Genomic DNA, 54,266 nt, shown 5'->3' on the forward strand with positions numbered 1-54,266 from the left:
TTCATTGTTTGTATCCGAAGATACGTTTTTTGCCTCATCGTTCAGTTTTCAAAGTCCGATATGTCGTTTGACGACTTTTAAATCTTACAGTAAACTATTAACTGGTGTCAATAACTTTTTTCGTAAGTTTTTTTCGTTTTCGACGTGTCTGTGTGGCGTGTGCCTCAGCGACATGTATTAATATATCAACTCTTGTTTTTTACGTCAACTGTTTTTCTAAAAAAACATTAAAAAAAGATGGACGCCGCTCTGACCGGATAAAACGGTAGCACGGCGCCCTTTTCTTTTATGCTCTTTTCCCCGACGCAGCATTCGCTGAATTCGGTTTTTCCTGCAACCGGTGCAACATCAGAATCTGATACGCATTACAAACGAGTAATGTGGCAAGTGCCGCCCATAACATCCGTTTGTCTTGTGTCGCCTGAAGAGCCGGAACCCATTCAATCAATGTGATGACTGTCATCAAAAAGAGTGTCGGCACGAACGCCGTGAAGTTTGTCTCGCGGGCTTTCGTCCGAGCGACAAAAAACGCAATGATCAATAAGACAACCATCTCTCCGATATACAGGTTTGTTTTTTCAAATCCGAAAGCAAGACCGCGAAGGTAGATTCCGTCGAATAACGCAAATGCGATTAAGACGATTTGAACCCGGTCCCACAGCTTAGCTCCCCGGAAAATATCGAGTCCGACCCGGTGAAGGATCAGATACGAAAAGAATCCCATCAAACTGATGGCTGTCCATGTACTACTGTAAGCCAGGGCTGTAACATATCCGCTGATCGATTGATTGCGGACATAACCCGGTTCAGCGACAAGGTTAAACACGAAGCCGGCGAGCGTCCCGATCAGGAGCGTCATCCAAAACAGCTTCAAAAATCCTCTAGTCTTCATTCATTATCCCTCTACTTTTTCGATGACACGCGCTGCGAGTTCATTATAGTGTGTTTCAAATGGATGGTCGTCACGGTAAATCGACGGTGCAAAGTCCGTGTCATTTGCATACGGCTGTCCAAGTGGAATCTTAGCTAGAATATCTGTTTTTAACGCTTCTGACAACTTCTCTCCGCCGCCTGAACCAAACACATACTCTTTTTCGCCCGTTACCTTGCTTTCGAAATACGCCATATTCTCGATGATTCCGAGTAAACGGTGGTTAGTTTTGATTGCCATCGCTCCTGCACGTGCTGCGACGAATGCCGCAGTTGCGTGTGGTGTCGTGACAATCAGTTCCTGACAGCTTGGCAACATTGAATGAATATCGAGTGCCACGTCGCCTGTACCCGGTGGTAAATCAAGAAGTAAGTAATCGAGGTCGCCCCATTCGACGTCAGAGAAGAAGTTGTTTAACATCTTTCCGAGCATCGGACCACGCCAGATGACAGGTGCATTGTCTTCGACGAAGAAGCCCATCGAGATGACTTTAACGCCAAAACGTTCAGGTGGAACAATCCGGTCGTTGACGACCGTCGGACGGGTTTCGATGCCCATCATGTCCGGTACACTGAATCCGTAAATATCTGCATCAATCAATCCGACTTTTTTGCCCGCCCGTGCGAGGGCAACTGCCAAGTTGACAGAAACCGTTGATTTTCCGACGCCACCTTTACCGGAAGCAATCGCAATGAACGTCGTGCCCGACTCTGGTTTAAGAATCGACGGTGTCGTTGCTGCTTGAATACCGTGATCGCCGAGTGCCTCAAAACGTAACCCAACCGTCTTGAATCCTTTTTCTTTCAACTCTTTGACGATCTGTTGTTGTAACGCAAGCTGTTCGCCGGATCCTGCTTGCGCAAGTGCGATTTTAAGACTGACATAGTCTCCTTTGATGCGGACATCCCGAATCCCATTCGTATCTGTAAGCGAGCGTTCAATCGTCGGATCGATCATTTGCCCGACTACCTCGCGAATTTCTTGTTCATTCAACATAGTGCCTTCCCCCTGAGAACGTTCGATTTAATCCATTTCAGTATAACAAAAATAAGATAGCGCTTGCACATTTCGACTCGGAAAGCATGACATTTCCTTGACGACACCAAGGAAACGGACGAAAAGGAGATTAAAAAAAGAGACCTCCCTCTTCGCAACTGCAAAAAGGGGATCCCGGCGTGTTTAAAACATTCGATTCCACGTTGCGGGTCCGACGACACCATCGACCGTAAGTCCTTGCCGTTTTTGGTAAGCACGTACTTTCTCCGCTGTTTCCGCATCAAAGCGTTTCGTGACCGTCGCCTTGACTGCCCGCTGGATCCGCTCGATGTCCCGGCTGTTCATGTTGACGGCTCCTTTATAAAGGGGATTCCCCGGATAAGGCACCAAGACGTCTGTCGTCGTTTTGTTTAATTCAAAGTGAGGGTAGTCTTTAAAGCCGCTCCAATCCCCGCCCCAGGAAAAACCCTGCCGCTTCATGGCGTGAACGATTTGCTGAAAGTTTTCATCCGTATTAAAGATCGCTTCCGTGCCGTCCATGGAATATTGAAACAGATCAACGGCAATGCCCCGGTTATGATTCGATTGTCCCCCCCGGGCGTTCGTGACGATTGCCCCCGGAGTCGTCCGTCCTTGTGCATACAATTTCTCCTGCTCGGCATAGGAGCGGAATCCTTGAGCCACACCGACGTAAATTCCTCTGACATGGAGTTCACGGATGACCTGGCGTGTTTTCCGGGCAACTTCCGGCGACAGTCCCGGAACATTTAATTTCCGGTTGGCTCGTTCGAGTAACCAACTGACTGATACTGTCATCTTTCATCACACTCCTTTGTAACCTGTTCCCAAAAACCGAATCCGGTATACTTGACGATGGACGTGTTCTTATCCAATCATTCGGAAAAAGGAGTTTTTTGATGAAAAAACTGTTAGTCTTCGCAAGCGTCATCACAGTCCTCTTACATATCGGCTATGCAATTTACTTTTATGCAGGGCATGAAGCAAATATAGCTTATCAACCCGCTCTCCCTGAAAACAGCACGGTGTTAAGTCAGGAGACGTCTTTTACCGGTGCAGTCGGTTCACAGACGGCGAATGATCCTCTTGCATTTTTACAGCATCTTTTCCTCCGGAGTATCCCGCTGACGTTTATTGCTCTCACAGCACTCTTATTCCTCATCCGAACAATACGACGACGTACGTTTTGAACGACAGACCATTGCTTGACCGCTTTTTTTAATTAAAGAGCGGTCTTTTGACATAAAAAAATCTCCCACCCGTAAGGATGAGAGATAAAACGATTAACGTTTTGAGAACTGAGGTGCACGACGTGCTGCTTTAAGACCGTATTTTTTACGTTCTTTCATACGAGCATCGCGTGTGAGGAAACCTTTAGCTTTAAGTGTTCCACGGAAGTCTGGATCCGCTTGAAGAAGAGCACGTGAGATACCGTGACGGATTGCGCCTGCTTGACCAGTGAAGCCGCCGCCTTTGACCGTTACCATGATATCGTATTTGCCTTCTGTTTCTGTGAGTACAAGTGGTTCTTTTGCAGTCATGATTAATGTTTCATAACCGAAGTATTCGCTGATATCGCGCCCGTTAACTGTGACTTTACCGTCTCCAGCAACGAGGAAAACGCGAGCTGCCGCGTGTTTACGGCGACCAGTGCCGTAGTAACGTACATCTGCCATCGTGTAGTTCCTCCTAAATTCGTATTAATTAACCGCGAAGTTCATAAACTTCTGGTTGTTGTGCTTCTTGCTTATGAGTATCTCCAGCGTAAACGTGGAGTTTGTTGAACATTTGACGACCGAGGCTACCTTTTGGAAGCATCCCTTTGATCGCGAGTTCAAGCATACGCTCAGGTTTGTTAGCGAGTAAGTCGCGTGCGACAGTCTGCTTCAAGCCGCCTGGATGACCAGAGTGACGGTAGTAGACCTTTTTGTCGAGTTTGTTACCAGTTAAAACGATTTTCTCAACGTTGATGAGGATAACGTGATCCCCACAGTCAACGTGTGGTGTGAACGTAGGTTTGTGCTTACCGCGGAGAAGTGAAGCAACTTCGCTCGAAAGACGACCGAGTGTTTTGCCTTCTGCGTCGATAAGGAGCCATTTGCGTTCTACATCAGTAGCTTTCGCCATGAAAGTTGTGCGCATGTAAAATACCTCCTAAGGAATTTAAAAATTTCTTTTTTGATTTTTCATTTATTCACTGTTTGAATCTATCAGAATCTTAGGTGTACGGGGCTAAGATTGTGGTTTCATAATAAATGAAATGCCAATAAACATTGTATGTTTTTTAGCGGCTAATGTCAAATGCCTTTTTTAGACTCTGGGTAGAAAACTTCCCAAAGGTATAACCCGTGCGGTGGTGCCGTCACACCAGCGACGTTTCGATCCTTCGCTTCGAGCATCCGTTTGATGTCATCCGGGGCAAATCGACCGCGTCCGACATCAAGCAACGTGCCGACCATGATCCGGATCTGATTGTAGAGAAAACCGCTTCCTTGAAAACGAAAAATCAGTTCTTCCCCTTGTTCGATCAGTTCCGCTTCATAAATCGTCCGAACACGATTGTCCGTCTCTGTCTTCGCGACACAGAACGAACTAAAGTCATGAGTCCCGACTAAATGCGCTAATCCCAGACGAATTTGCGCAACATCGAGCGAATACGGAATCAGGACGGATTGATGACGCCGAAACGCATTTTCCGTCCGGCGCACGAAGTACCGGTACTCTTTCCCTACTACATCATACCTTGCTTCGAAGTCAGAAGCGACCTCTTTACAGTCCCGAACACGAATATCGTCCGGTAATAACGTATTTAAAGCCTTCACCATGCTTGCCGGTGCAATCGAAAGCTCCGTATCAAAATGAATGACTTGTCCCTGTGCGTGCACACGGGCATCCGTACGTCCGGAACCGATGACCTTGACCGGGTGCTTGTGCATCCGTCCAAGCGTCTTCTCGAGGACTTCCTGAATCGTCAGACCGTTCGGTTGCACTTGATACCCGGAATAGTCCGTTCCGTCATACTGAATCGTACATTTAAAGCGTCGCATCAAAATCCTCCCCGTAAATACACCAGCAACAGTCCGAGGACGACCAGAAGCAGGATCAATCCCGTATCGCGTGTTGTCCACTTGGACTCACGGAGCCGGGTCCGTCCTTCACCGCCGCGGTATCCGCGGGCTTCCATCGCCGTTGCCAGATCTTCCGCCCGCTTAAATGCCGAGATGAACAGCGGAATCAACAAAGGAATGATCGCCCGCAGACGTTCCTTGATTGGTCCCGCCGATAAATCGACCCCGCGTGCCTGCTGTGCCTTCATGATTTTTTCCGTCTCTTCCGCCAGGGTCGGGAGGAAACGGAGTGAAATCGACAACATCAAGGCAATTTCATGGGTCGGGACACGGACGACCTTAAACGGTTTCAGGAGCAACTCAATCGCATCCGTCAGTTCGATCGGTGACGTCGTCAACGTGACGAGTGTCGTGATCGAGACCAGATAAAAGAAGCGGAGCGAAACGATGATCGCGAGACGTAATCCTTCTTCATAAATCTTGAACCAGCCGAATTCAAACAGAACAGCCCCTTCACGCGTAAACAACAGTTGAATGATGAACGTAAAGACGATTAAGAATAAGATCGGCCGGAGCCCCTTTAAGACGTAACGAATCGGTAATTTACTGCTGGCTAACGCAAAAAACGTAAACAGCAATAAAAAAATATTCGTTGCCGCATTATTGGCCAAAAAGACAAGAGGAATAAAACAGAAAGCAAAAATGATTTTCGCAACGGCAGACGAACGATGTAAATACGACGTTCCCGGTATATGTTGTCCTACAATCATCGTTTATCCTCCCGTACATGCAAAATCCAGTCAATCAATTCCGCTTCCGTCTGAAGCGATGGACGCGGTTGGTTCAATTGATCGGCCATCTGCCAGGCAAAGGCCAGAACGTGGGGTAAATCGAGATGGAATTGACGCAGTAACGTTTCTTGACGGAATAGACCCATTGGTTCTCCGTCATACGCAACCTGGCCCTCTTCCATGACGACGACGCGGTTCGTATATTCCAGCACCTGGTCCATGTCATGCGTAATCAACAGCAATGTCATTCCTGACTGTGCATGCAACTCGGCAAAGAGAGAAAGCATCTGCTTCCGTCCTTGCGGATCGAGTCCTGCTGTCGGTTCATCGACGATCAACACGTCTGGTTGACTAGCGAGTACGCCCGCAATCGCAACACGCCTCATTTGCCCACCAGACAGGTCAAACGGAGAACGTGACCAAAAGACTTCATCGAGTCCAACGGTACGTAAGGCATCTTTTGCTAACCGTTCTGCCTCTGCCGGTGCGTGACCGAAGTTCATCGGACCAAACATGACATCTTTCAAGACGGTTTCTTCAAACAATTGATATTCCGGATACTGAAAGACAAGACCCACCCGTTTCCGGAGTGCTTTTAAATCTTGTTTTCGTTTCGGTTCGATGATGATTTCATCGACCTGTACCTTCCCTGCTGTTGGTTTCAACAAGCCGTTGATGTGTTGGACGAGTGTCGACTTCCCGGAACCGGTATGCCCTACAAACGCAACAAGCGCCCCTGACGGAATCTCAAGATTCACATCACGCAGCGCGACTCGTTCAAACGGACTATTGAGTTGGTACGTATAGTTTAATTCCTGGATTAAGATTGGCATAAGCGGTTCACCAAGTCTCTTTCATCTAGTATCGTGTCCGCGTAAGTAAGACCACGTGCTGAAAGTTGCTCCTGCACCCGGACGACAAATGGAACATCTAGTCCAATCTGCTCAAGAAACGCGGATTGTGCAAACACCTCTTGCGGTGTCCCTTCTAAAACGATTTGCCCCGCATCCATGACAATGACACGACTGGCCCGTAAGACCTCATCGAGTTCATGTGTAATGGCAACGACGGCCATCGGGTGTTGCTCATATAATTCCTGAACGGTCGACATAACCTCAGTTCGTGCAATCGGATCAAGCATCGATGTCGCTTCATCGAGCACGAGAACATCAGGGCGCATCGCAAGCGCCGAGGCGATTGCGACACGCTGCTTCTGTCCGCCGGATAGTTGATGGGGTTCCCGATCAACAAAATCCGTAAGGCCAACGCGCGCTAGACTGTCGTCGATACGACGAACCATTTCCTCGCGTGGCACACCCCAGTTTTCCAGGGCAAATGCCACGTCGTCGCGCACGGTCGTGCCAACGAATTGATTATCCGGATTTTGAAAGACGATACCGATTGCGCGGCGCATCTCCCACAGTTGCTCCGGTACTGCACTCGAGAATGTCTCATTGACAGTAACCGTTCCTTCTTCAGGAAGCAACAATCCGTTAAACAACTTCGTCAGCGTTGATTTTCCAGAGCCGTTGTGTCCAACGATCGCGACCCATTCCTGCGAATGAATCGAAAGAGAGACATTCCGTAAGGCTGGTTGTTCTTGTTCCGGGTAACGGTAGGTCACCTGTTCCAACTCAATCAGCTTTGTCATGTCTGCTCCTCCTTCATCAAATCAAAAATAATTTCATTTGTAACAAAAGGGCAGAAGCGAGTTACGCACTGCCCTTTTATTCGAATCATTTAAAAATTAAACGAGTTCGATGATGACCATTTCTGCGCCGTCACCACGACGTGGTCCCATTTTCATGATACGTGTGTAACCACCTTGACGCTCAGCAAAACGTGGTGCCACATCTGCAAACAACTTTTGGATTGCATCTTGTGTTTTACCAGCTTCGTTTTGACCAGCAGCTTCGCGACGAACGAACGATGCAACTTGACGACGAGCGTGGAGATCACCGCGTTTACCTAAAGTGATGAGTTTCTCAACGACTGGACGAAGTTCCTTCGCTTTTTGTTCTGTAGTTTGGATACGCTCATTGATGATGAGATCAGTCGCAAGGTCACGCAAAAGTGCCTTACGTTGTGAGCTTGTACGGCCTAATTTCGAGTATGCCATGGATGGATTCCCTCCTTCGTGCAATTAATAGTTTTTAGTCTTCTTTACGTAGGCCCAGTCCGAGTTCATCGAGCTTCGCTTGAACTTCTTCGAGTGATTTACGTCCGAGGTTACGAACTTTCATCATCTCGTCTTCGCTCTTGTTCGCGAGTTCTTGAACCGTATTGATGCCGGCACGTTTCAAACAGTTGTACGAACGAACTGAAAGATCGAGTTCTTCGATCGTCATTTCAAGTACTTTTTCTTTTTGATCTTCTTCCTTTTCGACCATGATTTCGGCATGGAGCGCTTCGTCCGTAAGACCAACAAAGATGTTTAAGTGTTCTGTCATGATTTTTGCGCCGAGTGACACTGCTTCTTCAGGGCGGATTGAACCGTCCGTCCAAACATCAAGCGTCAACTTATCGAAGCTCGCATCTTGACCAACACGTGTTTTTTCAACTTGATAGTTTACACGTTGAATTGGCGTGTAAATCGAATCAATTGGAATGACGCCGATTGGCATATCGTCCCGTTTGTTATCTTCAGCCTGAACGTAACCACGGCCGCGACGAGCTGTCAGACGCATATGAAGTGATGCACCTTCTGCAAGTGTTGCAATGTGGAGTTCTGGGTTGAGGATTTCGACGTCGCTGTCATGCGTAATGTTCGCTGCAGTAACAACGCCGGCGCCTTGAATATCGATCTCAAGTGTTTTCTCTTCTTCCGAGTAAACTTTGAGGGCGAGTTTCTTGAGGTTCAAGATGATTTGGGTAACGTCTTCTACAACGCCATCAATCGTCGAGAACTCATGAAGAACGCCATCGATTTGGACTGCAGTGACTGCAGCACCCGGAAGTGAAGATAATAGGATACGACGCAATGAGTTACCAAGCGTTGTACCGAATCCACGCTCAAGCGGTTCTACCACGAATTTACCAAACGTAGCGTTGTCGCTTAATTCGACCGTTTCAATCTTCGGCTTTTCGATTTCGATCATCTGAACCCCTCCTTGAATATCGTCATGTTGGCCATCGCGTTCAATCGCCAACCGTCTTGTGCACGTTTCTACTGCCTTGCTTGGTCAAACGATCAACAAAAGTCTACTCGAATTCCCGCTTTGCAGTACAAGACGGGTTACACGCGACGACGTTTTGGAGGGCGGCAACCGTTGTGTGGAACTGGAGTTACGTCACGGATCGCTGTTACTTCAAGACCGATTGCTTGAAGCGCACGGATTGCAGCTTCACGACCTGCACCAGGACCTTTAACGTTAACTTCTACAGTACGCATACCGTTGTCCATTGCTGTTTTCGCAGCAGTTTCTGAAGCGAGTTGCGCAGCAAATGGAGTAGATTTACGTGAGCCTTTGAAGCCCATGTTACCTGCAGTTGCCCAAGAGATTGCATTCCCTTGCATGTCAGTGATCGTAACGATTGTGTTGTTGAATGTTGAACGGATATGCACGATACCAGATTCAATATTCTTTTTGACTTTACGTTTACTACGAACATTCTGTTTACGTTTTGCCATCTTAGTTTACCCTCCCTTACTTCTTCTTGTTCGCTACTGTACGGCGTGGGCCTTTACGAGTACGCGAGTTGTTTTTAGTGTTTTGACCACGAACTGGAAGACCACGACGGTGACGAACACCACGGTAGCAACCGATTTCGATCAAACGTTTGATGTTGAGTGAGATTTCACGACGAAGGTCACCCTCAACTTTTACTTTATCTAATCCATCACGGAGTTGGTTGAGTTGTTCTTCAGTCAATTCACGAGTACGAGTATCTTCAGAGATACCAGCTTCTTTCAAGACTTTCTGAGCAGTTGTTTTACCAACACCATAGATGTAAGTGAGTGAGATAACGATGCGTTTCTCACGTGGAATATCTACACCAGCAATACGTGCCATGTGTGCACCTCCTTGTTTAATTACCCTTGTTTTTGTTTATGCTTAGGGTTTTCGCAAATAACCATTACTTTGCCTTTACGGCGGATAACTTTACATTTTTCACAGATCGGTTTAACCGAAGGTCTTACTTTCATTGTGAATACCTCCTCCTGAAAAAATCGGAGTTTTTATTTGAAACGGTATGTGATCCGTCCGCGAGTCAAGTCGTATGGTGACAACTCAACCGTTACTTTATCTCCTGGTAGGATCCGAATGAAGTGCATCCGAATTTTTCCTGAGACGTGCGCGAGGACCGTGTGGCCGTTTTCTAACTCCACCTTAAACATCGCGTTTGGAAGCGGTTCGATAACCGTACCTTCCACTTCGATTACATCTTGTTTCGCCATCAATTATACCCCTTTCTCTATAAAGTTGATTGGGAGCCCAGACGATTTGTAGCGCTTAGGGGCTTTCTACAGTAGCCGTGAGAGAATCATCGGTCACAAACACGAGTGGATAGCGGCTTATAGAAAGGTGACACCAATAACGCGCACAGCTCACTCTGCATCGACCGTTAAGATCTCGTAGCCTTCGTCTGTGATGGCGATGGTGTGCTCAAAGTGGGCGCACATGCTACCGTCCACTGTCACTACCGTCCAATTGTCGGATAGCGTGCGAACATAGCGTTTTCCGACATTAACCATTGGCTCAATCGCCAAGGTCATGCCAGTTTTCAGGCGCGGCCCTTTCCCCGGTGGTCCATAATGTGGAATTTGCGGATCTTCATGCAAATTTTGTCCCACGCCGTGGCCCACATATTCGCGGACTACAGAAAAATTCGCTGCTTCAACATGTGACTGAATCGCATGCGAAATATCTGTCAGGTGCACGCCGGCTTTGGCGCGCTCCAATCCTTTATACAGAGATTCTTCAGTTACGTCAAGTAACCGCTTCGTCTCTTCAGAGATTGTACCTACCGGATATGTCCAGGCTGAATCTCCGTGATATCCGTTATACTCCGCCCCGATATCAATCGAGATGATGTCTCCATCGTGGAGTACGCGGTCACCCGGAATACCATGGACAAGTTCTTCATTTACTGAAGCACAAATGCTGCCAGTAAACCCATTATAACCTTTAAACGATGGTGTTGCCCCTTGACTTCGAATATAGCGTTCAGCAATCGCATCGAGTTGCCCCGTTGTGATCCCTGGACGAATATGAGCTTTGAGCTCCTTATGCGTCCGGGCGACGATTTGTCCTGCCTGACGCATGATGTCGATTTCACGCGGCGCTTTCGTAATGATCATTACTGACCACCAAGAAGTGCTTGAACATCGGAATAAACTTCATTAATCGGACGATCACCGTCCAAATTACGAAGATACCCTTTTTCAGCGTAAAAGTCAATCAAAGGTTGCGCTTGAGCGACGTTGACTTCAAGACGACGGCGAACCGTTTCTTCTTGATCATCTTCACGTTGAACAAGTGCTGATCCGTCGATATCACAGACACCCTCCACTTTTGGTGGGTTATAGATGACATGATACGTTGCTCCACATGTCGGGCAAATCCGGCGGCCTGTCAAACGAGGGACAAGTTTCTCCGGGTTCACACCGATGTGAACGACGTGATCGATTTGTTTATTTAGATCCGCAAGCAATACTTCAAGAGCATCCGCTTGTTTCACTGTGCGTGGGAAACCGTCAAGAAGAAAACCATTGGCACAGTCTTCTTTGGCGAGACGCTCACGTACGATGCCGATTGTGACTTCGTCCGGAACGAGTTCCCCTTTATCCATGTACGATTTCGCTTCCTGCCCGAGCGGTGTTTGATCTTTGATCGCCGCACGGAACATGTCGCCTGTCGAGATGTGTGGAATGGCGTAGTCTTCGATAATTTTCGCAGCCTGCGTTCCTTTTCCAGCACCCGGCAAGCCCATCAATACAAGATTCATGTCGGTAGCCTCCACTTCTATAGACTCTATAGACACAACAGAAAGGAAAGGGATGGTCCCCTTCCTCCCGCCTTATCGGATAAAGCCTTTGTAGTGTCGTTTAACCAGTTGACTTTCAATCTGTTTCATCGTCTCAAGACCTACACCGATGACGATCAACAGGCTTGTTCCACCAATCTGCACCGAGTTCGGTAAACCAGCGAACTTAATAAAGAACGTTGGCGTCACCGCGATGACAGCGAGGAAGAGTGAGCCGAAGAATGTCAGACGGTACAGGATCTTCGTGATGTACTGTTCCGTTTGCTTACCAGGGCGAATACCAGGAATGTATCCGCCTTGCTTTTGAAGGTTCTCTGCCATTTGTTCCGGGTTAACCTGAACGAATGTATAGAAGTAAGAAAATGCAATGATCAGTGCCACATAGATCGACATACCGATTGGACTCGTATAGTCGAAAATGTCACGGATTTTCGTCGCATTTTCCGGACTTGCAAAGAAACTTGCAACCGTTGGTGGCGTCACCATGAACGATACAGCGAAGATAACTGGGATAACACCAGCAGCATTCAGTTTAATCGGCAAGTGTGTCGATTGACCGCCTACTGGTGCACGGTTCACCGTACGCTTAGCGTACTGAATCGGAATCTTACGGGCAGCTTGCTGCACATAGATAACTCCGACGATGACCGCGATGATGATTAAAAGCAACAGTACGATATAAAGCACATTGACAAACAAAGCATCCCCTGCATTTTGGAGCTTTGTTTCGTAGATCTGACGGAACGCGTTCGGGAAGCCTGCGACAATCCCAGCGAAGATGATCATTGATATCCCGTTACCAATGCCCTTCTCCGTGATGAGTTCACCGAGGAACATCAAGAATGCGGTACCCGCCGTCAAAACAAGTGCAATCATAACGTACGTCCAGGTGCCGTATTGCTCATCGACAAGACCTGGGTAGATACGGTTAAATCCAAGCGCGATTCCAAACGCTTGGACTAAGCCGAGTACGATCGTTCCATAGCGCGTTACCGTTGCTAACTTCTTACGGCCCGCCTCTCCTTGTTTTGCCCATTCGGCAAACTTTGGAACAACGTCCATCTGTAAGAGTTGGACAACGATCGAGGCCGTGATATACGGCATGATTCCCATCGCAAAGAGTGAGAAATTCTGCAAAGCATTCCCGCCGAAGGAATTCAAGAAACCAAGAATACCATTCTGGTCGATCTTGAATACTTCAGTGTTTACCATCGGCACCGGGATATGTGCTCCGATACGGAACACGATAATCAGAGCCAAGGTAAAGAGAATGCGCCGACGAATGTCGGCTACGCGCCACATATTGGAGATCGCTTGAAACATTAGATCACCTCAACCGTACCGCCGGCAGCTTCGATCGCTTGCTTCGCAGCTTCGGAGAACTTGTGAGCTTTTACTGTCAGTTTCTTTTCAATCTTACCGTTAGAAAGGATCTTCACGCCATCCTTCATACCTTTGACTGCGCGAGTCTCGATAAGAAGTTCTGGTGTTACTTCCGTTCCATCTTCAAAACGGTTAAGTGTGTCAAGGTTGATAACCGCGAACTCTTTACGAGTCGGGTTGTTGAAGCCGCGTTTTGGTAAACGACGGAAAAGTGGGTTTTGTCCACCTTCGAAACCTGGACGAACACCACCGCCTGAACGAGCTTTTTGACCTTTGTGACCACGGCCAGAAGTCTTACCGTTACCAGAAGACATACCGCGACCTACACGGTTGCGTTCTGAACGTGAACCAGCAGCTGGTTTCAATTCATGGAGTTTCATAGTGGGGCACCTCCTCATAAAATTATATCAAACGTATTACTCTTGAATTTCTTTAACTGTCAATAAGTGTGACACGTGGTTAATCATCCCACGCATAGCAGCGTTGTCAGGTACGACAACAGTTTGGTGCATCTTACGGAGACCAAGCGTACGAGTAGTAACGCGTTGGTTCTCCGGACGACCGATCATGCTGCGTGTGAGGGTAACTGCGAGTTTCGCCATCTGTATTCCCTCCCTTTCTTAACCGCGAAGTTCTTCGACGGTTTTACCGCGGAGTTTCGCAACGTCTTCAGCACGTTTAAGTGAAGTGAGACCTTTAACAGTCGCACGAACCATGTTGATTGGAGTGCTTGATCCAAGTGATTTCGAAAGAATGTCGTTGATTCCCGCTAATTCGAGAACCGCACGAACTGGGCCACCAGCGATGACTCCAGTACCTTCAGAAGCAGGTTTCAAGAAGACGTGACCTGCACCGAAAATTCCGTTGATTTCGTGTGGAATTGTAGTGTTAACGATTGGAACGTTAACCATGTTTTTCTTTGCATCTTCGATTGCTTTACGGATCGCTTCAGGCACTTCCTGAGCTTTACCCGTACCGAAACCTACGTGACCATTCTTGTCACCTACGACGACGAGTGCAGCAAAACGGAAGCGACGGCCACCTTTTACTACTTTCGCGACGCGGTTTACAGTAACAACGCGTTCTTCGAGTTGATCCATGTTAATTTCTAACTGGCGCATGTAGAGGTTCCCTCCTTTTCTATTAGAATTTGAGACCAGCTTCACGAGCTGCTTCAGCTACTGCTTTAATACGTCCATGATAGAGGTATCCTCCACGGTCGAAAACGACTGTTTCAATACCTTTTTCAAGAGCGCGTTCAGCTGCAAGCTTACCAACTGCTGATGCAGCGTCAGTCGTGTTGCCTTTTTCAAGGTCGAGTGATGATGCAGATGCGAGTGTTGCATGTGTTGCATCGTCAATGACTTGTACGTAAATGTTCTTGTTCGAACGGAATACATTCAAACGTGGACGAGCTGCAGTCCCGATGATTGTACGACGTACACGACCATGACGCTTTTTACGCGTAGCATTTTTGTTTGCCTTTGAGATCATTTATGCCACTCCTTTCCGGTCAATTCGTCTTAACGAATTACTTACCTGTTTTACCTTCTTTACGACGGACGACTTCATCACTGTAACGAATTCCTTTACCTTTGTACGGCTCAGGCTGACGGTACGAACGGATCAATGCAGCAACGTGTCCAACACGCTCTTTGCTGATTCCGCGGACGATGATTTGCGTATTCGTAGGAACTTCGACTTCAATGCCTTGTTCCGGAGTGTACTCGATTGGGTGTGAATAACCGAGGTTGAGTACGATTTTGTTACCTTGCTTTTGAGCACGGTAACCAACACCTTGGATATCGAGTGTCTTAGCGAAACCGTTGTTTACACCTTCGACCATGTTCGCGATAAGCGCACGAGTCGTTCCGTGGATTGTACGGTTAGCTTTCTCGTCGTTTGGACGAGTGACAGTCAATTCATTACCTTCTACGTTGATAGCCATAGTCGGGTTGAACTCACGAGTGAGTTCACCTTTAGGACCTTTTACCGTAACTGTGCTGTTTTCAACTGTTACTGTAACGCCTGCTGGGATAACGACTGGCTTTTTACCAATACGTGACATTTAAGACACCTCCGTTCTTTTTATGCGTGGATTACCAGATGTATGCGATCACTTCGCCGCCGACTTTTTGTTGGCGAGCTTCTTTGTCTGTCATAACACCTTTAGATGTTGAAACGATAGCGATTCCGAGACCACCGAGTACTTTCGGGATTTCATCAGCTTTCGCGTAAACGCGAAGACCTGGTTTCGAGATACGTTTGAGTCCAGTGATGACGCGTTCGTTGCTTGCGCCGTACTTAAGGAATACGCGGAGCGTACCTTGTTTGCTGTCCTCGAGATATTCAACATCGCGGATGAAACCTTCACGTTTGAGGATTTCAGCGACTTCACGTTTGATTGTAGAAGCTGGCATTTCCAACTTCTCATGGCGAACCATGTTTGCATTACGAATGCGTGTAAGCATATCTGCAATCGGATCTGTCATAACCATGCGATGTACCTCCTTTCACAACTTTAATGAATTACCAGCTTGCTTTTTTAACACCAGGGATTTGACCTTTATGAGCAAGATCACGGAACTTAATACGGCTGATACCGAATTTACCAATGTAACCGTGTGGACGGCCAGTGATACTGCAACGGTTGTGTAAACGAACCGCTGAAGAGTTACGTGGGAGTTTGCTCAAGCCGATGTAGTCGCCTTGTGCTTTCAATTCTGCGCGTTGTTCAGCGTAGCGCTCGACGAGTGCTTGGCGTTTTACTTCACGTGCGATCATTGATTTCTTAGCCATGTGTGCGGCCTCCCTTATTTTTGGAATGGCATGCCGAGTGCTGTGAGAAGCTCACGTGACTCTTCATCCGTATTAGCAGTTGTAACGATAACGATGTCCATACCACGGACTTTAGATACGCGATCGTAGTCGATCTCTGGGAAGATCAATTGTTCCTTCACGCCTAGCGTGTAGTTACCACGGCCATCGAATGATTTCTTCGATACACCACGGAAGTCACGTACACGTGGAAGTGACACGTTGATCAACTTGTCGAGGAACTCATACATGCGCTCTCCACGAAGTGTTACCTTCGCGCCGATTGGCATACCTTCACGAAGTTTGAAACCAGCGATTGATTTCTTAGCTTTCGTGATGAGTGGCTTCTGACCAGTGAGGAGCTGAAGCTCTTCGACTGCCATGTCAAGTGCTTTCGTGTTCGTAACAGCGTCACCAACACCCATGTTGATTACGATCTTATCGACTTTCGGCGCTTGCATTACAGAAGTATAGTTGAATTTCTCCATCATTACTTTGACGATTTCGTCTTGGTATTTAGCTTTTAAACGGTTCATCAGAAAGTGGACCTCCTTTCTTTAAATCTTCTTATTTATCTAAAGCTTCGCCCGATTTTTTAGCGATACGTACTTTCTTGCCGTCAACCACAGTGAAACCAACGCGTGTTGGGTTTCCTGTCTTAGGGTCGATGAGCATAACGTTCGATACGTGAATCGGTGCTTCTTTCTCGACAATTCCGCCTTGCGGGTTGAGTTGAGAAGGTTTTGAGTGTTTTTTGATCATGTTAACGCCTTCGACGATAACGCGATCTTTTTTAGGCATAGCAGTAAGGACAACACCTTGTTTGCCTTTATCTTTACCAGTCATAACCTGAACTTTATCACCTTTTTTGACATGCATCGTTAGAGCACCTCCTTGTAGGAATTCTTTGGAATTAAAGTACTTCCGGTGCCAACGAGACGATCTTCATGAAGTCTTTTTCACGAAGTTCGCGTGCGACTGGTCCGAAGATACGTGTGCCACGTGGGCTTTTATCATCTTTGATGATGACTGCTGCATTTTCGTCAAAACGGATGTACGAACCGTCTTTACGACGAACGCCACGTTTAGTACGAACGACTACTGCGCGTACAACTTCACCTTTTTTGACAACGCCACCTGGTGTTGCTTGTTTAACTGTGCAAACAATTACGTCACCGATGTTAGCAGTTTTGCGACCAGATCCACCGAGGACTTTGATCGTCAAGACTTCACGAGCTCCTGAGTTGTCTGCTACTTTCAAGCGAGATTCTTGTTGAATCATACGATTGTACCTCCCTCCGGATGTTTATTCATCCGAACTAATTAGAGTTTAGATGATTACTGCTTTTTCGACGACTTCTACGAGACGGAAACGTTTGTCTTTAGAAAGTGGACGTGTTTCTTGAATGCGTACAACGTCACCGATTTTAGCTGTGTTGTTTTCATCATGCGTTTTGTACTTCTTAGAGTAGTTTACGCGTTTGCCGTAGAGCTTGTGCTTTACTTTAGTCTCAACTGTAACTACGATCGTTTTATCCATTTTGTCAGATACGACGCGTCCAGTTAACACTTTGCGGTTGTTAGTGCGTTCCATTGAGTGTTCCTCCTCTCAGAATCCGAGTGAATTATGCGTTGTTGATGCCGAGTTCGCGTTCACGAAGAACGGTTTTCGCGCGTGCAATCGACTTGCGCACTTCACGGATACGAGCAGGGTTCTCAAGCTGACCAGTCGCAAGTTGGAAACGAAGGTTGAACAACTCTTCTTTCCACGAACCGACTTTACCGTTGAGCTCTTCTGTAGTTTGCTGACGGAGATCAGTTGCTTTCATTCGTATCACCACCATTTTCTTCACGTTTTACGAACTTACATTTTACTGGAAGTTTGTGTGATGCAAGACGGAGAGCTTCGCGTGCGATCTCTTCCGATACTCCTGCGATTTCAAACATTACTTTCCCCGGTTTGACGACTGCAACCCAGCCCTCCGGAGCACCTTTACCTGAACCCATTCGGACTTCAAGAGGTTTTTTAGTGTATGGTTTATGTGGGAAAATCTTGATCCACACTTTACCACCACGTTTCATATAACGAGTCATCGCGATACGCGCTGATTCGATTTGACGGCTAGTGATCCAGCTAGCTTCTTGAGCTTGGATACCGAACTCGCCGAAGTGTACTGTAGTACCACGTTTCGCTTTACCACGCATGTTGCCGCGGTGAACACGACGATATTTTACACGTTTTGGTAACAACATGTTGTGTTGCCTCCTTCCCTAGACGGATGTGGATTATTGTTCGTTAGATGCTGCTTTTTTCGTAGGAAGCACTTCACCGTGGTGGAGCCATACTTTTACGCCAATTTTGCCGTAAGTTGTATCAGCTTCAGCAGTACCGTAATCGATGTCTGCACGGAGTGTATGAAGTGGAACTGTTCCTTCTGAATACTTCTCTGAACGAGCGATATCAGCGCCGCCAAGACGACCAGAAACTTCAGTCTTGATTCCTTTGATACCTGAACGCATAGAGCGTTGGATTGATTGCTTCATTGCACGACGGAACGATACACGGCCTTCAAGTTGGCGTGCGATGTTCTCAGCGACAAGTTTAGCAACTGCATCCGGGTTTTTCACTTCAACGACGTTAACGTGAACGCGTTTGCCTTTTGCAAGGTTAGTGATGTCTGTACGAAGTGTTTCGATTTCAGAACCGCCTTTACCGATAACCATACCAGGTTTAGCAGTGTGAAGTGAAATGTTCAAGCGGTTTGCTGCGCGCTCGATTTCAACTTTAGAGACACTAGCGTCTTTAAGACGTTTTTCGATATATTCACGAACTACGTAGTCTTCATGAAGGAGATCAGCATAGTCTTTATCTGCGAACCAACGTGATTCCCAGTCTTTGATGATACCTACGCGAAGACCAGTTGGGTTAATCTTCTGACCCACGGTAATCCCTCCTTATTTTTCAGATACCACGATGTGAACGTGGCTCGTACGTTTGTTGATGCGGCTTGCGCGACCCATTGCACGTGGGCGGAAACGTTTGAGCGTTGGACCTTCGTTGACGTAAGCCTCTGTTACTACGAGGTTTTCGATGTTCATGTCGAAGTTGTGCTCAGCGTTCGCGATTGCCGATTTCAATACTTTCTCAACGATTGGCGTTGCTGCCTTGTTCGTGTAAGCAAGAATCGAAAGTGCTTCACCGATTTGCTTCCCGCGGATTAAGTCTACTACTAGACGTGCCTTACGAGGAGCAATGCGAACCATATTAGCCGATGCTTTTGATTGCATAATGAGTACCTCCCCTCAGATTAACGTTTAGTCTTCTTATCGTTTCCAGCATGTCCTTTGTAAGAACGTGTTGGCGCGAATTCACCAAGTTTGTGACCGACCATATCTTCTGTCACGTAAACCGGTACGTGTTTACGACCATCGTAGACAGCGATCGTGTGACCGATGAACTCTGGGAAGATTGTAGAACGGCGTGACCAAGTTTTGATAACATGCTTGTCACCAGCTTCGTTGGCTTTGTCAACCTTAGCGAGCAAATGGTGATCTGCAAATGGACCTTTTTTCAAGCTGCGACCCATAGTTGTACCTCCCTTTGGCATGATTCAGGAACGGTTCCTGCGAACCGTTCAGAAATCACGTAATTATTTTTTAGAACGACGGACGATATATTTATCGCTCGCTTTGTTTTTCTTACGAGTTTTGTATCCGAGTGCCGGTTTACCCCAAGGAGTAAGTGGGCCCGAACGACCGATTGGAGCACGTCCTTCACCACCACCGTGTGGGTGATCAACTGGGTTCATTACAGAACCACGAACTGTAGGACGTTTTCCGAGCCAGCGTGAACGACCAGCTTTACCGATATTGACGAGCTCGTGCTCTTCATTACCGACAGCGCCGACTGTTGCACGGCAAGTAGCAAGGATCATACGTGTTTCGCCTGATTGGAGACGAACGATCGCGTATTTACCATCTTTACCGAGAAGCTGAGCAGAAGTACCAGCTGAACGAACGAGCTGACCACCTTTACCTGGCTTAAGTTCGATGTTGTGGATCAATGTACCAACTGGGATGTTTGAAAGTGGAAGAGCGTTACCGACTTTAATGTCAGCCTCAACTCCTGACATGACTTGCATGTCAACTTTCAATCCTTTAGGTGCGAGGATGTAGCGTTTTTCACCATCGATGTAGTGGACAAGAGCGATGTTTGCAGAGCGGTTCGGATCGTACTCAATTGTAGCGATACGGCCAGCGATGCCATCCTTGTTCCGTTTGAAGTCGATGATACGGTATTTACGTTTGTGTCCGCCACCTTGGTGACGTACTGTCAAGCGACCTTGGTTGTTACGTCCGCCCTTTTTCGAAAGCTTTTCAGTTAACGATTTTTCAGGACGTGAAGCCGTAATCTCAGCAAAGTCAAGCGCAGTCATATTACGACGACCGTTAGTGGTCGGTTTAAACTTTTTAATTCCCATCGAGAGTTCCCTCCTTTTCTACAGAGTACCGATTAACCGAGGTAATCGAGTTCTTTGCTATCTGCAGTAAGCGTGACGACCGCTTTTTTGCGGCGTGCTGTGTAACCAGCGTGACGACCTACGCGTTTTGCTTTTGGTTTTGAGATAAGTGTGTTGATTTTTTCAACTTTAACGCCGAAGATCGCTTCAACTGCATCTTTGATTTGCGTCTTAGATGCCTTTACGTCTACTTCGAACGTGTACTTTTTCTCAGCCATTTGGTTCACTGAGCGTTCAGTAATTACAGGACGTTTGATAATGTCGTGTGCGTTTGCCATTATGCAAGCACCTCCTCTACTCTCGCAACAGCATCCTTCGTGAAGATGACTTTGTCGTGTGCGACAAGATCAAGGACGTTTACTCCAGCAGCGTCAACGACTGTGACACCAGGAATGTTGCGTGTTGAAAGAACGACTGTCTCGTTGTAATCAGCAGTAACGACGAGGACTTTACGTTCGATTGAAAGAGCAGCGAAGACCGAAATCATGTCTTTTGTTTTCGGAGCATCGATTGTCAATCCTTCAAGAACGATGAACTCGTTGTTAGCGACTTTCGAAGAAAGTGCTGAACGTAATGCGAGACGACGAACCTTTTTAGGAAGTTTATAAGCGTACGAACGTGGTGTTGGACCGAAGACTGTTCCACCGCCAACCCATTGTGGCGAACGGATCGAACCTTGGCGTGCACGACCAGTACCTTTTTGTTTCCATGGTTTACGGCCGCCACCGCGAACTTCCGAGCGACCTTTTGTATCATGTGTACCTTGGCGACGTGAAGCTTGTTGCATGACGATTGCATCGTATACGACTGCTTCGTTTGGCTCGATTCCGAAAACGGCATCTGCCAACTCGATGTCTCCAACTTGTGTACCTGTTTGGTTAAGCAAAGCTACTTTAGGCATTCGTTATTCCTCCTTTCCTTGCAAACAAATTAGTTGCCTTTTACCGCAGTTTTGACGACAACTTGGCTCTTACGTGCGCCTGGGATAGCACCCTTGACGAGGAGTAAGCCGCGTTCTACATCAACTTTTACGATTTCAAGGTTTTGAACAGTGACTTGCTCTCCACCCATGCGTCCTGGGAGCAATTTCCCTTTGAATACACGGTTTGGAGCGACAGGACCCATTGAACCTGGGCGACGGTGGTAACGCGAACCGTGAGCCATTGGACCACGTGATTGGTTGTGACGCTTGATTGCTCCAGCGAAACCTTTACCTTTCGACGTACCTGTTACATCAACCATTTCGCCTGCAGCGAAAGTATCTGCTTTAATCTCTTGACCGATTTCGAAATCTGTTACAGATGTACGGATTTCTTTAATGAAGCGCTTAGGTGTCGCACTAGCTTTCGCTGCGTGACCTTTTTGCGGTTTGTTTTGACGACCTTCTTTGATATCACCAAAGCCGAGTTGGACTGCTTCGTAACCGTCCACTTCCATTGTCTTCAATTGAAGAACAACGTTACCTTCTACTGAAACGACAGTAACTGGTACTACTTCGCCTGACTCGTTGAAGATTTGTGTCATACCGAGTTTAGTTCCTAAGATTCCTTTAGCCATGAGATACACCTCCTAATATTGAATGATTTTGATCTTCTGGCTAGTATCAACTATTTATAGAAGAAAAATTAAAGTTTGATTTCGATGTCAACGCCCGATGGAAGTTCAAGACGCATAAGCGCATCAACTGTTTTCGGTGTTGGGTTAACGATGTCGATCAAACGTTTGTGTGTACGCATTTCGAACTGCTCACGAGCATCTTTGTACTTGTGAACGGCACGAAGTACTGTGTAGATCGCTTTCTCCGTTGGGAGTGGGATCGGACCAGATACAGTAGCACCAGAACGTTTTGCTGTTTCGACAATTTTCTCAGCCGATTGATCAAGCACGCGGTGATCGTATGCTTTCAAACGGATCCGAATTTTTTCATTTGCCATGTTGTTTCCCTCCTTTTCGCCTATTTTGTAAATAGACATTCTCCGCGGAAATTTCCACACTAGCCATGGCAATGCCGCCTGGTGTGTCATAACCTCCCGCTTCATCGCGTTGTGTTTGTGACCAACATATCCTAGTTTACTTAATTCCAAGCAGGAATGCAAGTAAAATAAAAATAGAATTTGTTTTCAAGTCTCTCACCACTCGCACAAACACTTTCCTCAGTATATAAGATGTCTGACCATGTTGCAAGACTGTTTTCAAAGAAATGAAAAAAGGCCTTCCGTCACGGGAGACGGAAGACCTTTAAATCTTAAAAATTACTCAACGATTTCTGTAACTGATCCAGCGCCTACTGTACGGCCACCTTCACGGATTGAGAAACGAGTTTCTTTTTCAAGAGCGATTGGCGCGATGAGTTCAACAGTCAATTCGATGTTGTCCCCAGGCATTACCATTTCAGTTCCTTCAGGAAGTTGGCACATACCAGTTACGTCAGTTGTACGGAAGTAGAACTGTGGACGGTAGTTACCGAAGAATGGCGTGTGACGGCCACCCTCTTCTTTTGAAAGGATGTAAACTTGCGCTTTGAAAGTTTTGTGCGGTGTGATTGTGTTTGGTTTCGCGAGAACTTGTCCACGCTCGATGTCGTCACGTGATACACCACGGAGAAGTGCTCCGATGTTGTCGCCAGCTTCAGCATAGTCAAGAAGCTTACGGAACATCTCTACACCAGTACATACTGATTTTTTAGTTTCTTCGTGAAGACCAACGATTTCAACTTCGTCGTTGACTTTAAGAACTCCACGCTCAACGCGGCCAGTAGCTACTGTACCACGACCAGTGATTGAGAAAACATCCTCAACTGGCATCATGAAGTCTTTTTCAGTGTCACGAGTTGGCTCAGGGATGTACTCATCAACAGCTGTCATGAGTTCCATGATTTTTTCTTCCCATTTAGCTTCGCCGTTAAGCGCGCCGAGAGCAGATCCTTGGATAACTGGGAGGTCATCGCCTGGGAAGTCGTACTCAGAAAGAAGTTCGCGGATTTCCATTTCAACGAGTTCAAGAAGCTCTTCGTCGTCAACCATGTCGACTTTGTTCATGAATACTACGATGAAAGGAACACCTACTTGACGTGAAAGCAAGATGTGCTCACGTGTTTGTGGCATTGGACCATCAGTTGCAGAAACAACGAGGATCGCGCCGTCCATTTGTGCAGCACCAGTGATCATGTTTTTAACATAGTCAGCGTGACCTGGGCAGTCAACGTGTGCATAGTGGCGTTTTTCTGTTTCGTACTCGATGTGAGCTGTTGCGATAGTGATACCGCGCTCGCGCTCTTCTGGAGCACCATCGATTTGGTCAAACTTAGTTGCAGCTTTACCTTGTGCTTTTGCAAGTACAGCTGAAATAGCTGCTGTTAAAGTTGTTTTACCGTGGTCGACGTGGCCAATTGTACCAACGTTAACGTGCGGTTTAGAACGGTCGAATTTTTCTTTACCCATTCTGAATTCCTCCTCTATGTGTCTAATAATATTTTATAACTAGGAAGGTGAATCGTCGAATAACGTACACCTTCCTTAGCTTACACTAATCATAAAAGCGTGACAACCTGTGAAGGATTAGCCGTTTGCTTTTTTGATGATTTCTTCAGCAACTGATTTCGGTACTTCTTCGTAGTGATCGAAGTGCATCGAGTACGTTCCGCGACCTTGTGTGCGTGAACGAAGACCAGTAGCGTAACCGAACATCTCTGAAAGTGGAATCATCGAACGAACGACTTGAGCGTTCCCGCGAGCTTCCATACCTTCAACGCGTCCACGGCGTGATGTAACATCACCCATGATGTCTCCCATGTATTCATCTGGGATAACGATTTCAACTTTCATCATTGGCTCAAGGATAACAGCGCCGCTCTTATCTTTAAGTTGTTTGACGGCCATTGAAGCCGCGATTTTAAATGCCATCTCGTTTGAGTCGACATCGTGGTACGATCCGAAAACGAGTGCAGCTTTAACGTCAACTACTGGATAACCAGCAAGGATACCGTTTTGAAGCGCTTCTTCGATTCCGTGTTCAACCGCTGGGATGTATTCACGTGGAACAACACCACCGACGATTTTGTTGTTGAACTCAAAGCCAGCACCTTCTTCGTTTGGCTCGAATTCTACGACGACGTGACCATATTGACCACGACCACCTGATTGACGAGCAAACTTAGAATCGATTTTCGCCGATTGGCGGATCGTTTCACGGTAAGCTACTTGTGGAGCACCAACGTTTGCTTCGACTTTGAACTCGCGACGCATACGGTCAACGATGATGTCGAGGTGAAGCTCACCCATACCTGAGATGATCGTTTGACCAGTCTCTGGGTTAGTTTCAGTGCGGAATGTTGGATCCTCTTCAGCAAGCTTAGCAAGTGCTTGACCCATTTTATCTTGGTCAGCTTTCGTTTTTGGTTCGATTGCGACCGAGATAACTGGTTCTGGGAAAGTCATTGATTCGAGAACGACGTTGTCTTTCTCTGCACAAAGCGTATCTCCAGTAGTAGTATCTTTAAGACCTACAGCTGCTGCGATGTCACCAGCGAAGACCATTGGGATCTCCTCACGGCTGTTCGCGTGCATTTGAAGGATACGTCCAAGACGCTCACGTTTCCCTTTTGTTGAGTTCTTGACATAAGATCCTGCCGAAGCTGTACCAGAGTACACACGGAAGAACGTCAATTTACCAACATACGGGTCAGTCATAACTTTGAATGCAAGTGCAGAGAATGGCGCTTCGTCAGTTGACTCACGAACGATCTCTTCATCTGTATCCATGTTAATCCCTGTGATTGCTTTTACGTCGACTGGTGATGGGAGGTAGTCAAGGACTGCGTCAAGCATAAGCTGAACACCTTTGTTCTTGAATGCCGAACCAACGAGAACTGGGTAGAAATCAACTGTAAGAGTCGCTTTACGGATACCCGCTTTAAGCTCTTCAATTGTGATTTCCTCGCCCTCGAGGTATTTCATCATCATTTCTTCTTCGTAATCTGCAACTGCTTCGATTAATGATGCACGAAGTTCTTCAGCTTCTTCTGCGAATTCTGCAGGGAAACCTTCAGTTTCTTCGATATCAGTACCGAGGTCGTTACCGTACATGTATGTTTTCTTTTCAACGAGATCGATGATTCCTTTGAATTCATCTTCTGCGCCGATTGGGATTTGGATTGCGTGTGCGTTAGCTTGAAGGCGGTCGCGAAGCGTTCCAACCGAGTACAGGAAGTCTGCACCGATTTTATCCATTTTGTTAACGAAAACGATACGTGGTACGCCGTAAGTTGTAGCTTGGCGCCATACTGTCTCAGTTTGTGGCTCAACACCAGACTGAGCATCAAGTACTGCTACCGCACCATCAAGTACACGGAGTGAACGTTCAACTTCAACAGTGAAGTCTACGTGTCCAGGTGTATCGATGATGTTTACGCGGTTACCTTTCCATTGTGCAGTTGTTGCTGCAGATGTAATCGTGATTCCACGCTCTTGCTCTTGCTCCATCCAGTCCATTTGTGAAGCACCTTCGTGCGTTTCACCAATCTTGTGGATACGACCCGTGTAATAGAGGATACGCTCAGTCGTTGTTGTTTTACCAGCATCGATGTGGGCCATGATCCCGATATTACGGGTGTTCTTAAGGGAGAATTCTCTTGCCATCTTTAAACATTCTCCTTTCGCATTTTAGTTTAGTGTCCGTGCGTTGCCACACGTCATGACTATACCCGAAAGCCACCTCATATTTCCATACAAAATGGCATAGATGAGGTGGTTAATTCCGGTTTTACCAGCGGTAGTGAGCAAACGCTTTGTTCGCTTCCGCCATTTTGTGCATATCTTCGCGCTTCTTAACTGAAGCACCAGTGTTGTTTGCAGCGTCCATGATTTCGTTAGCAAGACGAGCATCCATTGTTTTTTCGTTACGGAGACGTGAGTAGTTCACGAGGTAACGAAGTGCAAGTGTCGTACGGCGCTCAGGGCGGACTTCGACAGGAACTTGATAGTTAGCTCCACCTACGCGGCGTGCTTTAACTTCAAGAACTGGCATGATGTTGTTCATCGCCTCTTCAAAAACTTCCATTGCATCGCGACCTGAACGTTCAGCGATAGCTTCAAAAGCTTTGTATAAGATTTGTTGAGCAGTACCTTTTTTACCATCTAACATAAGACGGTTGATAAGGCGGGTAACGAGTTTAGAGTTGTAGATCGGATCAGCCATTACATCACGGCGTTCTACTTGACCTTTACGTGGCATTCCGAGTCCCTCCTTTCATATAGTGAGGTGATATCTTCTGATATCTAGATTATTTTTTTGCTGCTTTTGGACGTTTAGTACCATATTTCGAACGACCTTGCATACGGCCGTCAACTCCAGCTGTATCGAGTGCACCACGAACGATGTGGTAACGTACCCCTGGTAAGTCTTTTACGCGACCGCCGCGAATAAGAACAACACTGTGTTCTTGCAAGTTGTGGCCGATACCTGGGATGTAAGCTGTTACTTCCATTGTGTTCGTTAAACGCACACGTGCGTACTTACGAAGAGCCGAGTTCGGTTTCTTCGGAGTCATTGTACCTACACGAGTACAAACACCACGTTTTTGTGGTGAGCTGATGTCAGTACGAGCTTTGATAAAGCTGTTGTACCCTTTGTTCAGCGCTGGCGAATCTGATTTCACAACTTTTGATTGACGTCCTTTACGGACTAATTGGTTGATAGTAGGCATCTTTGAGATCCTCCCTTCCTGAATTCATGACAAGTTTCAAAACCACCGAGCCGGGTGGTTCATCGAAAGTCATAATGAAACGTTTTGCGTGGCTCAGGCATTCCATCGCCACACAAAACGTATTATCAAACTTTCTTAATAGCAACAGCAGTTGCTGCAACGTCGATTCCACAAGCCTTACCAAGCTCAAGCTTAGAAGGAACGTTCACGACTGGAACGTTTGCTTGTTTCGCCGCATCGAGCAATGCTTGCTTTACGTGTTCATCTGCGTCATCTGCGATGATCACTTCCGACGCCTTGCCAGATCGCAATGCTTTGAGCGTTTGCTTTTGACCGACAAACTTCAAATCTGCGCCGACTACTTTTTTGTAAGACATGAAGATATCCTCCAAAATAACACAGCCGGTTGGCAACACTATATCATAGTAGCACCGCCATACCGGCGTGTCAAGGCGTTTTATTCTACAGGAGAATCTGCTTCTACAGGTGCTTCGCCTGCGATCTCGAGACCGATTTGACGGTAACGTGTCATTCCTGTACCAGCTGGAACAAGTTTACCGATAATAACGTTCTCTTTCAAGCCGCGAAGGTAGTCGCTCTTCCCTTTAATCGCCGCATCCGTAAGGACACGAGTAGTTTCCTGGAACGAAGCAGCTGATAGGAACGAATCCGTCTCAAGCGACGCTTTTGTAATACCGAGGAGAACTGGTTTAGCCGAAGCGAGTGCTTTACCGGCACGGAGCGCTTCTTTACATGCTTCTTTGAATGTGCTGATATCGACTAGCGAACCTGGTAAGAGTGATGTCTCACCAGACTCGATGACGCGGACGCGACGGATCATCTGACGTACCATGACCTCGACGTGCTTGTCACCGATCTCAACCCCTTGCATCCGGTATACTTTTTGAACTTCTTGAAGAAGATAGTTCTGTACGCCTGATACACCTTTGACGTTCAAGAGTTCTTTCGGGTCGATTGAACCTTCCGTGAACACTTGTCCGGCTTTGACTTCTTCACCGAGTTGAACACGAAGACGTGATCCGAAAGGAATCGTGTATGTCCGTGTTTCGCTCAGACCTTGAATCGTCAACTCACGCTTATCACGCGACTCCGTAAAGTCGATGACTTGTCCATCGATTTCCGAGATGACCGCTTGACCTTTCGGGTTACGGGCCTCGAACAACTCCTGGATACGCGGAAGACCTTGTGTGATATCGTCTCCGGCAACCCCACCTGTGTGGAAGGTACGCATTGTAAGCTGCGTTCCTGGCTCACCGATTGATTGTGCCGCGATGATTCCGACTGCTTCGCCGACTTCGACGTCGTTACCAGTCGCAAGGTTACGTCCGTAACATTTCTTACAGACGCCGTGACTTGTATTACAAGTGAAGGCTGTACGAATCTCAACGTTGTCGATGCCTGCGTCGGTAATCGCACGCGCGATATCTTCGTCGATGAGTTCGTTTGTTGAAACGAGGACTGCTCCTGTTTCCGGGTGAACGACTTTTTCGAACGCCGTACGGCCGACAAGGCGGTCGTAGAGGTTTTCGATTTCTTCCGTTCCTTCGCGGAGTGCTGTGACGCGGATACCACGATCCGTACCACAATCATCTTCACGAATGATAACATCTTGCGCGACGTCAACGAGACGACGAGTCAGGTAACCTGAATCGGCAGTCTTCAAGGCTGTATCGGCAAGACCTTTACGGGCACCGTGCGTCGAGATGAAGTATTCCTGAACCGTCAGACCCTCACGGAACGAAGATTTGATCGGGAGCTCGATGATCCGTCCACTTGGAGCGGCCATGAGTCCACGCATCCCTGCAAGCTGCGTAAAGTTTGACGCGTTACCACGGGCACCGGAGTCACTCATCATGAAGATCGGGTTCAAACGGTTGAGGGATTTCATCAGACGAGACTGAATTTCATCCTTCGCGTCATTCCACGATTTAACGACACGCTCATAGCGCTCTTCTTCCGTGATGAGACCACGACGGTACGATTTCATAACGCGGTCAACATTATCTTGTGCCTCGACCAGGATTTCCTGTTTATCCGGAAGTACGATGATATCAGCGATACCAACCGTAATACCCGCACGTGTCGAGTGTTTGAAACCAAGGTTTTTCATTCGGTCAAGCATGCGGCTCGTTTCAGTCGTTTCAAAACGCTTGAAGACTTCCGCGATGACATTTCCGAGGAATCCTTTTTTGAATGGCTCGATGATCGGACGGCTCTTGATTTCAGCCGCGATGTCCGTTCCTTTTTCAAGGAAGTACTGATCAGGCGTTGCTTCCTGCAGATTGTTCATCGATGGTTCATTCAAGTATGGGAACGTCGTTGGGAGGATCTCGTTGAAGATCAACTTACCGACCGTCGTAACCAATAATTTCTCGTTTTGTGCTTCCGTGAATGTCGGGTTCTTCAGAACGCCGGCTGGAATCGCAACACGTGTGTGGAAGTGGACATACCCATTTTGGTAGGCAATCAACGCTTCGTTCACTGTCGAGAAGATTTTACCTTCGCCGATTGCGTTTTCACGCTCAAGCGTCAGGTAGTAGTTACCGAGGACCATATCCTGCGATGGTGTAACAACAGGCTTACCGTCTTTCGGGTTCAAGATGTTTTGTGCAGCGAGCATGAGAAGACGTGCTTCTGCTTGTGCTTCTGCTGAAAGTGGTACGTGAACCGCCATTTGGTCACCATCGAAATCGGCGTTGTAAGCCGTACATACGAGCGGGTGAAGACGAATCGCGCGACCTTCGACGAGTGTCGGTTCGAACGCCTGGATACCGAGACGGTGAAGCGTCGGGGCACGGTTCAAGAGAACCGGGTGCTCACGGATGACTTCTTCTAATACGTCCCAAATTTCAGGTTGAACACGTTCGATTTTCCGTTTTGCACTCTTGATGTTCGGTGCGATGCCACGTGAGACAAGCTCTTTCATGACAAACGGTTTGAAGAGTTCAAGGGCCATTTCTTTCGGAAGACCACATTGATACATCTTCAGGTTTGGACCAACGACGATAACCGAACGACCAGAATAGTCGACTCGTTTACCGAGTAAGTTTTGACGGAAACGTCCTTGTTTCCCTTTCAGCATGTGCGAAAGAGATTTCAATGGACGGTTACCCGGTCCAGTAACCGGACGACCGCGACGACCGTTATCGATCAAGGCATCGACCGCTTCTTGCAACATCCGTTTTTCATTCTGAACGATGATGTTCGGAGCGCCAAGGTCAAGAAGACGCTTGAGACGGTTGTTACGGTTGATGACACGACGGTATAAGTCGTTTAAGTCAGATGTCGCGAAACGTCCACCATCAAGCTGGACCATCGGACGGAGTTCCGGCGGGATGACAGGAAGTACTTCCAGAACCATCCACTCCGGGTTGTTGCCTGAGTTACGGAAAGCATCGAGAACTTCAAGACGTTTGATCGCACGTGTACGACGTTGGCCTTGAATCATTCGAAGATCTTCACGTAAACCGGCTACTTCTTTTTCGAGTTCAACGTCACGGAGCAATTTACGAACAGCTTCCGCACCCATTTCAGCGGTAAACGAACTACCGAATTTCTCGCGGTAAGCGCGGTACTCTTTTTCTGAAAGAAGTTGTTTTTTCTCTAGTGTCGATTCGCCCGGATCTGTCACGACGTACGACGCGAAGTAGATGATCTCTTCGAGTGCGCGCGGTGACATATCAAGGACGAGACCCATACGACTTGGGATTCCTTTAAAGTACCAGATGTGCGAAACCGGTGCTGCAAGTTCAATGTGACCCATGCGCTCACGACGGACTTTCGACTTCGTTACTTCAACGCCACAACGGTCACAAATGATTCCTTTATAACGGATCCGTTTGTATTTTCCGCAGTAACATTCCCAGTCTTTGGTCGGACCAAAAATCCGTTCACAGAACAAGCCGTCTTTCTCTGGCTTGAGCGTACGATAGTTGATCGTTTCCGGCTTCTTCACTTCCCCGAAAGACCACGAACGGATCTTTTCAGGGGAAGCGAGGCCGATTTTCATATATTCAAATCTATTAACATCTACCAAGGGGTGGACCTCCCTTTCGCTTATTCCTCTTCAGTAACAACTGGTGCGACAGGCGCTTGAACTTCTTCGAGTGCTGGAGTCGCGTTCGGGATGTTGTCCTCGTCGTCGTCTTTCATTTCGATCTCTTCATCTTCGGCAGACATCATCTTAACATCCATACCAAGGGATTGAAGCTCTTTAATGAGGACTCGGAACGATTCCGGCACGCCCGGTTGTGGTACATTTTCGCCTTTAACGATCGCTTCATATGCTTTAACACGACCGATTGTATCATCGGACTTGATTGTCAGGATCTCTTGGAGCGTATAAGCGGCACCGTATGCTTCAAGTGCCCATACTTCCATCTCACCGAAACGCTGTCCACCGAACTGGGCTTTACCACCGAGCGGCTGCTGCGTAACGAGCGAGTAAGGACCCGTCGAACGTGCGTGAAGTTTATCATCGACCATGTGGGCGAGTTTGATCATATACATGACACCAACCGAGATGCGGTTATCGAAGGCTTCACCAGAACGTCCATCATACAGGATCGTTTTAGCGTCGCGGTCCATACCGGCTTCTTCAATCGTTGCCCAAACATCTTCCTCACGTGCACCATCGAATACCGGTGATGCGACTTTGATTCCGAGTTGGCGTGCAGCCATACCAAGGTGAAGCTCGAGCAACTGCCCGATGTTCATCCGCGATGGTACACCAAGTGGGTTCAACATGATGTCGATTGGTGTGCCGTCTGGCATGTACGGCATGTCTTCTTCTGGCAGGATACGTGAGATAACACCTTTGTTACCGTGACGTCCAGCCATTTTATCTCCTTCGTGAATCTTACGCTTCTGAACGATGTACGCACGGATCAACTGGTTGACACCAGGTGACAGTTCGTCGCCGTTATCACGATCGAAGATTTTCACGTCAAGGATGATGCCGTCGCCGCCGTGTGGAACACGAAGTGACGTATCACGGACTTCACGTGCTTTCTCACCGAAGATTGCATGAAGCAGGCGTTCTTCAGCCGTCAATTCCGTTACGCCCTTAGGTGTAACTTTACCGACTAGGATATCCCCGTCTTTTACTTCAGCACCGACACGGATGATTCCGCGGTCGTCAAGGTTTTTCAGGGCGTCGTCGCCGACGTTCGGAATGTCACGCGTGATCTCTTCCGGTCCGAGTTTTGTATCGCGTGATTCACACTCATACTCTTCAATGTGGATCGACGTGTAGACGTCGTCTTTCACGAGACGTTCGCTCATGATGACAGCATCCTCGTAGTTGTAACCATCCCATGTCATGAAACCGACGAGTACGTTACGACCAAGCGCAAGTTCCCCACCGTCCATCGATGGACCATCTGCAAGAATCTCGCCTTTATCGACAGGATCTCCTACTTTGATGATTGGTTTTTGGTTATAGCACGTTCCTTGGTTAGAACGGATGAATTTTTGGATCTTGTAGCGGTCAAGCTCACCTTGAACGATGTTGCCATCGACTTCCGTCGTACGACGGACAAGGATTTCACGTGCCGTTACACGCTCAGCGATACCTGAATGTTTTGCAACAACGGCAGCCCCTGAGTCTTTTGCAGACACGTACTCCATACCGGTACCAACGATTGGTGATTCCGGATCAAGAAGAGGTACGGCCTGACGTTGCATGTTCGCTCCCATGAGGGCACGGTTCGAGTCATCGTTCTCTAAGAACGGGATACATGCCGTCGCTGCCGAAACAACCTGTTTCGGTGAAACATCCATGTAATCGACACGAGCTGGTTCGACAGACAAGTTTTGTCCGCGGAAACGTGACAAGACGTGTGTATCTTGGAACGTCTTCTCTTCCGTCAACAACATGTTTGCCTGTGCGACGACGTAGAGATCCTCTTCGTCGGCCGTCATGTAGTGAATTTCATTCGTGACGACACCCGTTTCCGGATCGACACGACGGTATGGCGCTTCGATGAAACCATACTCATTGACTTTCGCGAACGAAGACAGTGAGTTGATCAGCCCGATGTTCGGACCCTCCGGCGTTTCGATTGGACACATACGGGAATAGTGCGAGTAGTGAACATCTCGAACTTCAAAGCCAGCGCGCTCACGTGTAAGACCACCGGGTCCGAGTGCAGATAGACGACGTTTGTGCGTCAACTCAGCAAGCGGGTTCGTTTGGTCCATGAACTGTGATAACTGCGAGCTACCGAAGAACTCTTTAATCGATGCGATAACAGGACGAATGTTGATCAATGCCTGCGGCGTGATCGCATTCTGGTCTTGAATCGACATCCGCTCCTTAACGACACGCTCCATACGGGAAAGCCCGATCCGGAACTGGTTTTGGAGCAATTCACCGACTGAACGGAGACGACGGTTACCGAGGTGGTCGATATCGTCTGTCGTTCCTACTTCATGTAACAAGTTGAAGAAATAGTTGATCGCAGCAATCATGTCAGCAGGCGTGATGTGCTTGATGTCACGATCGATGTTACCGTTACCGATGATATTGATGATGCGTTCACCTTCAGCATCGTCCGGTGCGAACACCTTGATCGATTGTAAGTTGAAGGCTTCGCCTTGCGTTACTCCGCCAGTTGGCGTCGCTTCGATGTAACCGACAGACCCTTCAAGGAATGGCAAGACTTTGTCGAGCATACGACGGTCAAGAACTGTTCCTTCTTCTGCGATTACTTCGCCTGTTTCCGGATCGACAAGCGTTTCCGCCAGTTTTTGCCCGAACAGACGATTCTTCAGATGAAGCTTCTTATTGATTTTATAACGACCAACGTTTGCCAAATCATAACGTTTCGGGTCAAAGAACCGTGACACGAGAAGTGCTTTCGCATTTTCGACAGTCGGTGGCTCTCCCGGACGCAGACGCTCATAAATCTCGATGAGGGCTTTTTCCGTTGTTTCTGTATTATCTTTTTCAAGGGAGTTACGGAGGTACTCATCATCTCCAAGGAGATCGATGATTTCCTGATCCGTACCGAAACCAAGAGCACGTAAAAGAACCGTTACTGGAATCTTACGCGTGCGGTCGATTCGGACGTATACGATATCTTTCGCATCTGTCTCAAGTTCGAGCCATGCTCCACGGTTCGGGATGACCGTTGCCGAAAATCCACGTTTACCGTTTTTATCTAACTTATTGTTGTAATACACACTTGGCGAACGAACAAGCTGGGAAACGATAACTCGTTCCGCACCATTAATAATGAATGTTCCCGACTCCGTCATAAGCGGGAAGTCACCCATAAATACTTCTTGTTCCTTCAATTCACCCGTCTCTTTGTTTTGAAGACGGACTTTTACGCGTAGTGGTGCCGAATAGGTCACATCGCGCTCTTTTGATTCATCAATCGAATACTTCGGCTCTCCGAGCGAGTAGTCGATGAATTCTAATACGAGATTTCCCGTAAAGTCAGAAATCGGCGAGATATCATGAAACATCTCACGAAGACCTTCCCGCAGGAACCATTCGTATGAATTCGTTTGAATCTCAATAAGGTTTGGAAGTTCTAGAACTTCGCTGATACGTGCATAGCTTCTTCTCTGACGGTGACGACCGTACTGAACAAGTTGACCAGTCAACTGATTCACCTCTCAGACCCAGTTCTTCTTCTTGAGAAGGACGGGTGTAATATCGAACATTGAAGCCATTTTTTGACCGATAAGCGCAAAAAAGCGACGTCTTGTCTACTCAATCATCTGTAGTCGAGAACGCCAGCTGCTTCAAACTGCTTATCCAAAAATCACTCCAATGGCATTTTATAATACTATCATAGACATTAGACAAGGTCAACGACAAATCACTCGATTTGTCAAGACCGAATTGATTTAAATATTGAATACCCTTTATCTCGGGTAACCGTCTCACATGAACCGAATACTTCTTCCATCAACTTCTTCGCGGAGGGTCCGCCTTGTTTCTTTTGAATGACGACCCATAAAGCGCCGCCGACATCCAGATGATCATACGCTTCCCGTAAAATCCGGTGAACAACCGTCTTTCCCGCCCGAATCGGTGGATTCGTCACGATCGCTGCAAACGTCTGTCCAACCACGCCAGCATATCCGTCACTTACACCGGTCGTCACGGAAACACCATTCGCACGTGCATTGTCAGCCGCAAGCTCAAGCGCCCGCTCGTTTACATCTACTAAAACTGCTTCCCGTCCGGTCGTTTTCGCAAGCGAAATCCCCATCGGACCGTATCCGCATCCGACATCCAGGATGGCACCCGGTACATCCGGCTCCACAAAGGCTTCAATTAATAGTCGCGAACCGAAATCAACGCCACCCTTTGAAAACACTCCATGATCCGAAGTGAAGCGGAACGTTTCACCACGTAAAACGAATTCCCACGACTTTGGATCCCGTTTCGAGGAGGGATCATTTGTGTAATAATGATCTGCCATGTTTCCTTCCCCTCTCTATATTAAAGTTGAAAACAAAAGAAGCCCGCAAAGCGAGCTTCTTTTGTTTTACGTGAAGAAGAAAATTACTTAACTTCTACGCTTGCGCCAGCTTCTTCAAGCTTAGCTTTGATTGCGTCAGCGTCTTCTTTCGAAACGCCTTCTTTAACTGGAGCTGGAGTTCCGTCAACAAGTGCTTTCGCTTCTTTAAGACCGAGGCCTGTCAATTCGCGAACTGCTTTGATGACGTTGATTTTACCAGAACCTGCGCTAGTAAGGATTACGTCGAATTCAGTTTGCTCTTCAGCTGCTGCTGCGCCTGCACCTGCTGCTGCTACTGGAGCTGCTGCTGATACGCCGAATTCTTCTTCGATTGTTTTTACGAGTTCGTTAAGTTCAAGAACAGTCATGCCCTTGAGGTCTTCGATAAATTGCTCTTTGTTGAAAGCCATTATGGTTTTCCTCCTTTGATTTAACCCACGTTGGGGTGTGAAAAATTGTGTGTTTGCCTATCCCGCTAAGCGGACATTAAGCAGATTGTTCTTCTTTTTGCTCTGCAATTGCGTTCGTTGCCACCGCAAGACCACGGATTGGCGCTTGAAGCACGCTGAGAAGCATCGAAAGGAGACCTTCGCGTGATGGAAGTTCCGCAAGGGCTTTGACATCTTCTACTGAAGTGACTTTGCCTTCGATGATACCACCTTTAAGCTCAAGAGCTTTGTGGTCTTTCGAGAAGTTGTTTAAGATCTTAGCTGGAGCGATAACGTCTTCATTGCTGAAGGCGATCGCAGTAGGACCTGTAAATACTTCGTCAAGACCTTCAAGATTGCTTTGAACTGCAGCACGGCGGAGGAGACCGTTTTTGTAAACTTTGAATTCAACACCCGCTTCGCGGAGTTGTTTACGAAGTTCTGTTACTTCGTCTACTGTGAGACCACGGTAGTCGACGACGATTGTTCCAGCGCTCGCTTGCATTTTCTCAGCGATTTCAGATACGAGATCCGCTTTGACAGCGATAACTTTTTCGTTTGCCATTTCTGTTGCACCTCCTGGTAAATGGAATGTACCGGCGCGAGGGGCTGCTCGATTTCAAATAAAAAGCCTCCGTCTGCCAGGCAGAGGAGGCGTAATCGTCAAAAAGGATACCTGAACAAACAGGCTCTCTGAGCAAGAACACCTCGGAAGGGTTTATGCTCAATCGATGAGCACCTTCTGTCTACGGTATGTCGAATATATCAACGTTTTATACTGTAACAGCGTTCTTAGAACGTTGTCAAGTTCGTTTTAGACGAAATTATTTCGCGAAGTCAACTGCAGATACTTTTACACCAGGACCCATTGTAGAAGCGATCGCGATGTTCTTAAGGTAAACACCTTTAGCAGTAGCTGGTTTAACTTTAACGAGAGTTTCGATGACTGTGTTGATGTTCTCAACCAATTTAGCGTCATCAAATGATTTTTTACCGACTGGAACGTGGATGTTACCAGATTTGTCGACACGGTACTCAACTTTACCAGCTTTGATATCGTTGATTGCTTTAGTGACGTCAAATGTAACTGTTCCTGTTTTCGGGTTAGGCATGAGGCCTTTAGGTCCGAGAACACGGCCGAGTTTACCAACTTCACCCATCATGTCAGGTGTCGCAACGATAACATCGAAGTCGAACCATCCTTGTTGGATTTTAGTGATGTACTCAGAATCACCAGCGAAATCTGCTCCAGCAGCTTCCGCTTCTTTTAATTTCTCACCTTTAGCAAAGACGAGAACTTTTTGTGTTTTACCAGTACCGTGTGGCAATACGACTGCTCCACGGATTTGTTGATCTGCTTTCTTCGGATCGACTCCGAGACGAACAGCAAGTTCGATTGTTTCATCGAATTTCGCAGTTGCAGACTTTTTAGTCAAATCTACAGCTTCAGCGAGTTCGTATGAAACCGTACGATCGATAAGTTTAGCAGCTTCTTTATACTTCTTACCCATTTTAGGTTCCTCCTTTGTGGTTGTGCGGAAAATCCTCCCACATAATGAAAGGGTAGCAAGGCTTCAAGTAACTATCCGCCTGCGACCCTCATCGTTGTTCATTGCAATCAAAAGACTCAGTCTTCGATTACGATACCCATAGAACGTGCAGTACCTTCAACCATCAACATCGCTGTTTCAACAGATGCTGCGTTGAGGTCTGGCATTTTCGTTTCAGCGATTTCGCGAACTTTGTCACGTTTGACAGTCGCTACTTTCTTACGGTTAGGCTCGCCTGAACCGCTCTCGATTCCAGCTGCTTTCTTCAAGAGAACTGCTGCTGGTGGAGTTTTAGTAATAAACGTAAATGAACGATCTTCAAAAACCGTGATGACTACAGGAATAATCAAGCCGGCTTGGTCTTGTGTACGAGCGTTGAACTCTTTACAGAAGCCCATGATGTTCACACCTGCTTGACCGAGTGCCGGTCCAACTGGTGGAGCTGGGTTTGCTTTGCCCGCAGGAATTTGAAGTTTAACTAGTTTCATAACCTTCTTCGCCACGAGACACACCTCCTTAATTCTTTAATGTGGTTTAATTGGACGTTGCGCGTCCTCCCACTCATTCTATTCGACGAGTAATTTACCGAAATAAGCACAACATCAAACAGGAAAAATTGTACCATTAAAATAAAAGTTTCGCAATAGGAAACTTAGTCAATCTTCTCAACTTGTGAGAAATCGAGCTCTACTTTCGTTTCACGACCGAACATATCGACAGAAACTTTCATTTTTTCAGCTTCTGTTTCAAGCTCTTCGATCGTACCTTCCAGGTTCGCAAAGACACCTTCTTTGATCCGTACGATTTGTCCCATTGTAAAGTCATAACGACTCTTCATGTCGACAAGTCCCATTGATCCGAGAATGTTTTCTGCTTCTTCAGGAAGAAGTGGTGTCGGTTTCGAACCGCCGCCGACCGAACCGAGGAATCCCGTGACGTTCGGTGTGTTACGGACGACATACCAAGAATCATCCGTCATGACCATCTCGACGAGGACATACCCCGGGAAGATCTTGATTTCACGTTCCTTGATTTTCGTTTCACCTTTTTTGTTTGTTACTTCTTCCTGTACCGTTTCGATTGGAACGAGTACACGGAAGATTTTCTCGTCCATGTTCATAGATTCAATCCGACGTTCAAGATTTGCCTTGACGTTATTTTCGAATCCAGAGTACGTCTGGACAACAAACCACTGCTTATCCATGGTACGTCACCTCTTCTTTTTACTTAATCAACCAACTCATGAATGCGCTGAGCCCTGAATCGACACCGAAGATGAAGACACCCATAAAAATGACCATACCGATTACGGTCAGTGTATACTTCGTCAGTTCTTTTCGTTTTGGCCAGCTCGTCTTTTTCAGTTCATTCCATACGTCACGCAAAAATTTCATCGTACTTTCCCTCCAGGATGTATTAAATGGGGACAGATGAAGCCTTATTTCGCTTCTTTATGAATCGTATGCGCGTTACAGCGGCGACAGAACTTTTTCAGTTCCAAGCGGATGCTGACATCCTCTTTTTTCATCGTCGTGTAGTCGCGGGCACCGCAAATATCACAAGCAAGGCCTACTTTCTTCGCCATCTCAAACGACCTCCTTCTTTGCCACTCCTTCTCTTCAAGAAGAGAACCCTCTCTCCAAAAAAGAGCGTAAAAAAAAAACGCCTATGAGCGGCGTCTCGCTAGTAAGGCGCTATTTATACAGTAGCACACCCGGATACCGGGGTCAATCCACCTCTCGATCAGACCGTCAGTTTTCGCGCTTCTAGATACCGTTCCAGCTTTTTCTTTACGCGTTGAAGGGCATTATCGATGGACTTGACATGACGATCGAGATCGTCGGAAATTTCTTGATAGGTTCTTCCGTCGAGATAAAGCGCAAGCACCTTGCGTTCCAGATCACTGAGAATCTCATCCATCTTGCTTTCGATATCCGCATACTCTTCCCGGTTGACGATCAACACTTGCGGATCCGACGGGGCGGTCGATGTAATGATATCGAGCAACGTCCGTTCCGACTCATCATCGTAAATCGGTTTATCAAGCGAAATGTATGAATTAAGCGGGATATGTTTTTGACGTGTCGCGGTTTTAATCGCCGTAATCATCTGCCGGGTAATACACAGTTCAGCAAACCCTTTAAAGGAAGCCAGCTTATCCGTCCGATAATCCCGGACTGCCTTATACAGACCAATCATGCCTTCTTGGATGATATCTTCGCGGTCCGCTCCGATCAAAAAGTAAGACCGTGCTTTTGCACGCACAAAGTTCCGATACCGCTCGATCAGAAATTCGAGCGCATCACTGTTGTCAAATACCTTCGCCTGTTCCACAAGCGCCTCATCGGTCATGCACTCAAACTGGTCGAACGAAACCAAACTCATCCGTCATCCCTCCAAGCTTCTCTAACAAACTAATCGATTGTTTCTAATTATACAATAATTTCCTGCCCTGCGACAATGAAAATTGGCATGACCTCTTTTTTGTTCCTGGAATGACCGGAACGCCTCACGCACCCGGATCAAAAAAAGCGGATTCCACGACTGCATCGTGAATCCGCTTTTCCGTTTTCATCATGAATCTGAATTTTTGCGCCGCCGGATTTCTTCGAGCCGTTCAATGACATCAGCCGGCATATCGATTGTCGAACGTGGTTTTTGACTCGTTTTTGACGTAATGGTCTGTCCGCGGATCACGGCGACCGCCGCTTTCCAGTCCCGGCGCAGTTCCTGTGCTGAAACCCGTAAAGCACCGAGTGTGAAGATGACCCATTGTTCGGTGAAATCGTTTGTTGCGACCGTCAGTTTAACCCGGATATCCTGTAACCATTCCGCTGCTGTTTTTTCAATCCATTCATCCGCCGTTTCGTTTTCCCGTGTGTAAATGACTTCGATACCGCTTTTCTTAATTCGGGATTCCCGTCCCGGTTGCAGATAGGCATCAAAGACAATCGTCACACTGATTCCCGTCACGGCTTGGTACTCGGCCATCGCATCGACCAATCGTTCCCGTGCTAATTCAAAATCCTGCTCCCGCAATGTCCGGAACTCCGGCCATGCGCCAATGATATTGTAGCCATCAACGATCAGACGGTCGTATTTCATCGCGAATACGGCTTTCTTGTCCGGTAGACCTCATATAACAACAATGAGGCGGCAACGGATGCGTTGAGTGACGTGACGTGTCCTGCCATCGGGAGATGGACGAGGAAATCGCATTTTTCGCGGACAAGCCGACTCATGCCTTTTCCTTCGCTGCCGATGACGATTCCAAGCGGCATCGTTCCGTCGAGCGTCCGGTAGTCATCGCTCTCGCGGGCATCCGTTCCGACGAACCAGATTCCTTTTTTCTTTAAATCTTCCATTGTCCGTGTCAGGTTCGTGACACGTACGACCGGGATGTGCTCGATGGCCCCTGTCGAAGCTTTCGCGACGACTTGCGTCAATCCGACGGACCGGCGTTTCGGAATGATGATTCCGTGGGCCCCGACAGCATCTGCCGTCCGGAGAATCGATCCGAGATTATGCGGGTCTTCGAGTTCATCGAGTAAAATCATCAACGGCGTCTCGTCTTTTTTTTCTGCAAGAGCAAAAATATCATCGAGTTCTGCATACTCGTAAGCCGCGACGGCCGCGACGACACCCTGGTGGTTGTCACTTCCCGTCAGACCATGTAATTTGGAACGTGGAACGATCTGTGTCTGGACTCCGGCCTCTTTCGCCATCGCATGGATGACGGCAAGCGGTCCTTTCTGCTGTCCTTCCTGAATGAAGAGCTTGTTCATCTCCCGACCTGACCGCAATGCTTCGAGAACAGGGTTCCGTCCGTACAGGAAGTCTTGTCCTTCCGCGAGCGGTTCAATCACGACCTCTTCCTGTTTGGTTTCAACCTTCTTCTGTTTCGGCTTTTCGCTATGCGGCTTGTCTTTTTGTTTTCGTGCCGGCTGGAACGATTTATTTTCCGTCCGCTGCTTCGGCTTCGAGTAATTCGAACGCTTGTCCGATGAGTTCTTCAAGACGATCCCCTCCTTCTGCAAGATAGATATATCCAAGCAATGCTTCAAACGCCGTAGCATAACGGTACGTATGGACGTCCGTACTTTTCGGGACAGAACCGGATTTGGCGTTCTTCCCGCGCCGGACGACGGCTTGCTCTTCTTCTGTTAACGTATTTTCATTTAACCAGTGGGTCACGACGAACGCTTGGGCCTGGGCACGGACATACCGGATGGCTGCCTGATGCAGCTCACCCGGTTTGACGAACCCCTTTTCAAGCAACCGTTCCCGGACATGCATTTCGTAGACGACATCGCCCATGTAGGCGAGTGCCAGTGCATTTAATTGTTTGTAGTTCTTCATCCGCGCTTCCACCGCATCCCTTGTGCTGTATCCTCAAGCAAGATGCCTTGGTCACGCAGTTGATCACGGATCGCGTCCGCACGGGCGAAGTCCCGTTCTTTCCGTGCCGTATCCCGATCACGGATCAGCTGTTCCACTTCTTCGTCGAGCAACCCTTTTTCAATCGTCAGGGTCACACCGAGAACCGTCGACAATTCTTGGAAGACTGCCAAGAAACGTTCCAGGACTTCTTTTGCAACTTGATCTTCCCCAAGATAGAGGTTCGCTTCCTTCGACAGGTCAAACAGATCAGTCACGGCATTTGCCGTATTGAAATCATCATCCATCGATGTGACGAAATGCTGTTTGATTTCTTCAATCCGGTTCAACCATTTTTCTGTTGCCGTTCCGAGGTCAGCTGTCATCGTCAGACGATGTTCAACGTTTGCGACCGATTCGCGGATTCGTGCCAACCCGTTTGCTGCCTGATCGATCAGGTCACGGCTGTAGTTGATCGGATGACGGTACTGGACCGACAGCATGAAGAAACGTAAGACCATCGGATCGACCGCTTGAATCGCTTCGTGGACCGTCAGGAAGTTACCGAGTGATTTGGACATCTTTTCATTTTCGATATTGAGGAATCCGTTATGCATCCAGTAGTTCGCAAACTTTTGGGAATTGCAGGCTTCCGATTGGGCAATCTCATTTTCATGGTGCGGGAATTTAAGATCCTGTCCGCCGGCATGAATATCAATCGTATCTCCGAGATATTTTTTCGCCATCGCCGAGCACTCGATGTGCCAACCGGGACGTCCTTCTCCCCATGGACTCGTCCATGCCGGTTCACCCGGTTTTGCCGCTTTCCATAAGACGAAATCGAGCGGATCTTCTTTTTTCTCATCGACCTCGATCCGGGCACCTGAACGGAGTTCGTCAATCGACTGTTGGCTCAATTGACCGTAATCTTTAAAGCTGCGTGTCCGGAAGTACACATCTCCGCTTGACGCGTAAGCATTTCCTTTTTCGACGAGTACTTCGATGAAGGCGATGATATCGTCCATCGTTTCCGTGACGAGCGGATGAATATCCGCTTTTTGGACATTTAACGCCCCTGTATCCGCGTGATAGGCTTCGATGAATCGTTTTGTCAGTGCGTGGTAATCTTCTCCGAGCTCATTTGCTGTCCGGATGATTTTATCGTCAACATCCGTGAAGTTCGAGACATACTTGACGTCGTAGCCCCGGTACGTAAAGTAGCGGCGGACTGTATCGAAGACGATGGCCGGACGGGCATTTCCGATATGGATGTAGTTATAGACAGTCGGTCCACAGACGTACATCTTGACCTTTCCTTCTTCAAGCGGTTTAAACGGTTCCTTTTTTCCGGTCATGCTGTTGTAAAGTTGTATCATGGCGGTGTCCTCCTTTTATTCGTTCAATCTCATCTTTTAATTGTTCAAGTTCCAGTTCAACCCGTTCCTGGCATTCACGAACCGGATCGGGTAATTGATGATCAAGCGGTGCATCGATCTTGATACCGTCCTGTATCACGACACGTCCGGGAATACCGACAACGGTCGCATTGGACGGTACGTCTTTTAAAACGACGGAGCTTGCACCAATCTTCGACGAATCACCAATCGTGATATCACCGAGTACGCGTGCTCCGGCGGATACGAGGACACCATTTCCGAGTGTCGGATGCCGTTTGCCCGTTTCTTTCCCTGTTCCCCCGAGTGTCACACCTTGGAACAACGTGACATCGTCGCCGATAATCGCTGTTTCGCCGATGACGACGCCCATACCGTGATCAATGAAGAAACGACGTCCGATCGTCGCACCGGGATGAATTTCGATTCCTGTCAGGAACCGACTGAATTGCGATAGCATTCGGGCGGCGAGATGCAGATTCATTTTCCACATACGGTGGGCTAACCGGTGCATCCAGACAGCGTGTAACCCAGGATAAGTCAAGACGACTTCTATCGTACTCCGGGCTGCCGGATCCTGTTTAAATACATTGCGGATATCTTCACGCATCCGTGTCATGTTTGTTCTCCTCTCCATAAGAAAAAGCGCCTCCGTGCATCGCTGCACAGAGACGCTAATCAGCGCGGTCCCACTCTGTTTGGATGAACGAATCATCCCTCTCCGGTCCGTTAACGCCGGAGATACGTCTACGCCTACTCTCACTGATTTCGGGTAGCACTCAGAGGGGCATTTCGAGAGCGCGTCCGTTCAAGCTTTCTCACCACTCAAGCTCGTCTCTGTACAACGGACATCGTTCCTACTTTCCTCATCTACGCTTTATTTTATGCGTCCAGACGCGCAAGTACGCGATCTTTTCCTAATAATTGAATCGTGTTCGGAAGCTCTGGTCCGTGCGTTTGTCCGGTCGTTGCGACACGGATTGGCATGAACAGATTTTTTCCTTTTTGTCCGGTTGCTTTTTGAGTGGCTTTGATCGCCCCTTTGATCGCTTCCGGTGTCCATTCTTCAAGTGTCCGCAATTGGCTTGCGAATTCACTTAAGACAGCAGGAACAGTTTCTCCTGCCAAGACAGTGTTTGCTTCTTCATCATACACCAGTTCATCCTCAAAGAACATCTCTGAAAGCTCGACGATTTCCGCACCGTGCGTCATCTGTTCCCGGTATAATCCGACCAGGTTTTGTGCCCAGACAAGCTCTTCTTCCGTCGGTTCGCTTGAAACGCGTCCCGCGTCCTGCAGGAACGGCAGACTTGCTTCGAATACTTCTTCGAACGATTGGTGTTTCATGTATTGACCATTGATCCAGGCCAGTTTTTGTTGATCAAAGACAGCCGGACTTTTCGAAAGACGGGACGCATCGAAAATCTCGATGAACTCTTCTTTCGTGAAAATTTCCTGTTCGCCGACCGGTGACCAGCCAAGCAACGTCACGAAGTTGAGTAACGCTTCCGGCAAGTAACCAAGATCTTTATACTGCTCGATGTATTGAATGATCGACTGATCACGTTTCGACAGCTTTTTGTGTTCTTCGTTGACGATGAGCGTCATGTGACCGAACGTCGGATACTCCCAGCCGAACGCATCGTAAATCATCATCTGTTTCGGTGTGTTCGAGATATGGTCGTCTCCGCGAAGGACGTGGCTGATCGCCATCAAGTGGTCATCCACGACAACCGCAAAGTTGTACGTCGGGATGCCGTCTTTTTTGACGATGACCCAGTCGCCGAAGTCTTTGGATTCGAACGAAACATCTTCTTTGACGATATCGTTCCATGTGTAGGTGACGCTTTCCGGTACACGGATTCGAATCGACGGTGTCCGCCCTTCAGCCACGAACGCTTCTTCCTGTTCCTGCGTCAAGTTCCGGTGAGCACCTGAGTAACGTGGTGCTTCGCCGCGGGCAATTTGTGCTTCCCGTTCTGCTTCAAGCTCTTCCGATGTCATGTAGCACCGGTAAGCCAATCCTTTTTCAAGTAACTCGTCGGTATACTTTTTGTATAGATCGAGTCGCTCCATTTGGAAATAAGGACCGTACTCGCCGCCGCGACCTGGACCTTCATCCCAGTCGATGCCGAGCCATTCGAGGTACTTCATCTGACTTTCCACACCACCGTCGATGTTTCGTTTCTGATCCGTATCCTCAATCCGTAAAATCATCTTGCCGCCTGCATGTCGTGCAAACAGGTAGTTAAATAATGCTGTTCGTGCATTCCCAATATGAAGGTGTCCCGTTGGACTTGGTGCATAACGTACACGTACTTCTGCCATTACCGATCCACTCCTTTAGTCTAAAATTCGCTTACCTAGTATACCTTATTCTTCGATTCGTTTCAGCAAAATCACAGCCTGACATGCGATTCCTTCTTCACGTCCCGTAAAGCCGAGCCATTCCGTCGTCGTAGCCTTGACGTTGATCTGTTCGATATCCGCTTCAAGCAGCTCCGCGATCCGTGCCCGCATCGTATCGATGTAAGGACGTAACTTCGGTGCTTGTGCAATGACGGTCGCATCTAAATTCCCCAGCTCATAGCCTTGTGCTTTGACTAAAGCATAGACGTGTTGCAACAACTTTGCCGAATCAGCATCTTTAAATTCCGGATCCGTATCGGGGAAGTGTTTCCCGATATCCCCGGCTGCGATGGCACCGAGTGCCGCGTCCGCAATCGTATGTAACAAGACGTCGGCATCCGAGTGCCCGAGTAATCCTTTCGTATGTGGAATCTCGATTCCACCTAAAATCAGCTTACGATCCTCTGCAAAGGCATGTACATCAAAACCCTGTCCAATTCGAATCATCATCATTTCCCCCGTTTCGTTAAAATAGCTTCTCCAAACAATAAATCGTCCGGTGTCGTCACTTTAATGTTCTCGTATTGTCCGGTAACCCAAGTCACCGTTCCTCCGTCCCATTCTATCAAACTTGCGTCATCCGTACCTAAAAATTCCGTTGCCGCTTTGGCATGGATGCTTCGGATCGTCTCTAGCTTAAAGGCTTGCGGTGTTTGAGCAGCCATTAATTGCTCCCGAGGAACCGTCTCGACAATCATGTCGCCGTCAATCCGTTTGACGGTATCCTTAATCGGTACACCTAAAATTGCAGCGCCGGTCCGTTCCGCTGCTTCGACGACCTGATGAATCGATGCAATCGTCACGAATGGTCGTGCCCCGTCATGAATCAACACGATTCCGGACTCCGTCAACGCTTCCAGACCACGCTGGACGCTTTCCTGGCGTTCACGTCCGCCCGGGACAAGACGGATTGGTGTCTTATAGGGTGCTGTAATGCGTTCGAACCAGGACTGCTCGGCTGGATTGATCGCGAGAATGATTTCAAGACAAGCCGGATCCTGTTCAAAAACGTCAAGTGTCCACTCGATGATGGAACGATTTCGTAACATCAGCATCAACTTGTTCCGATCGGCCCCCATCCGTTTCCCTGCGCCGGCAGCCGGAATGACGATCCGGTATGTGTGCTCTTTCATGTAGTTCCCTCTTTTCTCATAAGTAAAGACTGCCAAAATAGATTTGGCAGTCCGCTGGTTATTTTTCTTGTGGTTTCGCAAAAATCATTCGTCCGGCAGACGTCTGTAACACACTGGTCACGACAACACCAACCGTTTTTGAAATCAAGTGTTTTCCTTCTTCGACGACGACCATCGTGCCATCCTCCAGATACGCAATTCCTTGTTTTTGTTCTTTTCCTTCTTTAATCACAAGGACTGTCATCTCTTCACCGGGAATGACGACCTGTTTGACAGCGTTCGCCAAATCATTGATGTTCAAGACCGGTACGTTTCGCACTTCGCAGACTTTATTTAAGTTGTAGTCGTTCGTGACGACAATGCCTTTCATCAGCTCAGCCAGTTTAATCAACTTGATGTCGACTTCCGGAACATCCTCAAAGTCTCCGTCATAAATCTCGACTTCCATGCCGGGAATCGATTGGAGTTCTTTAAGAACATCAAGCCCGCGGCGACCACGGTTTCGCTTCAACGTATCCGATGAATCCGCAATATACTGCAACTCGCCGATCACGAATTGTGGAACAATCAGTTTGCCTTCGACGAATCCGGTTTTCGCGATATCGGTAATCCGGCCGTCGATGATGACACTCGTATCCAGGACTTTACTGTTCGACTTTGCGACAACGACGGGCTCAGCCGCTTTTTTCTCCGACTGATTGTTACTGTTACGCAAGAAGACTTTCGTCAGTTCGTGACGTTTCCGGTACCCGACCGTAAATCCGAGGTATCCGAACAAAACTGCGACAATCACAGTCAACACATTACTGAGTAATGGAATACCGACCAGTTCAATCAGCATACTGACAAGAAAAGCCATGACAAGGCCAACCAATAAGCCGAATGTGCCGAAAAATAAATCGGCGACCGGTGCTTTCACTAACTTTTCTTCTAAAAACCGGAGAAGTCGAATCACAGAATCCGTAATGAATAATCCAATTAATAAAAATATGAGTGCACCAATCGTTCCTGTTACGTATGTGGTCATCAACCATTCCGGGAAAGCCATCTTCGTCGCTGCTTCAATCAGTTGAAATAATTGAGGAAGCAACAAGATACCAAGCGCAAGACCTAATAACGCAAAAAAGATCCTGATGACGATTTTCAATCTTCCCACCTCCTTTTATTATTTTAAGTTCATTGTAACATGTATTTATTTGAATCACCTACGCCTTAGGATGGGGAAACTGTTTACATGTCTGTTACATCTTCCCCATCTTTTGCCGTAGTTGAAACCGCTTAAAACGGAATTGTTTCCCGCAATGCTTCATCGACACTTTCGACGCCGATGACCGTGATGCCGGGCGGATACGTCCATCCACCGAGGTTGTTCTTCGGAATGATCGCACGTGTGAAGCCAAGCTTCGCCGCTTCCGCGACACGCTGTTCAATCCGTGAGACGCGTCGGACTTCACCGGTCAATCCGACTTCACCGATAACAACATCCGTCGGTCGTGTCGGCTTATCGCGGAAACTCGAAGCGACCGCCACACAAATCGCTAAATCGATTGCTGGTTCATCGAGTTTGACGCCACCCGCTGCCTTGAGATAGGCATCTTGTGTCTGCAGCAACAAGCCCGATCGTTTTTCCAAAACAGCCATCAGTAACGCGACTTTATTTTGATCGATCCCCGTTGCCATGCGACGCGGGTTCCCGAACGAGGTCGGCGAAATCAAGGCTTGTAGTTCCACCAATACCGTCCGCGTCCCTTCCATCGAAGCGACAATTGTTGAACCGGATACACCGGATGTCCGTTCTTCGAGGAAAATCTCCGACGGATTCAAGACTTCTTCAAGACCCGATTCGCGCATTTCAAAAATCCCGATTTCATTCGTCGAACCGAATCGGTTTTTAACAGCCCGCAAAATCCGGAACGTGTGATGGCGCTCTCCTTCGAAGTACAAAACGGCATCCACCATATGCTCAAGCAGACGAGGTCCGGCAATCGATCCTTGTTTCGTCACGTGACCGACGATGAAGATGGCGATTCCACGACTTTTGGCGATTTTCATCAGCATCGCCGTACATTCCCGGACTTGCGTGACACTACCCGGCGCTGATTGGATTTCATCAATATAGACGGTTTGAATCGAATCGATGATCAAAAAGGCCGGGTTTTCTTCATCGACGACACGCTCAATCATATTCATATCCGTCTCACTTAAGACAAACAGATCCTGCGTCGGTAATCCGAGTCGTTCCGCCCGCAATTTCGTTTGCTTAAGCGATTCCTCACCCGAAATATACAGAACCTTCTCCCCGCGTGCGGCGAGACGTGCGCTCGTCTGAAGTAAAATTGTCGACTTCCCGATTCCCGGGTCTCCTCCGACAAGTACCATCGAACCGGGGACGATTCCACCACCGAGGACCCGGTCAAATTCACCGCTGCCGGTGAAGACACGACTTTCCTCCTGTGACAGGATATTCGATAAACGTTCCGGTTTTAATTGTTTAGTTGTCGTATGCACAAAAGCAGAACCCCGCCGTGCTTTTTTCTCTTCGACGACTTCTTCTACCATCGTGTTCCATTCGCCACAGCCGGAGCAACGACCCATCCATTTCGGAGATTCCGTTCCACAACTCTGGCAGACAAATTTCGTCTTTATTTTAGCCAAGCGATTCATCCTTTCTTTTTATCAAGAAAAAAATCCAGCTTTCGCCTCATACTTGCGAAAGCTGGACCCTGTTGATCAATTATTCGGTCGTTGCTGGTTCAGCTTGATGACGGCGGACGATGAATTCACCATCTTCGACATCAAGTGCCACCCGCTCACCTTTTTGAATATCGCCTGCGAGCAATGCTTCTGACAAGCGGTCTTCTGCTTCCCGTTGAAGGGCACGACGGATTGGACGGGCTCCGTATTCCGGATCATATCCGATATCCGCGATTTTCGAGAGCGCAGCCGGCGTCAACTCGAAATGAACCTGTTGTTCTGCAAGGCGTTTCTCAAGCGTTTTCGCCATGAGTTTTACGATTTCTTCGATGTGTTTCTTCTCAAGTGAGTGGAAGACGATTGTTTCGTCAATCCGGTTCAAGAATTCAGGACGGAAGGCGCGTTTCAACTCTTCCATGACTTTACCCTTCATGTCTTTGTACTCACGATCCGTATCATCGGAGACCGCAAAACCAACATATTTATTGCGTTTAAGAGCACTTGCTCCGACGTTTGACGTCATGACGATGATCGTATTACGGAAGTCGACAGTCCGACCTTTTGAATCCGTTAAGCGACCGTCGTCAAGCACTTGAAGTAAGATGTTGAAGACTTCAGGGTGTGCTTTCTCGATTTCATCAAGCAGTATGACGGAATATGGTTTCCGGCGTACTTTCTCAGTTAACTGACCGCCTTCTTCATATCCGACATATCCCGGAGGAGAACCGACAAGGCGACTTGTCGCATGTTTCTCCATGTACTCGGACATATCAATCCGGATGATCGCATCTTCGTCACCGAACATCGCTTCTGCGACAGCCCGGGCAAGTTCCGTTTTACCGACACCGGTTGGTCCGAGGAAGATGAATGAACCAATCGGACGTTTCGGATCTTTTAAGCCGGCACGTGCACGACGGATGGCTTTTGAAATCGATTTAACGGCTTCGTCTTGACCGATGACACGTCCATGAAGAATTTCTTCGAGGCGAAGCAGACGATCTGTCTCTTCTTCCGCGATCTTCGTGACCGGAACACCTGTCCAGTTGGCGACGACTTGGGCGATATCGTCTTTTGTCACTTCCAGTTTCTCGTTGCCTTGCTTGTTCTGCCATTCTTCTTTTAAGCGTTCGAGTTCATCCCGTAATTTTTGTTCTGTATCACGGAGACTGGCTGCTTTTTCGAATTCCTGGCTTTGAACGGCTTCATCTTTATCTTTGCGAATACCTTCAAGCTTCGCTTCGACTTCTTTTAAGTTCGGTGGTGCTGTATAAGAACGTAAACGGACTTTTGAAGCCGCTTCGTCAATCAAGTCGATTGCTTTATCCGGTAGGAAACGATCTGAAATATAACGGTCCGAGAGTGTAACGGCTTCTTGGATCGCTTCATCCGTGATTGTCACACGATGGTGCGCTTCATAACGGTCACGCAGACCGAACAAGATTTGTGTCGCTTCATCCGTTGTCGGTTCAGCTACTTGAATCGGTTGGAAACGACGTTCGAGTGCCGCATCTTTTTCGATGTATTTCCGGTACTCATCGAGTGTTGTCGCTCCGATACACTGGAGTTCTCCGCGGGCAAGTGACGGCTTCAAGATATTCGAAGCATCGATTGCACCTTCTGCTCCACCGGCACCAATCAATGTGTGCAATTCATCGATGAAGAGAATGATGTTTCCGGCCTGACGAATCTCATCCATGACTTTTTTCAAACGGTCTTCGAACTCACCACGGTATTTTGTTCCGGCGACGAGTGTCCCCATATCGAGAACCATGACACGTTTATTCCGTAATGTCTCCGGCACTTCATTATTGATGATTTGTTGGGCAAGACCTTCGACGACGGCTGTTTTACCGACACCGGGTTCTCCGATCAAGACCGGGTTGTTTTTCGTCCGGCGGCTTAAGACTTCAATGACACGTTGAATTTCTTTTGAACGGCCGATGACCGGATCAAGACGTGTTTCCCGTGCTTGTTGCGTTAAGTCGCGTGCGAGACCATCAAGTGTCGGTGTTGCGACGCCAGAGCCGGCTTGTGACGCATTTGCTGTCGTTTCGCTGTTGCCGAGCAATTGAAGTACTTGCTGACGTGCTTTCGAGAGGCTGATGCCAAGGTTGTTTAAGACACGTGCTGCCACGCCTTCTCCTTCACGGATCAAACCAAGTAGAAGGTGTTCTGTTCCGACATACGAATGACCGAGCTTACGGGCCTCATCCATCGAAAGCTCGATGACTTTTTTGGCGCGTGGTGTATAGTGAATCGTTGTCGCACCGTCTTGGCCGCGACCGATTAAAGCTTCAACTTCCATTTGAATCTTATCTGAACTGAGTCCGAGTGCTGTTAAGGCTTTCGCCGCAATCCCGTCTCCTTCACGTACAAGTCCGAGTAAAATGTGTTCTGTCCCGATATTATGGTGACCAAGACGTACCGCTTCTTCTTGAGCAAGTGCGAGTACGCGTTGAGCACGTTCTGTGAATCGTCCAAACATCATTACGCAAAACCTCCTTGTGTGTGATCCCTGTTTGTCTGTTCGGTTAACATCTGACGAATGATGGTCGCTCGCTCGATGTCCCGTTCTCTTGATGTTAATTGTTTCCCGAAATGCTTTTGTAGAAAACCTGTTTGTAGCGATACAAGCAAATGATGGAACAAGTTCGGCGGAAGTTCGACCTCCAAACCGAGACTGTCCGCTAACCGGACATCGGATAAACGTTCCGTTGCTTCACGGGCCGTAATCAGTCGGGCTGATCGTAAAATTCCGGATGACCGGTAAAGCCGGTCTTCTAGTTCTTCTTGATACGTCTCCAATAATCCTTTTCTTGCTGCTTGTTCTGCTTCAATTAATGCTTCAACGGCAAATTGATAATCCGTAATCAACATGTCTTCACTGGCACCAAGTGTCCGTTGGTTCGACAATTGGAACATCCGGCCGGAAGCATCGCTCCCTTCACCGTAACGCCCACGAATCGCAAAACCGAGCTGCCGCAGGTGTTTAATGTACCCTTGGATTTGATTCGTCAGGACGAGTCCCGGTAAATGCAACATGACTGAAGCCCGCAGACCTGTTCCGACGTTGCTCGGACAGGTCGTCAAATAACCAAGCGTATCATCAAAAGCAATCTTAAAGCGTTCACTGATTAAACGATCGACCTGCTTCGCAACCCGAAATGCTTCTTCCAGCTGTAAACCCGGTAAAAGCGTTTGAATGCGGAAATGATCCTCTTCATTGACCATGACACTGATCTGTTCATCTTCACTTATAAAAAGTCCAGTCCGTGGATGTGTCGCCAGCGCCGGACTAATTAAATGCTTTTCTACTAAAGCAGTCCGGGTTAAAGCATCGACTTGGTCAACCCGTCCAAATTGAAAACCTTTCAACCCCGATAGTTGACGCTCAGTTTCATTGATTAACGCATTTGCCTGATCTTCTGCCATTCTTGTCGAAAATGGATAGTGGGCTACATTACGTGCTAACCGAATTCTGGTTGAAACGACAATATCATCGTAAGGTGCCTGCTGATCCATTTTTTGACTGAGAGGTTGCGTCAAGAGTTCTTCAAACATGGCGCAAATCCTCCTCCACATTTACAATTTGTTGTTTGATGATTTCTGCTTCTTCATAGTCTTCCGATAAGATTTTCCGATTCAACTGTTCCCTGAGTCGACTCAACTGCTGGACCAAACGTTTTTCGACCGACTCTTCTTCAGGACGTGAACCGTAATGTTTCGTATGACCGTGTTGAAACTGACGAATCATCCCGTCGACTTCTTCTTTAAAAAACGAATAGCATGTTGCACAACCAACTTTTCGTAAATGTAAAAGTTGTTGACGTGTCATCCCACATGAAGGACAAGCGGTTTCTTGATAGGCTTTTGCCAATTCTTTTACACAAACCGAACAAAGGATTTGTTCGGTTCCTTCTTGATCTTGTGGAAGTTTGACACGGACGACAGCTCCCCGTTCACCACACCGCTGACAACGCATACACATTCCTCCCGTGTCACAGTCGTTTAATGGTTTGCAAGACGGTTTGCATCAAATGAGCCCGCATCCGACGTTGATCTTCAAGTGCCATTGGTAGACTTTCCTTCTGTAGCAACGATTGAATCAAAATCGCTTCCCGTCGTGTCAAAAGTTGCTCATTGATTAAACGAACTAGATAGTCTTCTGCCGCTTGTTCGGTCAAATCGTTTCCAACCCACCGACTCATTTCGTCTAACAGATCATGACTATCTAAAATGACAATCTTTTGAATGCGGATATACCCACCGCCACCACGTTTACTCTCGACAAAGTAACCTTTTTCAATCGTGAAACGCGTGTTGATGACATAATTGATTTGTGAGGGTACACAATCAAATCGTTCTGCAATTTCCTGGCGTTTGATTTCGATTTTTTTCTCATCATGTAAAATCTGCTTTAAATAGGCTTCGATGATATCTGTGATGTTTTGCATGGGCACCACCTCTCTGACCATCTTTGACTATTGTTTGATTTAATAGTAATCATCTTAAAAGTGAAATGCAAACATTTAGCTTTTTAGGGTACACAAAAAGACCGACCTGCA

Annotated in this window: 70 protein-coding genes and 2 other annotated features; of the genes, 1 reads left to right on the forward strand and 69 read right to left on the reverse strand. The window is 47.6% G+C overall.

Annotated elements, in window-relative coordinates; translation table 11 throughout:
• Positions 1 to 286: 286 nt before the first annotated feature.
• From N7U64_RS14655 to N7U64_RS14665, 3 genes are all read right to left on the reverse strand, one after another.
• Complete coding sequence (locus N7U64_RS14655) at positions 287 to 892, reverse strand: KinB-signaling pathway activation protein (protein ID WP_012369046.1); 606 nt, start codon at positions 890 to 892, stop codon at positions 287 to 289.
• A gap of 3 nt (positions 893 to 895) precedes the next feature.
• Positions 896 to 1,927, reverse strand: a complete 1,032-nt coding sequence (locus N7U64_RS14660) for an Mrp/NBP35 family ATP-binding protein (protein WP_012369045.1) — start codon at positions 1,925 to 1,927, stop codon at positions 896 to 898.
• 183 nt (positions 1,928 to 2,110) lie between these two features.
• Positions 2,111 to 2,743, reverse strand: a complete 633-nt coding sequence (locus N7U64_RS14665) for a M15 family metallopeptidase (RefSeq protein ID WP_318930425.1) — start codon at positions 2,741 to 2,743, stop codon at positions 2,111 to 2,113.
• A gap of 101 nt (positions 2,744 to 2,844) precedes the next feature.
• On the opposite strand from N7U64_RS14665, the gene N7U64_RS14670 reads away from it, so the two are divergent.
• A complete protein-coding gene (locus N7U64_RS14670; protein ID WP_318930426.1) occupies positions 2,845 to 3,135 on the forward strand; it encodes a hypothetical protein in 291 nt (96 codons plus the stop codon).
• A gap of 93 nt (positions 3,136 to 3,228) precedes the next feature.
• Here N7U64_RS14670 and rpsI read toward each other — a convergent pair whose 3' ends face one another.
• The 66 genes from rpsI to N7U64_RS15000 form a co-directional block, all read right to left on the reverse strand.
• Positions 3,229 to 3,621 carry a 30S ribosomal protein S9 gene (gene rpsI / locus N7U64_RS14675; RefSeq protein WP_012369042.1) on the reverse strand — a complete coding sequence of 131 codons (393 nt, stop codon included), beginning with the start codon at positions 3,619 to 3,621 and terminating at the stop codon, positions 3,229 to 3,231.
• Positions 3,622 to 3,649: 28 nt separating this feature from the next.
• A complete protein-coding gene (gene rplM, locus N7U64_RS14680; protein ID WP_012369041.1) occupies positions 3,650 to 4,087 on the reverse strand; it encodes a 50S ribosomal protein L13 in 438 nt (145 codons plus the stop codon).
• A 155-nt stretch (positions 4,088 to 4,242) separates the two neighbouring features.
• The gene (gene truA, locus N7U64_RS14685; protein WP_012369040.1) at positions 4,243 to 4,992 is read right to left on the reverse strand and encodes a tRNA pseudouridine(38-40) synthase TruA; all 750 of its coding nucleotides are present in this window, start codon (positions 4,990 to 4,992) and stop codon (positions 4,243 to 4,245) included.
• Entirely contained in the window at positions 4,992 to 5,783 is a 792-nt protein-coding gene (locus N7U64_RS14690; protein WP_318930427.1) for an energy-coupling factor transporter transmembrane component T, read from the reverse strand. Before N7U64_RS14690 ends, truA begins: the two co-directional genes overlap by 1 nt.
• Positions 5,780 to 6,637 (reverse strand): energy-coupling factor transporter ATPase, encoded by an 858-nt coding sequence (locus N7U64_RS14695; protein ID WP_318930428.1) that lies wholly within the window; start codon positions 6,635 to 6,637, stop codon positions 5,780 to 5,782. Before N7U64_RS14695 ends, N7U64_RS14690 begins: the two co-directional genes overlap by 4 nt.
• A complete protein-coding gene (locus N7U64_RS14700) occupies positions 6,625 to 7,455 on the reverse strand; it encodes an energy-coupling factor ABC transporter ATP-binding protein (protein WP_318930429.1) in 831 nt (276 codons plus the stop codon). Before N7U64_RS14700 ends, N7U64_RS14695 begins: the two co-directional genes overlap by 13 nt.
• A 96-nt stretch (positions 7,456 to 7,551) precedes the next feature.
• Complete coding sequence (gene rplQ, locus N7U64_RS14705) at positions 7,552 to 7,923, reverse strand: 50S ribosomal protein L17 (protein WP_012369036.1); 372 nt, start codon at positions 7,921 to 7,923, stop codon at positions 7,552 to 7,554.
• 34 nt (positions 7,924 to 7,957) lie between these two features.
• Complete coding sequence (locus tag N7U64_RS14710; protein WP_012369035.1) at positions 7,958 to 8,902, reverse strand: DNA-directed RNA polymerase subunit alpha; 945 nt, start codon at positions 8,900 to 8,902, stop codon at positions 7,958 to 7,960.
• 137 nt (positions 8,903 to 9,039) lie between these two features.
• Positions 9,040 to 9,435 (reverse strand): 30S ribosomal protein S11, encoded by a 396-nt coding sequence (gene rpsK / locus N7U64_RS14715; RefSeq protein WP_012369034.1) that lies wholly within the window; start codon positions 9,433 to 9,435, stop codon positions 9,040 to 9,042.
• Between the two features lie 16 nt (positions 9,436 to 9,451).
• Positions 9,452 to 9,817 (reverse strand): 30S ribosomal protein S13, encoded by a 366-nt coding sequence (gene rpsM, locus N7U64_RS14720; RefSeq protein WP_012369033.1) that lies wholly within the window; start codon positions 9,815 to 9,817, stop codon positions 9,452 to 9,454.
• 20 nt (positions 9,818 to 9,837) lie between these two features.
• Entirely contained in the window at positions 9,838 to 9,951 is a 114-nt protein-coding gene (gene rpmJ / locus N7U64_RS14725; RefSeq protein WP_003156543.1) for a 50S ribosomal protein L36, read from the reverse strand.
• Between the two features lie 33 nt (positions 9,952 to 9,984).
• A complete protein-coding gene (infA, locus tag N7U64_RS14730) occupies positions 9,985 to 10,203 on the reverse strand; it encodes a translation initiation factor IF-1 (protein ID WP_012369032.1) in 219 nt (72 codons plus the stop codon).
• A 150-nt stretch (positions 10,204 to 10,353) separates the two neighbouring features.
• Positions 10,354 to 11,106 (reverse strand): type I methionyl aminopeptidase, encoded by a 753-nt coding sequence (gene map, locus N7U64_RS14735; RefSeq protein ID WP_012369031.1) that lies wholly within the window; start codon positions 11,104 to 11,106, stop codon positions 10,354 to 10,356.
• Positions 11,106 to 11,753, reverse strand: coding sequence for an adenylate kinase (locus tag N7U64_RS14740; RefSeq protein WP_012369030.1), 648 nt, complete (start codon positions 11,751 to 11,753; stop codon positions 11,106 to 11,108). The genes map and N7U64_RS14740 overlap by 1 nt, the downstream gene beginning before the upstream one ends.
• A 72-nt stretch (positions 11,754 to 11,825) precedes the next feature.
• Positions 11,826 to 13,115, reverse strand: coding sequence for a preprotein translocase subunit SecY (secY, locus tag N7U64_RS14745; protein WP_012369029.1), 1,290 nt, complete (start codon positions 13,113 to 13,115; stop codon positions 11,826 to 11,828).
• Positions 13,115 to 13,555, reverse strand: a complete 441-nt coding sequence (gene rplO / locus N7U64_RS14750) for a 50S ribosomal protein L15 (protein ID WP_012369028.1) — start codon at positions 13,553 to 13,555, stop codon at positions 13,115 to 13,117. Before rplO ends, secY begins: the two co-directional genes overlap by 1 nt.
• Positions 13,556 to 13,591: 36 nt before the next feature.
• A complete protein-coding gene (rpmD, locus tag N7U64_RS14755) occupies positions 13,592 to 13,777 on the reverse strand; it encodes a 50S ribosomal protein L30 (protein WP_012369027.1) in 186 nt (61 codons plus the stop codon).
• A gap of 18 nt (positions 13,778 to 13,795) precedes the next feature.
• Entirely contained in the window at positions 13,796 to 14,296 is a 501-nt protein-coding gene (gene rpsE, locus N7U64_RS14760; protein WP_012369026.1) for a 30S ribosomal protein S5, read from the reverse strand.
• A gap of 22 nt (positions 14,297 to 14,318) precedes the next feature.
• Complete coding sequence (gene rplR, locus N7U64_RS14765) at positions 14,319 to 14,669, reverse strand: 50S ribosomal protein L18 (RefSeq protein ID WP_012369025.1); 351 nt, start codon at positions 14,667 to 14,669, stop codon at positions 14,319 to 14,321.
• A gap of 37 nt (positions 14,670 to 14,706) precedes the next feature.
• Positions 14,707 to 15,243, reverse strand: a complete 537-nt coding sequence (gene rplF, locus N7U64_RS14770) for a 50S ribosomal protein L6 (RefSeq protein ID WP_012369024.1) — start codon at positions 15,241 to 15,243, stop codon at positions 14,707 to 14,709.
• Positions 15,244 to 15,274: 31 nt separating this feature from the next.
• On the reverse strand, positions 15,275 to 15,673 hold the full coding sequence (gene rpsH, locus N7U64_RS14775) for a 30S ribosomal protein S8 (RefSeq protein ID WP_012369023.1): 399 nt from the start codon (positions 15,671 to 15,673) through the stop codon (positions 15,275 to 15,277).
• A gap of 31 nt (positions 15,674 to 15,704) precedes the next feature.
• Complete coding sequence (gene rpsN, locus N7U64_RS14780) at positions 15,705 to 15,974, reverse strand: 30S ribosomal protein S14 (RefSeq protein ID WP_012369022.1); 270 nt, start codon at positions 15,972 to 15,974, stop codon at positions 15,705 to 15,707.
• A 14-nt stretch (positions 15,975 to 15,988) separates the two neighbouring features.
• On the reverse strand, positions 15,989 to 16,528 hold the full coding sequence (gene rplE, locus N7U64_RS14785; protein WP_012369021.1) for a 50S ribosomal protein L5: 540 nt from the start codon (positions 16,526 to 16,528) through the stop codon (positions 15,989 to 15,991).
• A gap of 31 nt (positions 16,529 to 16,559) precedes the next feature.
• A complete protein-coding gene (rplX, locus tag N7U64_RS14790) occupies positions 16,560 to 16,871 on the reverse strand; it encodes a 50S ribosomal protein L24 (RefSeq protein WP_012369020.1) in 312 nt (103 codons plus the stop codon).
• Between the two features lie 34 nt (positions 16,872 to 16,905).
• Positions 16,906 to 17,274: a 50S ribosomal protein L14 gene (gene rplN, locus N7U64_RS14795; RefSeq protein WP_012369019.1), complete on the reverse strand. Its 369-nt coding sequence runs from the start codon at positions 17,272 to 17,274 to the stop codon at positions 16,906 to 16,908.
• A gap of 48 nt (positions 17,275 to 17,322) precedes the next feature.
• On the reverse strand, positions 17,323 to 17,586 hold the full coding sequence (gene rpsQ, locus N7U64_RS14800) for a 30S ribosomal protein S17 (protein ID WP_012369018.1): 264 nt from the start codon (positions 17,584 to 17,586) through the stop codon (positions 17,323 to 17,325).
• A 31-nt stretch (positions 17,587 to 17,617) separates the two neighbouring features.
• Positions 17,618 to 17,821, reverse strand: coding sequence for a 50S ribosomal protein L29 (gene rpmC, locus N7U64_RS14805; protein ID WP_012369017.1), 204 nt, complete (start codon positions 17,819 to 17,821; stop codon positions 17,618 to 17,620).
• Entirely contained in the window at positions 17,808 to 18,245 is a 438-nt protein-coding gene (rplP, locus tag N7U64_RS14810; protein ID WP_012369016.1) for a 50S ribosomal protein L16, read from the reverse strand. The genes rpmC and rplP overlap by 14 nt, the downstream gene beginning before the upstream one ends.
• A gap of 33 nt (positions 18,246 to 18,278) precedes the next feature.
• Entirely contained in the window at positions 18,279 to 18,935 is a 657-nt protein-coding gene (gene rpsC / locus N7U64_RS14815) for a 30S ribosomal protein S3 (RefSeq protein ID WP_012369015.1), read from the reverse strand.
• Between the two features lie 12 nt (positions 18,936 to 18,947).
• A complete protein-coding gene (rplV, locus tag N7U64_RS14820; RefSeq protein WP_012369014.1) occupies positions 18,948 to 19,280 on the reverse strand; it encodes a 50S ribosomal protein L22 in 333 nt (110 codons plus the stop codon).
• A 20-nt stretch (positions 19,281 to 19,300) separates the two neighbouring features.
• Positions 19,301 to 19,579 carry a 30S ribosomal protein S19 gene (gene rpsS / locus N7U64_RS14825; RefSeq protein ID WP_012369013.1) on the reverse strand — a complete coding sequence of 93 codons (279 nt, stop codon included), beginning with the start codon at positions 19,577 to 19,579 and terminating at the stop codon, positions 19,301 to 19,303.
• A gap of 63 nt (positions 19,580 to 19,642) precedes the next feature.
• Positions 19,643 to 20,473, reverse strand: a complete 831-nt coding sequence (rplB, locus tag N7U64_RS14830) for a 50S ribosomal protein L2 (RefSeq protein WP_012369012.1) — start codon at positions 20,471 to 20,473, stop codon at positions 19,643 to 19,645.
• A gap of 32 nt (positions 20,474 to 20,505) precedes the next feature.
• The gene (gene rplW / locus N7U64_RS14835; RefSeq protein WP_012369011.1) at positions 20,506 to 20,790 is read right to left on the reverse strand and encodes a 50S ribosomal protein L23; all 285 of its coding nucleotides are present in this window, start codon (positions 20,788 to 20,790) and stop codon (positions 20,506 to 20,508) included.
• On the reverse strand, positions 20,790 to 21,413 hold the full coding sequence (gene rplD / locus N7U64_RS14840; protein WP_012369010.1) for a 50S ribosomal protein L4: 624 nt from the start codon (positions 21,411 to 21,413) through the stop codon (positions 20,790 to 20,792). The genes rplW and rplD overlap by 1 nt, the downstream gene beginning before the upstream one ends.
• A gap of 29 nt (positions 21,414 to 21,442) precedes the next feature.
• Positions 21,443 to 22,069, reverse strand: a complete 627-nt coding sequence (gene rplC, locus N7U64_RS14845) for a 50S ribosomal protein L3 (RefSeq protein ID WP_012369009.1) — start codon at positions 22,067 to 22,069, stop codon at positions 21,443 to 21,445.
• A 68-nt stretch (positions 22,070 to 22,137) separates the two neighbouring features.
• Positions 22,138 to 22,446, reverse strand: coding sequence for a 30S ribosomal protein S10 (rpsJ, locus tag N7U64_RS14850; RefSeq protein ID WP_012369008.1), 309 nt, complete (start codon positions 22,444 to 22,446; stop codon positions 22,138 to 22,140).
• 318 nt (positions 22,447 to 22,764) lie between these two features.
• Positions 22,765 to 23,952 (reverse strand): elongation factor Tu, encoded by a 1,188-nt coding sequence (tuf, locus tag N7U64_RS14855; RefSeq protein WP_026834301.1) that lies wholly within the window; start codon positions 23,950 to 23,952, stop codon positions 22,765 to 22,767.
• A gap of 117 nt (positions 23,953 to 24,069) precedes the next feature.
• The gene (gene fusA / locus N7U64_RS14860; RefSeq protein WP_012369006.1) at positions 24,070 to 26,148 is read right to left on the reverse strand and encodes an elongation factor G; all 2,079 of its coding nucleotides are present in this window, start codon (positions 26,146 to 26,148) and stop codon (positions 24,070 to 24,072) included.
• Positions 26,149 to 26,272: 124 nt separating this feature from the next.
• Positions 26,273 to 26,743 (reverse strand): 30S ribosomal protein S7, encoded by a 471-nt coding sequence (gene rpsG, locus N7U64_RS14865; protein WP_012369005.1) that lies wholly within the window; start codon positions 26,741 to 26,743, stop codon positions 26,273 to 26,275.
• A 49-nt stretch (positions 26,744 to 26,792) separates the two neighbouring features.
• A complete protein-coding gene (gene rpsL / locus N7U64_RS14870) occupies positions 26,793 to 27,215 on the reverse strand; it encodes a 30S ribosomal protein S12 (protein WP_012369004.1) in 423 nt (140 codons plus the stop codon).
• A gap of 125 nt (positions 27,216 to 27,340) precedes the next feature.
• On the reverse strand, positions 27,341 to 27,592 hold the full coding sequence (locus tag N7U64_RS14875; protein WP_012369003.1) for a ribosomal L7Ae/L30e/S12e/Gadd45 family protein: 252 nt from the start codon (positions 27,590 to 27,592) through the stop codon (positions 27,341 to 27,343).
• 80 nt (positions 27,593 to 27,672) lie between these two features.
• Positions 27,673 to 31,272, reverse strand: a complete 3,600-nt coding sequence (gene rpoC / locus N7U64_RS14880) for a DNA-directed RNA polymerase subunit beta' (protein WP_012369002.1) — start codon at positions 31,270 to 31,272, stop codon at positions 27,673 to 27,675.
• Between the two features lie 20 nt (positions 31,273 to 31,292).
• On the reverse strand, positions 31,293 to 34,850 hold the full coding sequence (gene rpoB / locus N7U64_RS14885) for a DNA-directed RNA polymerase subunit beta (protein WP_214767216.1): 3,558 nt from the start codon (positions 34,848 to 34,850) through the stop codon (positions 31,293 to 31,295).
• Positions 34,851 to 35,080: 230 nt separating this feature from the next.
• Positions 35,081 to 35,677 carry a class I SAM-dependent methyltransferase gene (locus tag N7U64_RS14890; protein ID WP_318930437.1) on the reverse strand — a complete coding sequence of 199 codons (597 nt, stop codon included), beginning with the start codon at positions 35,675 to 35,677 and terminating at the stop codon, positions 35,081 to 35,083.
• An 83-nt stretch (positions 35,678 to 35,760) separates the two neighbouring features.
• Complete coding sequence (gene rplL, locus N7U64_RS14895) at positions 35,761 to 36,126, reverse strand: 50S ribosomal protein L7/L12 (protein ID WP_012368999.1); 366 nt, start codon at positions 36,124 to 36,126, stop codon at positions 35,761 to 35,763.
• Positions 36,127 to 36,202: 76 nt separating this feature from the next.
• Positions 36,203 to 36,709, reverse strand: coding sequence for a 50S ribosomal protein L10 (gene rplJ / locus N7U64_RS14900; protein WP_012368998.1), 507 nt, complete (start codon positions 36,707 to 36,709; stop codon positions 36,203 to 36,205).
• Positions 36,710 to 36,759: 50 nt separating this feature from the next.
• Positions 36,760 to 36,914: a sequence feature (ribosomal protein L10 leader region), on the reverse strand.
• A gap of 54 nt (positions 36,915 to 36,968) precedes the next feature.
• Complete coding sequence (gene rplA, locus N7U64_RS14905) at positions 36,969 to 37,655, reverse strand: 50S ribosomal protein L1 (RefSeq protein ID WP_012368997.1); 687 nt, start codon at positions 37,653 to 37,655, stop codon at positions 36,969 to 36,971.
• A gap of 116 nt (positions 37,656 to 37,771) precedes the next feature.
• Positions 37,772 to 38,197: a 50S ribosomal protein L11 gene (gene rplK / locus N7U64_RS14910; protein WP_012368996.1), complete on the reverse strand. Its 426-nt coding sequence runs from the start codon at positions 38,195 to 38,197 to the stop codon at positions 37,772 to 37,774.
• Positions 38,198 to 38,346: 149 nt separating this feature from the next.
• The gene (nusG, locus tag N7U64_RS14915) at positions 38,347 to 38,898 is read right to left on the reverse strand and encodes a transcription termination/antitermination protein NusG (protein ID WP_012368995.1); all 552 of its coding nucleotides are present in this window, start codon (positions 38,896 to 38,898) and stop codon (positions 38,347 to 38,349) included.
• 19 nt (positions 38,899 to 38,917) lie between these two features.
• Positions 38,918 to 39,088 (reverse strand): preprotein translocase subunit SecE, encoded by a 171-nt coding sequence (gene secE / locus N7U64_RS14920; RefSeq protein WP_012368994.1) that lies wholly within the window; start codon positions 39,086 to 39,088, stop codon positions 38,918 to 38,920.
• A gap of 44 nt (positions 39,089 to 39,132) precedes the next feature.
• Positions 39,133 to 39,279 (reverse strand): 50S ribosomal protein L33, encoded by a 147-nt coding sequence (rpmG, locus tag N7U64_RS14925; protein WP_012368993.1) that lies wholly within the window; start codon positions 39,277 to 39,279, stop codon positions 39,133 to 39,135.
• A gap of 158 nt (positions 39,280 to 39,437) precedes the next feature.
• A complete protein-coding gene (gene sigH, locus N7U64_RS14930; RefSeq protein ID WP_012368992.1) occupies positions 39,438 to 40,079 on the reverse strand; it encodes an RNA polymerase sporulation sigma factor SigH in 642 nt (213 codons plus the stop codon).
• A 189-nt stretch (positions 40,080 to 40,268) separates the two neighbouring features.
• Positions 40,269 to 40,799 (reverse strand): NYN domain-containing protein, encoded by a 531-nt coding sequence (locus N7U64_RS14935; protein WP_012368991.1) that lies wholly within the window; start codon positions 40,797 to 40,799, stop codon positions 40,269 to 40,271.
• Positions 40,796 to 41,560 carry a 23S rRNA (guanosine(2251)-2'-O)-methyltransferase RlmB gene (gene rlmB, locus N7U64_RS14940; protein WP_012368990.1) on the reverse strand — a complete coding sequence of 255 codons (765 nt, stop codon included), beginning with the start codon at positions 41,558 to 41,560 and terminating at the stop codon, positions 40,796 to 40,798. Before rlmB ends, N7U64_RS14935 begins: the two co-directional genes overlap by 4 nt.
• A gap of 88 nt (positions 41,561 to 41,648) precedes the next feature.
• Positions 41,649 to 42,053, reverse strand: a complete 405-nt coding sequence (locus tag N7U64_RS14945) for a ribonuclease III domain-containing protein (RefSeq protein ID WP_318930441.1) — start codon at positions 42,051 to 42,053, stop codon at positions 41,649 to 41,651.
• Positions 42,050 to 43,447, reverse strand: coding sequence for a cysteine--tRNA ligase (gene cysS, locus N7U64_RS14950; protein WP_318930442.1), 1,398 nt, complete (start codon positions 43,445 to 43,447; stop codon positions 42,050 to 42,052). The genes N7U64_RS14945 and cysS overlap by 4 nt, the downstream gene beginning before the upstream one ends.
• Positions 43,401 to 44,084 carry a serine O-acetyltransferase gene (cysE, locus tag N7U64_RS14955; RefSeq protein ID WP_318930444.1) on the reverse strand — a complete coding sequence of 228 codons (684 nt, stop codon included), beginning with the start codon at positions 44,082 to 44,084 and terminating at the stop codon, positions 43,401 to 43,403. The genes cysS and cysE overlap by 47 nt, the downstream gene beginning before the upstream one ends.
• Before the next feature lie 45 nt (positions 44,085 to 44,129).
• Positions 44,130 to 44,347: a binding site (T-box leader), on the reverse strand.
• Positions 44,348 to 45,793 carry a glutamate--tRNA ligase gene (gene gltX, locus N7U64_RS14960; RefSeq protein WP_012368986.1) on the reverse strand — a complete coding sequence of 482 codons (1,446 nt, stop codon included), beginning with the start codon at positions 45,791 to 45,793 and terminating at the stop codon, positions 44,348 to 44,350.
• Positions 45,794 to 45,838: 45 nt separating this feature from the next.
• Positions 45,839 to 46,321 (reverse strand): 2-C-methyl-D-erythritol 2,4-cyclodiphosphate synthase, encoded by a 483-nt coding sequence (ispF, locus tag N7U64_RS14965; RefSeq protein WP_041261398.1) that lies wholly within the window; start codon positions 46,319 to 46,321, stop codon positions 45,839 to 45,841.
• A gap of 2 nt (positions 46,322 to 46,323) precedes the next feature.
• A complete protein-coding gene (gene ispD, locus N7U64_RS14970) occupies positions 46,324 to 47,007 on the reverse strand; it encodes a 2-C-methyl-D-erythritol 4-phosphate cytidylyltransferase (protein ID WP_318930447.1) in 684 nt (227 codons plus the stop codon).
• A 58-nt stretch (positions 47,008 to 47,065) separates the two neighbouring features.
• Positions 47,066 to 48,154 carry a PIN/TRAM domain-containing protein gene (locus N7U64_RS14975; RefSeq protein ID WP_012368983.1) on the reverse strand — a complete coding sequence of 363 codons (1,089 nt, stop codon included), beginning with the start codon at positions 48,152 to 48,154 and terminating at the stop codon, positions 47,066 to 47,068.
• A 131-nt stretch (positions 48,155 to 48,285) separates the two neighbouring features.
• Entirely contained in the window at positions 48,286 to 49,662 is a 1,377-nt protein-coding gene (radA, locus tag N7U64_RS14980) for a DNA repair protein RadA (RefSeq protein WP_234944553.1), read from the reverse strand.
• Positions 49,663 to 49,741: 79 nt separating this feature from the next.
• Complete coding sequence (gene clpC / locus N7U64_RS14985; protein ID WP_318930450.1) at positions 49,742 to 52,189, reverse strand: ATP-dependent protease ATP-binding subunit ClpC; 2,448 nt, start codon at positions 52,187 to 52,189, stop codon at positions 49,742 to 49,744.
• Positions 52,189 to 53,262: a protein arginine kinase gene (locus tag N7U64_RS14990; protein WP_318930452.1), complete on the reverse strand. Its 1,074-nt coding sequence runs from the start codon at positions 53,260 to 53,262 to the stop codon at positions 52,189 to 52,191. The genes clpC and N7U64_RS14990 overlap by 1 nt, the downstream gene beginning before the upstream one ends.
• Positions 53,255 to 53,683, reverse strand: coding sequence for a hypothetical protein (locus N7U64_RS14995; protein ID WP_318930453.1), 429 nt, complete (start codon positions 53,681 to 53,683; stop codon positions 53,255 to 53,257). The genes N7U64_RS14990 and N7U64_RS14995 overlap by 8 nt, the downstream gene beginning before the upstream one ends.
• Positions 53,684 to 53,699: 16 nt before the next feature.
• A complete protein-coding gene (locus N7U64_RS15000) occupies positions 53,700 to 54,155 on the reverse strand; it encodes a CtsR family transcriptional regulator (protein ID WP_290827021.1) in 456 nt (151 codons plus the stop codon).
• Positions 54,156 to 54,266: the final 111 nt, after the last annotated feature.

It is taken from the genome of Exiguobacterium sp. K1, from assembly GCF_033721435.1.
Classification (GTDB): Bacteria; Bacillota; Bacilli; order Exiguobacteriales; family Exiguobacteriaceae; genus Exiguobacterium_A; species Exiguobacterium_A artemiae.

Excerpts from the sequence above, each read along its gene's own strand:
- N7U64_RS14655 (WP_012369046.1), bottom strand. The coding sequence starts at position 892 with ATGAAGACTAGAGGATTTTTGAAGCTGTTTTGGATGACGCTCCTGATC.
- N7U64_RS14660 (WP_012369045.1), bottom strand. The coding sequence starts at position 1,927 with ATGTTGAATGAACAAGAAATTCGCGAGGTAGTCGGGCAAATGATCGAT.
- N7U64_RS14665 (WP_318930425.1), bottom strand. The coding sequence starts at position 2,743 with ATGACAGTATCAGTCAGTTGGTTACTCGAACGAGCCAACCGGAAATTA.
- N7U64_RS14670 (WP_318930426.1), top strand. The coding sequence starts at position 2,845 with ATGAAAAAACTGTTAGTCTTCGCAAGCGTCATCACAGTCCTCTTACAT.
- rpsI (WP_012369042.1), bottom strand. The coding sequence starts at position 3,621 with ATGGCAGATGTACGTTACTACGGCACTGGTCGCCGTAAACACGCGGCA.
- rplM (WP_012369041.1), bottom strand. The coding sequence starts at position 4,087 with ATGCGCACAACTTTCATGGCGAAAGCTACTGATGTAGAACGCAAATGG.
- truA (WP_012369040.1), bottom strand. The coding sequence starts at position 4,992 with ATGCGACGCTTTAAATGTACGATTCAGTATGACGGAACGGACTATTCC.
- N7U64_RS14690 (WP_318930427.1), bottom strand. The coding sequence starts at position 5,783 with ATGATTGTAGGACAACATATACCGGGAACGTCGTATTTACATCGTTCG.
- N7U64_RS14695 (WP_318930428.1), bottom strand. The coding sequence starts at position 6,637 with ATGCCAATCTTAATCCAGGAATTAAACTATACGTACCAACTCAATAGT.
- N7U64_RS14700 (WP_318930429.1), bottom strand. The coding sequence starts at position 7,455 with ATGACAAAGCTGATTGAGTTGGAACAGGTGACCTACCGTTACCCGGAA.
- rplQ (WP_012369036.1), bottom strand. The coding sequence starts at position 7,923 with ATGGCATACTCGAAATTAGGCCGTACAAGCTCACAACGTAAGGCACTT.
- N7U64_RS14710 (WP_012369035.1), bottom strand. The coding sequence starts at position 8,902 with ATGATCGAAATCGAAAAGCCGAAGATTGAAACGGTCGAATTAAGCGAC.
- rpsK (WP_012369034.1), bottom strand. The coding sequence starts at position 9,435 with ATGGCAAAACGTAAACAGAATGTTCGTAGTAAACGTAAAGTCAAAAAG.
- rpsM (WP_012369033.1), bottom strand. The coding sequence starts at position 9,817 with ATGGCACGTATTGCTGGTGTAGATATTCCACGTGAGAAACGCATCGTT.
- rpmJ (WP_003156543.1), bottom strand. The coding sequence starts at position 9,951 with ATGAAAGTAAGACCTTCGGTTAAACCGATCTGTGAAAAATGTAAAGTT.
- infA (WP_012369032.1), bottom strand. The coding sequence starts at position 10,203 with ATGGCGAAACAAGATGTAATCGAAGTGGAAGGTACGGTTATCGAACCG.
- map (WP_012369031.1), bottom strand. The coding sequence starts at position 11,106 with ATGATCATTACGAAAGCGCCGCGTGAAATCGACATCATGCGTCAGGCA.
- N7U64_RS14740 (WP_012369030.1), bottom strand. The coding sequence starts at position 11,753 with ATGAATCTTGTATTGATGGGCTTGCCGGGTGCTGGAAAAGGAACGCAG.
- secY (WP_012369029.1), bottom strand. The coding sequence starts at position 13,115 with ATGTTTCAAGCGATCTCCAATATGTGGCGCGTAGCCGACATTCGTCGG.
- rplO (WP_012369028.1), bottom strand. The coding sequence starts at position 13,555 with ATGAAACTCCATGAATTGAAACCAGCTGCTGGTTCACGTTCAGAACGC.
- rpmD (WP_012369027.1), bottom strand. The coding sequence starts at position 13,777 with ATGGCGAAACTCGCAGTTACCCTCACACGCAGCATGATCGGTCGTCCG.
- rpsE (WP_012369026.1), bottom strand. The coding sequence starts at position 14,296 with ATGCGCCAGTTAGAAATTAACATGGATCAACTCGAAGAACGCGTTGTT.
- rplR (WP_012369025.1), bottom strand. The coding sequence starts at position 14,669 with ATGATCTCAAAGGCAAACAAAAATGCTACGCGTAAAAAGCGTCATGGT.
- rplF (WP_012369024.1), bottom strand. The coding sequence starts at position 15,243 with ATGTCACGTATTGGTAAAAAGCCAGTCGTTATCCCAGCAGGCGTTACA.
- rpsH (WP_012369023.1), bottom strand. The coding sequence starts at position 15,673 with ATGGTTATGACAGATCCGATTGCAGATATGCTTACACGCATTCGTAAT.
- rpsN (WP_012369022.1), bottom strand. The coding sequence starts at position 15,974 with ATGGCTAAGAAATCAATGATCGCACGTGAAGTAAAACGCCAAGCACTC.
- rplE (WP_012369021.1), bottom strand. The coding sequence starts at position 16,528 with ATGAACCGTTTAAAAGCTAAATACCAAGACGAAATCGTCAAAGTAATG.
- rplX (WP_012369020.1), bottom strand. The coding sequence starts at position 16,871 with ATGCATGTCAAAAAAGGTGATAAAGTTCAGGTTATGACTGGTAAAGAT.
- rplN (WP_012369019.1), bottom strand. The coding sequence starts at position 17,274 with ATGATTCAACAAGAATCTCGCTTGAAAGTAGCAGACAACTCAGGAGCT.
- rpsQ (WP_012369018.1), bottom strand. The coding sequence starts at position 17,586 with ATGGAACGCACTAACAACCGCAAAGTGTTAACTGGACGCGTCGTATCT.
- rpmC (WP_012369017.1), bottom strand. The coding sequence starts at position 17,821 with ATGAAAGCAACTGATCTCCGTCAGCAAACTACAGAAGAGCTCAACGGT.
- rplP (WP_012369016.1), bottom strand. The coding sequence starts at position 18,245 with ATGTTGTTACCAAAACGTGTAAAATATCGTCGTGTTCACCGCGGCAAC.
- rplV (WP_012369014.1), bottom strand. The coding sequence starts at position 19,280 with ATGCAATCAAAAGCATCGGCTAATATGGTTCGCATTGCTCCTCGTAAG.
- rpsS (WP_012369013.1), bottom strand. The coding sequence starts at position 19,579 with ATGGGTCGCAGCTTGAAAAAAGGTCCATTTGCAGATCACCATTTGCTC.
- rplB (WP_012369012.1), bottom strand. The coding sequence starts at position 20,473 with ATGGGAATTAAAAAGTTTAAACCGACCACTAACGGTCGTCGTAATATG.
- rplW (WP_012369011.1), bottom strand. The coding sequence starts at position 20,790 with ATGGCAAACGCACACGACATTATCAAACGTCCTGTAATTACTGAACGC.
- rplD (WP_012369010.1), bottom strand. The coding sequence starts at position 21,413 with ATGCCTAAAGTAGCTTTGCTTAACCAAACAGGTACACAAGTTGGAGAC.
- rplC (WP_012369009.1), bottom strand. The coding sequence starts at position 22,069 with ATGGCTAAAGGAATCTTAGGAACTAAACTCGGTATGACACAAATCTTC.
- rpsJ (WP_012369008.1), bottom strand. The coding sequence starts at position 22,446 with ATGGCAAATGAAAAAATTCGGATCCGTTTGAAAGCATACGATCACCGC.
- tuf (WP_026834301.1), bottom strand. The coding sequence starts at position 23,952 with ATGGGTAAAGAAAAATTCGACCGTTCTAAACCGCACGTTAACGTTGGT.
- fusA (WP_012369006.1), bottom strand. The coding sequence starts at position 26,148 with ATGGCAAGAGAATTCTCCCTTAAGAACACCCGTAATATCGGGATCATG.
- rpsG (WP_012369005.1), bottom strand. The coding sequence starts at position 26,743 with ATGCCACGTAAAGGTCAAGTAGAACGCCGTGATGTAATGGCTGATCCG.
- rpsL (WP_012369004.1), bottom strand. The coding sequence starts at position 27,215 with ATGCCTACTATCAACCAATTAGTCCGTAAAGGACGTCAATCAAAAGTT.
- N7U64_RS14875 (WP_012369003.1), bottom strand. The coding sequence starts at position 27,592 with ATGTCTTACAAAAAAGTAGTCGGCGCAGATTTGAAGTTTGTCGGTCAA.
- N7U64_RS14890 (WP_318930437.1), bottom strand. The coding sequence starts at position 35,677 with ATGGCAGATCATTATTACACAAATGATCCCTCCTCGAAACGGGATCCA.
- rplL (WP_012368999.1), bottom strand. The coding sequence starts at position 36,126 with ATGGCTTTCAACAAAGAGCAATTTATCGAAGACCTCAAGGGCATGACT.
- rplJ (WP_012368998.1), bottom strand. The coding sequence starts at position 36,709 with ATGGCAAACGAAAAAGTTATCGCTGTCAAAGCGGATCTCGTATCTGAA.
- rplA (WP_012368997.1), bottom strand. The coding sequence starts at position 37,655 with ATGGGTAAGAAGTATAAAGAAGCTGCTAAACTTATCGATCGTACGGTT.
- nusG (WP_012368995.1), bottom strand. The coding sequence starts at position 38,898 with ATGGATAAGCAGTGGTTTGTTGTCCAGACGTACTCTGGATTCGAAAAT.
- secE (WP_012368994.1), bottom strand. The coding sequence starts at position 39,088 with ATGAAATTTTTGCGTGACGTATGGAATGAACTGAAAAAGACGAGCTGG.
- rpmG (WP_012368993.1), bottom strand. The coding sequence starts at position 39,279 with ATGGCGAAGAAAGTAGGCCTTGCTTGTGATATTTGCGGTGCCCGCGAC.
- sigH (WP_012368992.1), bottom strand. The coding sequence starts at position 40,079 with ATGAGTTTGGTTTCGTTCGACCAGTTTGAGTGCATGACCGATGAGGCG.
- N7U64_RS14935 (WP_012368991.1), bottom strand. The coding sequence starts at position 40,799 with ATGAAATACGACCGTCTGATCGTTGATGGCTACAATATCATTGGCGCA.
- N7U64_RS14945 (WP_318930441.1), bottom strand. The coding sequence starts at position 42,053 with ATGAAGAACTACAAACAATTAAATGCACTGGCACTCGCCTACATGGGC.
- cysS (WP_318930442.1), bottom strand. The coding sequence starts at position 43,447 with ATGATACAACTTTACAACAGCATGACCGGAAAAAAGGAACCGTTTAAA.
- cysE (WP_318930444.1), bottom strand. The coding sequence starts at position 44,084 with ATGACACGGATGCGTGAAGATATCCGCAATGTATTTAAACAGGATCCG.
- gltX (WP_012368986.1), bottom strand. The coding sequence starts at position 45,793 with ATGGCAGAAGTACGTGTACGTTATGCACCAAGTCCAACGGGACACCTT.
- ispF (WP_041261398.1), bottom strand. The coding sequence starts at position 46,321 with ATGATTCGAATTGGACAGGGTTTTGATGTACATGCCTTTGCAGAGGAT.
- ispD (WP_318930447.1), bottom strand. The coding sequence starts at position 47,007 with ATGAAAGAGCACACATACCGGATCGTCATTCCGGCTGCCGGCGCAGGG.
- clpC (WP_318930450.1), bottom strand. The coding sequence starts at position 52,189 with ATGATGTTTGGACGATTCACAGAACGTGCTCAACGCGTACTCGCACTT.
- N7U64_RS14990 (WP_318930452.1), bottom strand. The coding sequence starts at position 53,262 with ATGTTTGAAGAACTCTTGACGCAACCTCTCAGTCAAAAAATGGATCAG.
- N7U64_RS14995 (WP_318930453.1), bottom strand. The coding sequence starts at position 53,683 with ATGCGTTGTCAGCGGTGTGGTGAACGGGGAGCTGTCGTCCGTGTCAAA.
- N7U64_RS15000 (WP_290827021.1), bottom strand. The coding sequence starts at position 54,155 with ATGCAAAACATCACAGATATCATCGAAGCCTATTTAAAGCAGATTTTA.